The 57,242-nt window shown below is 67.9% G+C and carries 56 protein-coding genes and 1 tRNA gene (1 of these 57 running past the window's edge); 37 read left to right on the forward strand and 20 right to left on the reverse strand.

What is annotated here, in order from left to right:
• Together CFP71_RS19880 and CFP71_RS44225 are read right to left on the reverse strand one after the other, a co-directional pair.
• A partial coding sequence (locus CFP71_RS19880; RefSeq protein WP_143267125.1) for a type IV secretory system conjugative DNA transfer family protein occupies positions 1–2,096 on the reverse strand: 2,096 nt, incomplete at its 3' end.
• Complete coding sequence (locus CFP71_RS44225) at positions 2,096–2,401, reverse strand: helix-turn-helix domain-containing protein (protein ID WP_167406197.1); 306 nt, start codon at positions 2,399–2,401, stop codon at positions 2,096–2,098. The genes CFP71_RS44225 and CFP71_RS19880, both read right to left, overlap by 1 nt.
• Before the next feature lie 157 nt (positions 2,402–2,558).
• On the opposite strand from CFP71_RS44225, the gene CFP71_RS19890 reads away from it, so the two are divergent.
• Both CFP71_RS19890 and CFP71_RS19895 read left to right on the forward strand, forming a co-directional pair.
• The gene (locus tag CFP71_RS19890) at positions 2,559–3,389 is read left to right on the forward strand and encodes a hypothetical protein (RefSeq protein WP_093935372.1); all 831 of its coding nucleotides are present in this window, start codon (positions 2,559–2,561) and stop codon (positions 3,387–3,389) included.
• Positions 3,390–3,394: 5 nt separating this feature from the next.
• Positions 3,395–4,198 carry a protein phosphatase 2C domain-containing protein gene (locus CFP71_RS19895; RefSeq protein WP_093935373.1) on the forward strand — a complete coding sequence of 268 codons (804 nt, stop codon included), beginning with the start codon at positions 3,395–3,397 and terminating at the stop codon, positions 4,196–4,198.
• Between the two features lie 3 nt (positions 4,199–4,201).
• On the opposite strand, the gene CFP71_RS19900 is transcribed toward CFP71_RS19895, so the two are convergent.
• The 3 genes from CFP71_RS19900 to CFP71_RS19910 all read right to left on the reverse strand — a co-directional run bounded on the left by CFP71_RS19900 (position 4,202) and on the right by CFP71_RS19910 (position 7,403).
• A complete protein-coding gene (locus tag CFP71_RS19900; RefSeq protein ID WP_244199755.1) occupies positions 4,202–5,596 on the reverse strand; it encodes a site-specific integrase in 1,395 nt (464 codons plus the stop codon).
• A gap of 115 nt (positions 5,597–5,711) precedes the next feature.
• Positions 5,712–5,784: transfer RNA gene (locus CFP71_RS19905), tRNA-Thr, on the reverse strand.
• Positions 5,785–5,828: 44 nt separating this feature from the next.
• Positions 5,829–7,403 (reverse strand): alkaline phosphatase D family protein, encoded by a 1,575-nt coding sequence (locus CFP71_RS19910; protein ID WP_425266628.1) that lies wholly within the window; start codon positions 7,401–7,403, stop codon positions 5,829–5,831.
• Between the two features lie 149 nt (positions 7,404–7,552).
• Between CFP71_RS19910 and CFP71_RS19915 the strand changes: the two genes are divergently transcribed.
• The 3 genes from CFP71_RS19915 (at position 7,553) to otsB (ending at position 13,219) form a co-directional block, all read left to right on the forward strand.
• Entirely contained in the window at positions 7,553–9,118 is a 1,566-nt protein-coding gene (locus tag CFP71_RS19915; protein ID WP_093935374.1) for a threonine/serine exporter family protein, read from the forward strand.
• Positions 9,119–9,213: 95 nt separating this feature from the next.
• Entirely contained in the window at positions 9,214–10,653 is a 1,440-nt protein-coding gene (locus tag CFP71_RS19920; RefSeq protein WP_093935375.1) for an alpha,alpha-trehalose-phosphate synthase (UDP-forming), read from the forward strand.
• Between the two features lie 37 nt (positions 10,654–10,690).
• The gene (gene otsB / locus CFP71_RS19925) at positions 10,691–13,219 is read left to right on the forward strand and encodes a trehalose-phosphatase (protein WP_093935376.1); all 2,529 of its coding nucleotides are present in this window, start codon (positions 10,691–10,693) and stop codon (positions 13,217–13,219) included.
• 162 nt (positions 13,220–13,381) lie between these two features.
• Here the strand turns inward: otsB and CFP71_RS19930 are convergent, their stop codons facing one another.
• On the reverse strand, positions 13,382–14,338 hold the full coding sequence (locus tag CFP71_RS19930) for a glycoside hydrolase family 6 protein (protein ID WP_093935377.1): 957 nt from the start codon (positions 14,336–14,338) through the stop codon (positions 13,382–13,384).
• Between the two features lie 411 nt (positions 14,339–14,749).
• Positions 14,750–15,415 carry a C39 family peptidase gene (locus CFP71_RS19935; RefSeq protein ID WP_005165246.1) on the reverse strand — a complete coding sequence of 222 codons (666 nt, stop codon included), beginning with the start codon at positions 15,413–15,415 and terminating at the stop codon, positions 14,750–14,752.
• 158 nt (positions 15,416–15,573) lie between these two features.
• Here CFP71_RS19935 and CFP71_RS19940 point away from each other — a divergent pair, with 158 nt between their 5' ends.
• Together CFP71_RS19940 and CFP71_RS19945 are read left to right on the forward strand one after the other, a co-directional pair.
• A complete protein-coding gene (locus CFP71_RS19940) occupies positions 15,574–16,215 on the forward strand; it encodes an RNA polymerase sigma factor (RefSeq protein ID WP_093935378.1) in 642 nt (213 codons plus the stop codon).
• Entirely contained in the window at positions 16,202–17,356 is a 1,155-nt protein-coding gene (locus CFP71_RS19945) for a hypothetical protein (protein WP_167406198.1), read from the forward strand. Before CFP71_RS19940 ends, CFP71_RS19945 begins: the two co-directional genes overlap by 14 nt.
• On the opposite strand, the gene radA is transcribed toward CFP71_RS19945, so the two are convergent.
• Positions 17,353–18,711, reverse strand: a complete 1,359-nt coding sequence (gene radA / locus CFP71_RS19950; protein WP_093935379.1) for a DNA repair protein RadA — start codon at positions 18,709–18,711, stop codon at positions 17,353–17,355. The genes CFP71_RS19945 and radA overlap by 4 nt on opposite strands.
• Positions 18,712–18,860: 149 nt before the next feature.
• Positions 18,861–19,586 carry a copper chaperone PCu(A)C domain-containing protein gene (locus tag CFP71_RS19955; RefSeq protein WP_093935421.1) on the reverse strand — a complete coding sequence of 242 codons (726 nt, stop codon included), beginning with the start codon at positions 19,584–19,586 and terminating at the stop codon, positions 18,861–18,863.
• A 297-nt stretch (positions 19,587–19,883) separates the two neighbouring features.
• Between CFP71_RS19955 and CFP71_RS19960 the strand changes: the two genes are divergently transcribed.
• The 11 genes from CFP71_RS19960 (at position 19,884) to CFP71_RS20010 (ending at position 27,969) form a co-directional block, all read left to right on the forward strand.
• Positions 19,884–20,375, forward strand: coding sequence for a CarD family transcriptional regulator (locus CFP71_RS19960; protein WP_005165253.1), 492 nt, complete (start codon positions 19,884–19,886; stop codon positions 20,373–20,375).
• Between the two features lie 59 nt (positions 20,376–20,434).
• A complete protein-coding gene (locus CFP71_RS19965; RefSeq protein WP_425266627.1) occupies positions 20,435–21,082 on the forward strand; it encodes an IspD/TarI family cytidylyltransferase in 648 nt (215 codons plus the stop codon).
• A complete protein-coding gene (ispF, locus tag CFP71_RS19970) occupies positions 21,079–21,549 on the forward strand; it encodes a 2-C-methyl-D-erythritol 2,4-cyclodiphosphate synthase (RefSeq protein WP_005165257.1) in 471 nt (156 codons plus the stop codon). The genes CFP71_RS19965 and ispF overlap by 4 nt, the downstream gene beginning before the upstream one ends.
• A gap of 28 nt (positions 21,550–21,577) precedes the next feature.
• Entirely contained in the window at positions 21,578–21,973 is a 396-nt protein-coding gene (locus CFP71_RS19975; RefSeq protein WP_093935381.1) for a PPOX class F420-dependent oxidoreductase, read from the forward strand.
• A gap of 13 nt (positions 21,974–21,986) precedes the next feature.
• Positions 21,987–22,382, forward strand: coding sequence for a PPOX class F420-dependent oxidoreductase (locus tag CFP71_RS19980; RefSeq protein ID WP_020631992.1), 396 nt, complete (start codon positions 21,987–21,989; stop codon positions 22,380–22,382).
• Between the two features lie 107 nt (positions 22,383–22,489).
• Positions 22,490–23,176: an HAD family hydrolase gene (locus CFP71_RS19985; protein ID WP_093935382.1), complete on the forward strand. Its 687-nt coding sequence runs from the start codon at positions 22,490–22,492 to the stop codon at positions 23,174–23,176.
• A gap of 46 nt (positions 23,177–23,222) precedes the next feature.
• Positions 23,223–24,614 (forward strand): cysteine--tRNA ligase, encoded by a 1,392-nt coding sequence (gene cysS / locus CFP71_RS19990; protein WP_093935383.1) that lies wholly within the window; start codon positions 23,223–23,225, stop codon positions 24,612–24,614.
• 35 nt (positions 24,615–24,649) lie between these two features.
• Entirely contained in the window at positions 24,650–25,606 is a 957-nt protein-coding gene (gene rlmB, locus CFP71_RS19995) for a 23S rRNA (guanosine(2251)-2'-O)-methyltransferase RlmB (protein ID WP_093935384.1), read from the forward strand.
• Between the two features lie 85 nt (positions 25,607–25,691).
• Complete coding sequence (locus tag CFP71_RS20000; protein WP_093935385.1) at positions 25,692–27,125, forward strand: MBOAT family O-acyltransferase; 1,434 nt, start codon at positions 25,692–25,694, stop codon at positions 27,123–27,125.
• Positions 27,126–27,137: 12 nt separating this feature from the next.
• Complete coding sequence (locus CFP71_RS20005) at positions 27,138–27,485, forward strand: hypothetical protein (RefSeq protein ID WP_093935386.1); 348 nt, start codon at positions 27,138–27,140, stop codon at positions 27,483–27,485.
• Between the two features lie 64 nt (positions 27,486–27,549).
• Positions 27,550–27,969 (forward strand): HIT family protein, encoded by a 420-nt coding sequence (locus CFP71_RS20010; RefSeq protein WP_208635991.1) that lies wholly within the window; start codon positions 27,550–27,552, stop codon positions 27,967–27,969.
• On the opposite strand, the gene CFP71_RS20015 is transcribed toward CFP71_RS20010, so the two are convergent.
• Positions 27,897–28,616 carry an alpha/beta fold hydrolase gene (locus tag CFP71_RS20015; RefSeq protein WP_093935387.1) on the reverse strand — a complete coding sequence of 240 codons (720 nt, stop codon included), beginning with the start codon at positions 28,614–28,616 and terminating at the stop codon, positions 27,897–27,899. The genes CFP71_RS20010 and CFP71_RS20015 overlap by 73 nt on opposite strands.
• Positions 28,617–28,703: 87 nt before the next feature.
• On the opposite strand from CFP71_RS20015, the gene CFP71_RS20020 reads away from it, so the two are divergent.
• The 5 genes from CFP71_RS20020 to CFP71_RS20040 all read left to right on the forward strand — a co-directional run bounded on the left by CFP71_RS20020 (position 28,704) and on the right by CFP71_RS20040 (position 32,500).
• Positions 28,704–29,264 carry a TetR/AcrR family transcriptional regulator gene (locus tag CFP71_RS20020; RefSeq protein ID WP_093935388.1) on the forward strand — a complete coding sequence of 187 codons (561 nt, stop codon included), beginning with the start codon at positions 28,704–28,706 and terminating at the stop codon, positions 29,262–29,264.
• On the forward strand, positions 29,261–29,866 hold the full coding sequence (locus tag CFP71_RS20025) for a transglutaminase-like domain-containing protein (protein ID WP_093935389.1): 606 nt from the start codon (positions 29,261–29,263) through the stop codon (positions 29,864–29,866). Before CFP71_RS20020 ends, CFP71_RS20025 begins: the two co-directional genes overlap by 4 nt.
• 149 nt (positions 29,867–30,015) lie before the next feature.
• Positions 30,016–31,062 carry a hypothetical protein gene (locus tag CFP71_RS20030; RefSeq protein WP_208635992.1) on the forward strand — a complete coding sequence of 349 codons (1,047 nt, stop codon included), beginning with the start codon at positions 30,016–30,018 and terminating at the stop codon, positions 31,060–31,062.
• A 40-nt stretch (positions 31,063–31,102) separates the two neighbouring features.
• Complete coding sequence (locus tag CFP71_RS20035; RefSeq protein WP_093935423.1) at positions 31,103–31,741, forward strand: hypothetical protein; 639 nt, start codon at positions 31,103–31,105, stop codon at positions 31,739–31,741.
• Positions 31,742–31,807: 66 nt separating this feature from the next.
• On the forward strand, positions 31,808–32,500 hold the full coding sequence (locus CFP71_RS20040; RefSeq protein WP_093935390.1) for an HD domain-containing protein: 693 nt from the start codon (positions 31,808–31,810) through the stop codon (positions 32,498–32,500).
• A gap of 5 nt (positions 32,501–32,505) precedes the next feature.
• Here CFP71_RS20040 and CFP71_RS20045 read toward each other — a convergent pair whose 3' ends face one another.
• The gene (locus tag CFP71_RS20045; protein WP_093935391.1) at positions 32,506–33,156 is read right to left on the reverse strand and encodes a class II aldolase/adducin family protein; all 651 of its coding nucleotides are present in this window, start codon (positions 33,154–33,156) and stop codon (positions 32,506–32,508) included.
• Between the two features lie 6 nt (positions 33,157–33,162).
• Positions 33,163–34,113, reverse strand: a complete 951-nt coding sequence (locus CFP71_RS20050; RefSeq protein ID WP_093935392.1) for a coiled-coil domain-containing protein — start codon at positions 34,111–34,113, stop codon at positions 33,163–33,165.
• 123 nt (positions 34,114–34,236) lie between these two features.
• Between CFP71_RS20050 and CFP71_RS20055 the strand changes: the two genes are divergently transcribed.
• The 4 genes from CFP71_RS20055 (at position 34,237) to CFP71_RS20070 (ending at position 39,419) form a co-directional block, all read left to right on the forward strand.
• The gene (locus CFP71_RS20055) at positions 34,237–35,466 is read left to right on the forward strand and encodes a DUF445 domain-containing protein (RefSeq protein WP_093935393.1); all 1,230 of its coding nucleotides are present in this window, start codon (positions 34,237–34,239) and stop codon (positions 35,464–35,466) included.
• Between the two features lie 47 nt (positions 35,467–35,513).
• Positions 35,514–36,740, forward strand: coding sequence for a DUF445 domain-containing protein (locus CFP71_RS20060; RefSeq protein ID WP_093935394.1), 1,227 nt, complete (start codon positions 35,514–35,516; stop codon positions 36,738–36,740).
• A gap of 45 nt (positions 36,741–36,785) precedes the next feature.
• Complete coding sequence (locus tag CFP71_RS20065) at positions 36,786–38,009, forward strand: DUF445 domain-containing protein (protein ID WP_093935395.1); 1,224 nt, start codon at positions 36,786–36,788, stop codon at positions 38,007–38,009.
• Positions 38,010–38,105: 96 nt separating this feature from the next.
• Complete coding sequence (locus tag CFP71_RS20070) at positions 38,106–39,419, forward strand: alginate O-acetyltransferase AlgX-related protein (protein WP_093935396.1); 1,314 nt, start codon at positions 38,106–38,108, stop codon at positions 39,417–39,419.
• Here CFP71_RS20070 and CFP71_RS20075 read toward each other — a convergent pair.
• From CFP71_RS20075 to CFP71_RS20085, 3 genes are all read right to left on the reverse strand, one after another.
• Positions 39,416–40,297: a metal ABC transporter permease gene (locus CFP71_RS20075; protein ID WP_093935397.1), complete on the reverse strand. Its 882-nt coding sequence runs from the start codon at positions 40,295–40,297 to the stop codon at positions 39,416–39,418. The genes CFP71_RS20070 and CFP71_RS20075 overlap by 4 nt on opposite strands.
• A gap of 175 nt (positions 40,298–40,472) precedes the next feature.
• A complete protein-coding gene (locus CFP71_RS20080) occupies positions 40,473–41,306 on the reverse strand; it encodes a metal ABC transporter ATP-binding protein (RefSeq protein WP_093935398.1) in 834 nt (277 codons plus the stop codon).
• Positions 41,306–42,232, reverse strand: coding sequence for a metal ABC transporter solute-binding protein, Zn/Mn family (locus CFP71_RS20085; RefSeq protein ID WP_093935399.1), 927 nt, complete (start codon positions 42,230–42,232; stop codon positions 41,306–41,308). The genes CFP71_RS20080 and CFP71_RS20085 overlap by 1 nt, the downstream gene beginning before the upstream one ends.
• A 200-nt stretch (positions 42,233–42,432) precedes the next feature.
• Here CFP71_RS20085 and CFP71_RS20090 point away from each other — a divergent pair, with 200 nt between their 5' ends.
• The 4 genes from CFP71_RS20090 (at position 42,433) to CFP71_RS20105 (ending at position 46,582) form a co-directional block, all read left to right on the forward strand.
• Complete coding sequence (locus CFP71_RS20090; protein WP_005165317.1) at positions 42,433–43,533, forward strand: LacI family DNA-binding transcriptional regulator; 1,101 nt, start codon at positions 42,433–42,435, stop codon at positions 43,531–43,533.
• A 51-nt stretch (positions 43,534–43,584) separates the two neighbouring features.
• Positions 43,585–44,076 (forward strand): beta-class carbonic anhydrase, encoded by a 492-nt coding sequence (locus tag CFP71_RS20095; RefSeq protein WP_093935400.1) that lies wholly within the window; start codon positions 43,585–43,587, stop codon positions 44,074–44,076.
• Positions 44,077–44,652: 576 nt separating this feature from the next.
• The gene (locus tag CFP71_RS20100; RefSeq protein WP_093935401.1) at positions 44,653–45,528 is read left to right on the forward strand and encodes an HhH-GPD family protein; all 876 of its coding nucleotides are present in this window, start codon (positions 44,653–44,655) and stop codon (positions 45,526–45,528) included.
• An 88-nt stretch (positions 45,529–45,616) separates the two neighbouring features.
• Entirely contained in the window at positions 45,617–46,582 is a 966-nt protein-coding gene (locus CFP71_RS20105) for a peptidoglycan recognition protein family protein (protein WP_093935402.1), read from the forward strand.
• Here CFP71_RS20105 and CFP71_RS20110 read toward each other — a convergent pair.
• Positions 46,527–47,681 (reverse strand): MFS transporter, encoded by a 1,155-nt coding sequence (locus tag CFP71_RS20110; RefSeq protein ID WP_093935403.1) that lies wholly within the window; start codon positions 47,679–47,681, stop codon positions 46,527–46,529. The two genes, CFP71_RS20105 and CFP71_RS20110, sit on opposite strands and share 56 nt — an antisense overlap.
• 295 nt (positions 47,682–47,976) lie before the next feature.
• On the opposite strand from CFP71_RS20110, the gene CFP71_RS20115 reads away from it, so the two are divergent.
• Positions 47,977–48,954, forward strand: a complete 978-nt coding sequence (locus tag CFP71_RS20115) for a helix-turn-helix domain-containing protein (protein ID WP_093935424.1) — start codon at positions 47,977–47,979, stop codon at positions 48,952–48,954.
• Positions 48,955–49,032: 78 nt separating this feature from the next.
• A complete protein-coding gene (locus CFP71_RS20120; protein WP_093935404.1) occupies positions 49,033–50,475 on the forward strand; it encodes a M1 family metallopeptidase in 1,443 nt (480 codons plus the stop codon).
• A 348-nt stretch (positions 50,476–50,823) separates the two neighbouring features.
• On the opposite strand, the gene CFP71_RS20125 is transcribed toward CFP71_RS20120, so the two are convergent.
• Genes CFP71_RS20125 through CFP71_RS20135 form a run of 3 tightly spaced genes read right to left on the reverse strand, consistent with a single transcriptional unit; the run spans position 50,824 to position 53,816 of the window.
• Complete coding sequence (locus CFP71_RS20125; protein ID WP_093935405.1) at positions 50,824–51,801, reverse strand: LysR family transcriptional regulator; 978 nt, start codon at positions 51,799–51,801, stop codon at positions 50,824–50,826.
• Complete coding sequence (locus CFP71_RS20130) at positions 51,798–53,111, reverse strand: purine-cytosine permease family protein (RefSeq protein ID WP_093935406.1); 1,314 nt, start codon at positions 53,109–53,111, stop codon at positions 51,798–51,800. The genes CFP71_RS20125 and CFP71_RS20130 overlap by 4 nt, the downstream gene beginning before the upstream one ends.
• A 3-nt stretch (positions 53,112–53,114) precedes the next feature.
• Positions 53,115–53,816 (reverse strand): tRNA-dependent cyclodipeptide synthase, encoded by a 702-nt coding sequence (locus tag CFP71_RS20135; RefSeq protein WP_093935407.1) that lies wholly within the window; start codon positions 53,814–53,816, stop codon positions 53,115–53,117.
• 200 nt (positions 53,817–54,016) lie between these two features.
• On the opposite strand from CFP71_RS20135, the gene CFP71_RS20140 reads away from it, so the two are divergent.
• The 3 genes from CFP71_RS20140 (at position 54,017) to CFP71_RS20150 (ending at position 55,880) form a co-directional block, all read left to right on the forward strand.
• The gene (locus CFP71_RS20140; RefSeq protein ID WP_093935408.1) at positions 54,017–54,970 is read left to right on the forward strand and encodes a LysR family transcriptional regulator; all 954 of its coding nucleotides are present in this window, start codon (positions 54,017–54,019) and stop codon (positions 54,968–54,970) included.
• Positions 54,971–55,061: 91 nt separating this feature from the next.
• Positions 55,062–55,412 carry a rhodanese-like domain-containing protein gene (locus tag CFP71_RS20145; protein ID WP_093935409.1) on the forward strand — a complete coding sequence of 117 codons (351 nt, stop codon included), beginning with the start codon at positions 55,062–55,064 and terminating at the stop codon, positions 55,410–55,412.
• Positions 55,413–55,439: 27 nt separating this feature from the next.
• Positions 55,440–55,880: a thioredoxin family protein gene (locus tag CFP71_RS20150; protein WP_093935425.1), complete on the forward strand. Its 441-nt coding sequence runs from the start codon at positions 55,440–55,442 to the stop codon at positions 55,878–55,880.
• On the opposite strand, the gene CFP71_RS20155 is transcribed toward CFP71_RS20150, so the two are convergent.
• Positions 55,862–56,659 carry an alpha/beta fold hydrolase gene (locus tag CFP71_RS20155; RefSeq protein WP_093935410.1) on the reverse strand — a complete coding sequence of 266 codons (798 nt, stop codon included), beginning with the start codon at positions 56,657–56,659 and terminating at the stop codon, positions 55,862–55,864. The two genes, CFP71_RS20150 and CFP71_RS20155, sit on opposite strands and share 19 nt — an antisense overlap.
• Between CFP71_RS20155 and CFP71_RS20160 the strand changes: the two genes are divergently transcribed.
• A protein-coding gene (locus CFP71_RS20160) for a M1 family metallopeptidase (protein ID WP_341866896.1) crosses the window boundary here: on the forward strand, positions 56,658–57,242 show its beginning. It continues 858 nt past the right edge of the window; 585 of the gene's 1,443 nt are visible here — the first part of the coding sequence; it begins with the start codon at positions 56,658–56,660; its stop codon lies beyond the right edge, outside the window. The two genes, CFP71_RS20155 and CFP71_RS20160, sit on opposite strands and share 2 nt — an antisense overlap.

Below are 57,242 nucleotides of genomic sequence, written 5' to 3' on the forward strand. Positions count from 1 at the left end.
TTGCATCGGGTCCGCCCCTCCCCGCGCTCATCGGCGCCCGGGACCTCGCCCGTCCCGGCGATGTGCGCGTCGAGCTCGGCGTCCAGCGCGGCCAGCGGATCCGTGGCGCGGTCGCCGGCGGCGGGTTCCGGGTCGCCGTCGGGGCACACGGCCTCGACCCGAACCGTCCCGGCCTCGTGCTCGGCCTGCGGCGGCACGACCGCCTCGACACGACCGGCCCGACGCTCGGCGGCCCAGTCCTGCGCACGCGCGACCCACGGCTCGACGCGGTCGGCGAGCATGTCGACGAACGCCCCGGCCCTCGTCGCCCACAGTTCGCGGCGGTCGGCCCAGCGGATCATCAGCTCGGCGTGGCGCCAGCGGCGTTCGATCGCCTTGACCTCGCGGCGTTTCCACGCCATCTGCAGTGTCCCGATCGCGGCGGGCATCCCACGGCGCACGATCACCGCGTGCAGCTCCGGCAGCTGCGAGATCTGCCCCGGCGACAGCACCGGAACCCGCTGCGGCGTGCGCCCGGTGACGTTGCCGTCGTTGTCCTCGGTGGCGACCATCTCGTGCCGGTCGGAAGTCAGCAGCGAATACGCCTGCAGATCGTCCGGGTCCTTCTGGTTGGCCAGCACCAGCAATGTCGAGGAGTTCGTCAGGATCGCCGCGCACCCCGTGTCGCCCCACCGCTTGCGCAGCTGCGCGCGGGACTGGGCTCCGATGTGGATGGTGATGTTGCGGCCACCCATGTCCGAGGTCCAGTTGTCCAACGGAACCGGGCAGATCAGCGCCGCCTCATCCAGCACCATCGTCAGCGCCGGGTCCAACCTGCCGCCCGGGGATTCGGAGGCGATCCGGCGGGCCTCGCGGGCGATGTGTGAGGTCAGCGCGGCCACCAGCGGGGCGGTGTGGCCTTCCTCGGCGCCGAGCATGTAGACGGTGCCGCGTGTGTCGAGCAGTTCGGCGACGTCGAACGCGCCACCCGTGGCCGCGGCCCTCGCGGTCGGGTCGGTCAGCCACCCCAGGGCGGGCATGATCGTGGTCGTGATCGACGAGCGGGTCCGGTCGTTCGTGGTCAGGAACTGCCGCGCGGTGGTCTCGAACGCCGGTTCCGGCGAGCGGCGCAGCAGCCGCAGCACTTCATCCGCCGCACCCTCCGGGTCCGCCACCCACGACTGCACATCCACCATGTCCAGGCCGCCCAGGGCGGCCGCGTGCATCAGCGTCGCCAAAGCGCGGCGGGCCTGCGACACCCAATGCTCCCGCTCGTCACTGCCGCCGTCGGGCAAGAGATCGGACGCGCGGTGCGTCGCGGTCACCGGGTTCTCGCACCCGGCCAGCGGGTCGAATGTGATCGTCGAGTCCAGCTTCCCCAGCCCCGACGGGTTGAACACGAACACCGGCCCGTGCTGCTGCTCGCGCAGCTGCGCGGTCAGCTCGATCAGGTCCGTCCGCGTGCTGGTGGCGATCACTGCGCCCGGGGCGTCGAGGATCCGGCACGCCAGCTCCCCCGTCTTCCCCGACCGCGGCCCACCCAGCCGCAACGTCACGTCCTCCACCGGCGACCAGATCCGCTGAAACCCCACCCGCGCCACCGCCGTCGCATACTCGCCCACCGGCACCCGGCGACGGGTCCACCACATCGCCCGCTTCAACCCCGGCTTCAGCACCTTCGCCTTACGCCGCATCGCCGACTTCGACGCCACCCGCCAGATCTGCCACCGCGACGCCACACCACCATTCCGGCGCGACCGACGCGACCACCTCCCGATCAACCCCGCCGAACCATTCCGGCCCCGCAGGCCCACAAACGCCGCGACCGCCAGCACCGGGCCACCGAACAGCAGACCCCACGGCCATACGTCGTAGCCCGGCGTCTCCTCGGGAACCCAGCCCGCGAACCAGACCGACAAGCCCGTCAGCCCGGCCGCGACGGTCACCAGCCGTGCCGCGTTCCCCTTCACCAGCTCCGCCAGACCGAACACGCCGGCCGCCACACCCGCGACCACGAACCACGGCCACACCACAGCCGCTTTCACATGCCAGTCACTCAGCAGATTCCCCAGCGCGATCAACACGACCGCCGTCAGAAGAGCCCCGAACGTGCGCATCAGGCCGCACCCCCAGCAGTTGCCGAGTCGCGCCAGCGAGTGGCCCAATCGGCGACGTCGACGCACTGGCCCATTGCCAACACGTCATTGATCAGGCGCTCGACGACGACGCGCGGCACGACGTAGCGTCCGCCGATCTTGAGCCCAGGGAAGCTGCCGGAACGCAGGTGGCGATACATCGTCGATTGGTCGAGGCGGAACAATCCGGCCGCCTCGGCAACGTTGTAGAAGGTCGGTTCGGTTCGAATCGATGCAGGTACGCGCGGGTTTTCTGCCGACCTGCCTGCCTGGAGTGCGTAGTTCACGTGAGAGCCCTTCGCCATCACCGGCGGCCACTCCGCCCGGTGTTTATGCCCCCTAAACACTTGAAGCCGCACTATAGGCGTCCGTGCGTTTAGGGGGGATAAACGGCACAGTAGGCCGCCTCGGCACGGGGTGTCAACCCCCTCTAAACTGTCCGCCATGGCGGATGTAGACGACTTCGACGCCGTACGCGGAGACCGCGACCCCATCCGCCGTGCGCGGCGCGCGGCCGAGCTGCAAACCCAGTACCAGCAGCGGGCCACGGAGCTGTCGCGCGTGCGCAAGGCGGCCATCGAGGAGGCGCACCGCGATCTGAACTTGAGTTACACCGAGATCGCGAAAGCGCTCGGCATCACGAAGGGGCGGATCACACAAATCCGAGGCAGCGCGCCCGCTCCGGAGCGCGCGTTCTTCGGCGTGGGACCGGTGAGCGTTGGAGTTCCGCTCCGGCATGGCACCGACCACCGGATGCGGACGTACGTCGACGCTGCGGACATGACTGCTCAAGCGCAGGCTGAAGGCATCCTTACAAGCCTCTCCCTGGTCGCCGAGACCTTCAACATCGAACCGGATCTGGAAACGCCGCCGGCGGGCGACGCGATCGTCATCTGTGGCCCGCGCTCAGCCCCTGTCGGATCGCGCCTCCTCGCCCAAGACGCCCATCTTGGCTTCACACGTGAGAACGAACGCTGGCGGATCGACGATCATGACTCGGGCGAACGCTACTTCTCACCTCGGCTCCAAGAGCCTCCTCGCGACGAAGAGTTCGGCTACTTCGCGCGTCACCGCGAGGGAGATCGCGTAGTGATCCACGTTGCGGGCATCACCGCGGTTGGCTCCAGTGGTGTACTGCACTATCTGCAAACGAACGTGAGAGACCTGTTCACGAAGCAAGGTGACGTCTCGTTCAGCATGATCGTCAAGTGCGGCTTTTCAAGCGACACAACGGTTACATCGAGCGAACTTGTTGCAGGCCCCTACAGGTGGTGACGCGAATGCGGACGGTTACAGCCCAGACGCCGCGCTCCTCGGAAAGCCAGGACCGAGTCGCAGCGAACGAGAACATGGCGCTCGTTCTCGATGGAGCCAGCGCGTTCGAACCCGTTGACGTATCGACTGGTCTCTACGTCGACCACCTCGCTGCGGCCATTAAAGCCCACCTCGAGCAGGAGCAGGACGTCGATCTGAGAACGGTCGTCGCTGGTGCGATCCGAGACACCGCAAGCAGACTCGGACTTCACCCGGGCAACTCGCCGTCCAGCACGGTCAGCTTGCTCCGCGCCCGCGAAAGGCATATTGACCTGCTCTGCTTGGGCGACAGCGCGATTTACTACGGTGCGGACAGCGATGAGGTCAGCATGCTGACCGACACTCGACTCTCAAAGCTTGGGATTCCTGAGCACCAGGCGTACCGCGAAAGAGTGGCAGCGGGCTACGGCTACGACTCTCGGCACCGCGAGTTGCTCGCGGCGTTGCAACGCGAGCAGCGGAAGCGGCGGAATCGCCCGGGCGGGTACTGGATAGCTGAGGCAGACCCAGATGCCGCGTTTGAGGCAATAGTGCGGACCGTTCCCCGGAAGGAAACCTCGTGGGCAGTGCTCGCGACCGACGGAGCTTATAGTCCAATGCTCCACTTAGGACTCGCGAACTGGGCACAATTGGCACACGGAAGTGAAGCTGAGCTGGGGAACTTGCTTGACATCTGCGCCGCTTGGGAGAAACGAGACGACCCGAACGGCCGCGCACTCCCGCGAGCGAAGGTCAGCGACGACAAGGCCTTGGCCGCAGTCGTTCTGTAAGCCCTAGTTGTCGGATGTGGACCCGGACCGCCGAAGCTTCGGCATCGTGCTACCGATCGTTTCCGCTGCGGCTTTGTCGGCAGCTCCGACCCACGCCGCGTAGTGCCGAAGCGTGGTGCTGCCGTCCCCATGTCCGAGTCGACCGGCTACCGTCCGAAGGTCCACGCCGGCGGTAAGCAGCTGGGTCGCTGAGTAGTGACGGAGTTCCTTGAGCTGCGTTTTCACGCCGAGCTTCCCGACGAGACGGCCATACCGGCGAGTTAGCGAACTGGGGTCCCGGGGCTTGCTGAAGTCAGGTTGCGCCGAGAAGACCCAGGTTTCTCCACTCAGCGCGAGCCCCAGGCTGGCCAGCTGCCGAATCGTCGCCGCCCTAAGCTGTTCGAGCAAGCGCACGGTCTCAGGGTCGAGCGAGACTCGTCTCCCCTGATGAGTCTTGGTGTCCTTGAGAATCATCCCGTCCGGCCCTCGGACGTAGTTCTCATCGAGGGTCACGACCGCTGCGTCGAGGTCGACGTCTTCCCACTGAAGCGCTGCGACCTCGCCGCGGCGAGCACCGGTCACTGCGGACAGCCAGACATACGTCCCCCACTCAAGGCTGACCTCGTGCGCAGCTTCGATGATTCGGGCCATCTCCTGACTCGACGGCGGGCGAGGTTGCGATTTCCGTTTAGTGGGCAAGCGAACACTCGGCGCCGGGTTGTACGGGATCCGCTTCCAACGCACTGCGGCACTTAGCGCGCCGCTAATGACTCCGTGGATCGAGCGAATCGAGGAGGTCGAGTAGGGCTTGCACACATGTGGCTGGCACTCAACCACTTCGCAGCCTGTCGATACGCAGTCGTGGTTAGCCAGTTCATCGGCAGTCGGTCGCCCAGCTCTCCGCCGATGTTTCATCACGACTCGACATTCGTGCTTTCCGGCGACTCGATGCTCGACGAACGGCTTCCCGTCGCAACGCTGTCGGCAGCGCCGCAGGTCCGCGTAGAACTTCTCCAGGCGCTCGGGCGCGTCTCGCATGAGCAGGACCAACGGAAGATCGCCGAGCACAGGACGAATGTGATCCCGGATCATCCACTCGTAGTTCATGCGGGTCGTGGGATCGATCTCCGCCTGCGGAAGCCACTGATCAAGGAGTGCACCAAAGGTCGACCTTGTCCGAGCGACCTTCAAGGAGTCTGCTTCATGCTGGAGCCGCGTCCGGACCTTCTCAGCTTCCTTCAGTGCTGCACGCTCGGACCGCTCGTTTCCCGGCCTCTCGATCGACACCGATTCCGTGAGAACGATCCGCTCCCCCGTCGCGGGGTCTTTCCCTGCGGACACTCGCACCTGGAAGGAGTCACGATGGCGGCGAATGCTGCCGCGCTGTCGCCCGCCCTCGATCGAACCCGTGGTCACCACGCATCTCAGGCTAGCAAGCCCGGTGGACCAAATTGTGGACCAAGATCCACTTCATGACACGCAAAGAGGACTTGCCTGAACCGGAATTGGCTGGTCAGAAAGAGGTTTGATCTTGAGCCGCCAAGGGGGCTCGAACCCCTGACCTTCTGTTTACAAGACAGATGCTCTACCAGCTGAGCTATAGCGGCCTTGCCCAGGACAGCCCGGGCGAGCCCAGTATATCGGCGCCCCCTCAACCCTCCGCAGGCCGCACCCAGGGCTCCCCGGCCACCGTCCGGAAGGCGTGCGCGAACGTCACGGCGGTCGCCGGATCGCGACGGTCGGCGACGTAGTGCCAGTTCATCCGAACGGCCTCCGGTGTCACTTCCAGGACGCAGGGCCCGTGCGAGTCGAGCTCGACGAAACGCACGTGCGGGTTCAGCGCGCGGATCGCGGCTTCGACCTTGAGCGAGCCGGTCCGCGGCGGGACGCCGAGCTGTTCGTCGATGTTGTCGGAGGTGACCGACGGGCAGACGAACTCCACCGCGACGCTCGTCCCGTCCTGCGGCACGTCGTTCGCCCAGGACGAGTGGACGTCGCCGGTCAGGAACACCGTGTTGCCCCGCCCTTGCGCGGCGATGGTGTCCAGGACGCGGCGGCGGTCGGCGGTGTAGCCGTCCCACTGGTCGGTGTTCACCGTGGTCGGCTGGCCGTCGAGCAGGCCGTCCAGGGCGAGTTTCTCGCGGCTGGGCAATGCGGGGATCTTCAGCGGCGTGACCATCACCGAATTGCCGATCAGGTTCCACGACGCCGTCCCGCGCGCGAGGCCGTCCAGGAACCAGCGCCGCTGCTCGGCGCCGAGGATCGTGCCCTCCACCGAAGATGAAGCCGGACCCGGCTGCTGGGTCCGGTAGGTCCGCAGGTCCAGCATGGTGAGGTCGGCCAGCCTCCCGAACTTCAGCCGCCGGTACAGCCGGTCGCCGCGATGCCGCACCGGCATCCATTCGAAGTACGCCTGGTGCGCCGCCCGCATCCGATCGCGCCAGCTGCCCTCGGTCGCCGGATCGTGTGACGGCGAGCCGCCGGACCAGGCGTTGTCGGCCGCCTCGTGGTCGTCCCAGGTGGCGATCATCGGATGGCGGGCGTGGAGCCGCCGCAACTGTTCGTCGGTCTTGTACATCGCGTGGCGTTGCCGGTAATCCGCCAGGGTGATCAACTCGTTGGGCGGTACCGAGGGCCGAAGATCACCAGCAGGGTTGGGATCTCCCTCGTAGAGGTAGTCACCCAGGTGAATGAAGGCGTCCAGATCGTCGCGGCCGGACAGATAGCCGTAGGGGGCGAAGTGACCGACAGCCCAGTTCGCACAAGAGACCACGCCGAACCGCAGCCTCGCGACGTCGTCGTCGTGCGAAGGCGCGGTGCGCGTCCGCCCGGTCGGCGAGACCCTCCCCTGAGACGTGAACCGGTACCAGTACCCGGTCGACGCGCGGAGCCCGCCGGCCGTCACCTTCACCGTGTGGTCGCACTCCGGCCCGGTCCGGACGTGACCGCGAGCGACGACGTCCGCGAATCCGGCGTCCTTCGCCACCTCCCACCGGACGTCCACCGCCACGCCTTTTCCGGATCCCGGAATCGCCTCGGGCGAGGGGGTGACCCGAGTCCAGAGAAGCACCGAATCGGGCATCGGGTCACCCGAGGCCACCCCGTGCGCGAAAACCGGGGGCTCCGCCCCGCTAGATGCACCCGAAAGGGTGAATGCCACCGCTGTCCCGGTCGTCGTGACACCGGCCGCGCGAAGGATGGATCGCCTGCTCAAAGAGGACGCCATGCCCGTCAGTGTGCCGCAGACCGGCGACGTCACGATGATCTTCCTCGGACGTGGCGGACGCCACTTCAAGTTTCCTGCAACAGTCAGGGCGCCGGCCCCGATGGTCCTCGGGAAAGTCCCTATGAGACGAGTGAGGAGGTGGATCGATCATGAAGATCAACGAGCACACCAAGAGGGCCCAGCGCGGCGAACGCGGTGTCGAAAAGAACCAGGACGAAACACCCGAACGCGGCGAATGGCTGCTGGAAGCGCCGCGCCAACGTGACGGAGAGCGATCGATCCACCAGGCTCGCTCGCACCGGCCGAACCTGCTGCGCCGCCGCGCCTGGCAAATCCTCGAAGCCCCGACGGCCGAGCAGCCCGCCGTCGACGGCGAAGAGGCGATGGGCCCGAAGCCGCCCGACGACACGACGGTCAACTTCGTCCTGGATCTCGTCCTGCGCATCGGCGAGGTCCAGATGTCCAGCGGCGCCGGCGCCTCCGACGTCACGGCGACGATCATCGCGCTGACCTCCGCGCTCGGCCTCCCGCACTGCGAGGTCGACGTGATCTTCACGTCGATCACGGTGACCTGCCACCGCGGCACCGACATGGCACCGGTGACGGCGCTGCGCGTGGTCCGCTCGCGCAGCCTCGACTACACGCGGCTCACCCAGACGGAGACCCTGGTCCGCCGGATCGTCCGCGGGAACATCGGCGCCGAAGAGGCCCAGCAGGAACTCCAGCGGATCACCACCGCGCCGCACCCGTACCCGCGTTGGGTGGCCACGGCCGCCTGGGGCGGGCTGGCCGCGTTCATCACCCTGATCCTCGGCGGCAGCATCGACGTCGCGCTGGTCGCGATGGTGATCAGCGCCGTCATCGACCGGCTCGGCCGCTTCCTGAACCGCTACGCGCTGCCCTTCTTCTTCCAGCAGGTGATCGGCGGCCTGGTCGCGACCTTGTCCGCGATGGCGATAGTCAGCAGCGGACTGCTCACCACGGACAAACCCACGCTGGTCGTCGCGGCGGCCGTCACCGTGCTGCTGTCCGGCCTTTCCACCGTCTCGGCCGTGCAGGACGCCATCACCGGCTACTACGTCACGGCGGCCGGGCGCACGATGGAAACGGCGCTGATGAGTGCCGGGCTGATCGCGGGCGTCGTACTCGCCCTGAAGATCGCGAAGCTGATCCAGATGCCACTCACCCCCCTGCCCGAGGTCGTCTCCTCGACGCCCCAGGACCTGCCGATCATCATCATCGGCAGCATCGGCGCTTCGGCCTGCTTCGCGTTCGCCTCGTATTCGACCCTGCGCGCGATGATCGTCGCGGGAGCGGCGGGCGCGGTCGGCGGCGCGGTCTACGGCGCCTTGATGGTGACCGGCTTCGAAGGCGTGAGCTCGTCGGCGATCGCCGCCACGCTGGTCGGATTCTGCGGCGGCGTGCTCGCCAGGCGGCTCAAGGTGACGCCCCTCGTGGTGGCTGTGTCCGGCATCACGCCCCTTCTCCCCGGTCTCTCCACCTATCGTGGTCTATACCAATTGGGCGTCGAGCCCGGCGGCAACATCTCGACGCTCATGACGGCCGTCGCCGTGGGCCTCGCCCTGGCAGCGGGCGTCGTGCTCGGCGAATACCTCGCGCAGCCGGTGCGCACGGGGCTCGGCAGGCTCGAACGCAAATTCGCCGGGCCGCGGATGGCGGGGCCGATGGAACCCGCCGAACGACGCTTGGAGTGATCGCTCGGCCACCGGCCCGCGACCTCCTCGCGCGATAGGGTTTCCCCTTAGGGCAGCGACCCGCGAGTTTGAGGGAGCGGCTGGTGGACGAAGCAATGGCCGAGACGAGCAGGACGGCCTCCGCGGATTTCGTGGTGGTGGCGAACCGGCTCCCGGTGGACCTCGAACGGACCGCCGACGGGAGCAGGCGGTGGACGGCGAGCCCCGGCGGACTGGTGTCCGCGCTCGAACCGTTCCTCCGGTCCCGCAAGGGTGCCTGGGTCGGCTGGCCGGGTGTGCCCGACGTCGAGGTCGACGAGTTCGACGACGACGGCCTGGTTCTGCACCCGGTCTCCCTGACCTCGGACGACGTCCGCGACTACTACGAGGGTTTCTCCAACGCGACGCTCTGGCCGCTGTACCACGACGTGGTGGCGCGGCCGGTGTTCGACCGGAGCTGGTGGGAGTCCTACGTCCGGGTGAACAAGCGCTTCGCCGAGGCGAGCGCGAAGGTCGCCGCCGAGGGCGCGACCGTGTGGATCCAGGACTACCAGCTCCAGCTGGTCCCGGCGATGCTCCGCGAACTGCGCCCGGATCTCCGGATCGGGTTCTTCCTGCACATCCCGTTTCCCCCGGTCGAGTTGTTCATGCAGATGCCGTGGCGGACCGAGATCGTCCGCGGCCTGGTCGGCGCCGACCTCGTCGGTTTCCACCGGCCGGGTGGCGCGCAGAACTTCCTCTGGCTGGCGCGGCAGCTGGCCGGTCTCGAATCCAGCCGCGGCGCGGTCGGCATCCGCACCCGCCCCGGCCTGATGCAGGTCGGCGACCGCACGGTCCGGGTCGGCGCGTTCCCGATCTCCATCGACGCCATCGGCCTCGACAAACTCGCGAAGACCAAGGGCGTCGCCGAACGCGCCGCCCAGCTGCGGCACGACCTGGGCAACCCGAAGAAGGTCCTGCTCGGCGTCGACAGGCTCGACTACACCAAGGGCATCGACCTGCGGTTGCAGGCACTGCACGAGCTGCTGCACGAAGGCCGCGTCCGTCCGGAGGACGTCACGTTCGTCCAGCTGGCCACCCCGAGCCGCGAACGCGTCGAGCACTACCAGCGGATGCGCGGCGACATCGAGCAGATGGTCGGACGGATCAACGGCGAATTCGCCCGCGTGGGTCACCCGGTCGTGCATTATCTGCACCAGTCCGTGAACCGGACGGAGCTGGCCGCGTTCTTTTCGGCGGCCGATGTCATGGTGGTGACCCCCCTGCGTGACGGGATGAACCTCGTCTGCAAGGAGTACGTCGCCTGCCGCCACGACCTGGGCGGCTCGCTCGTGCTTTCGGAGTTCGCCGGCGCCGCGGCGGAGCTGACCAGTGCGCTACTGGTCAACCCGCATGACCTGGACGGGGTGAAGAACGCCTTGGAGACAGCCATTACGCTCGACCCCGCAGAGGGCCGCCGCCGTATGCGCGCCATGCGTCGCCAAGTCCTCACGCACGACGTCGACCGCTGGGCGCGCTCTTTCCTCCAGGCGCTCGGTGCCGAACCGGCCGACTGAGACTTCCCCCATACCCCGCATAGCTCGAGGAGAATCGTTGACCGCCGAGGCACTGCCCGCCGAGCTGCGGCGAGCGATCGTTCAGGTCGCCCGCACGCCGCGGCTGCTGGTCGCCTGCGACTACGACGGCACGCTGGCTCCGATCACGGCCAACCCGGACGAAGCCCGGCCGCTGCCCGAATCGGTAGGCGCACTCAGGTCGCTCGCAGGCCTGCACGAGACGACCACCGCGGTCATCTCCGGCCGCGCGTTGCGCGATCTCGCCACCCTGTCCCGTCTCCCCGCCGAAGTGAACTTGGTCGGCAGCCACGGATCCGAGTTCGACATCGGCTTCATCCACGCGCTCGACGACAAGGCCCGCGAGCTCCACAGACGACTCGAAGCCGAGCTGGAAGACCTGGTGCTCGACGTGCCGGGCGTCTCGCTCGAGGTCAAGCCCGCGAGCATCGCGGTGCACGTCCGCCGGGCCGAGCACGAGGCGGGCCGCCGCGTCCTGCGCGATGTCCACAATGGACCTTCGAAGTGGGAGGGCGTGTCCACGACCGACGGCAAGGAGGTCGTCGAGCTCGCGGTCGTCCAGACGGACAAGGGCCGCGCGCTGGACACCCTGCGCCACCAGGTCGGCGCGACCGCGGCGGTCTTCCTGGGCGACGACGTCACCGACGAGAAGGCGTTCGCCCGGATCTCCGGACCGGACCTCGGCGTGAAGGTCGGCGAGGGCGAAAGCCTCGCGCAGTACCGCGTCCCGGACACCGTCGACGTCGCGATGGCGCTCGCCTTCCTGCTCGAAGAGCGGCGCAACTGGCTCTACGGCGAGCAGGCGCCGCCGATCGAGCGGCTTTCCTTGCTGGCCAACGAACGATCGGTCGCGCTCGTCACGCCGGACGCCCGGCTGACCTGGCTGTGCCACCCCGGCCCCGACGCGCCCGCGGTGTTCGCGGACCTGCTGGGCGGCGCCGGCGCGGGACACTTCTCGATCAAGCCGCATCGCAACGGCCTGCCGCTCGGGCAGCGCTACCTGCCGAACACGATGACGGTCGAGACCCGCTGGTCCCGGCTGCTCGTCACCGACTACCTCGAACCGGAGAGCCCCGCGCACCGCACGGATCTCGTCCGGGTGATCTCGGGCGAGACGGCGGCGGAGGTCGTGTTCGCGCCGCGGCCCGAATTCGGTGGCGTGCCGGTGAAACTGGTCGCCGAGGGCGACGGGATCCTGGTCCAGGGCACCTCGGAGCCGTTCGCGCTGCGCTCGCCGGGCGTGAAGTGGGAAATCACCTCCGACGGCATGAACGACACCGCGTCGGCGCTCGTCACCCCCACTCCCGAGAACCCGGTGGTGCTCGAACTCCGTTGCGGCACCTCGGATCTCGGCGCGCACGAACTGTCCGAAGTGGAGCGACGGTCCCGGGCGGGCGACTACTGGAGCACCTGGGCGCAGACGCTCAAACTGCCCAGCGTCCAGACCGACCTCGTCGGCCGCTCGGCGCTGACGCTGCGCGGGCTCGTCAACACCGACACCGGCGGCGTGCTCGCGGCGGCGACGTCGTCGCTGCCGGAGGAGATCGGCGGCGTCCGCAACTGGGACTACCGGTACTGCTGGATCCGCGACGCGGCCATGACCGTGCGCGAGCTGGTCCACCTCGGCTCGACCGAAGAGGCGGAAGGCTACCTCCGCTGGCTGCACGGCGTGCTGGCCACGTTGGCCGGTCCGGAACGGCTGCACCCGCTGTACACCCTGTCCGGCAGCGTGATCGGTGCCGAAGCGGTCATCGAATCGCTGCCCGGGTACGCCGGTTCGCGGCCGGTCCGCGTCGGCAACCTGGCGAACCACCAGGTGCAGCTGGACGTCTTCGGCCCGGTCGTCGAACTCGTGCAGACGCTGGCGGAAGCGCGCGGCGGGCTGCGCGACGAGGACTGGCAGCTGGTGCGCGCGATGGCCGAGGCCGTCACGCGGCGCTGGAACGAGCCGGACCACGGCATCTGGGAGGAGCGGCACGTGCCGCGCCACCGGGTGTACTCGCGGGTGATGTGCTGGGTGACCATCGACAGGGCGATCAAGCTGGGCGAAGTCTACGGCCGTCAGGTGCCGGGCGCGTGGCCTTCGCTGCGTGACGAGATCTCCGCCGACGTGCTGTCGAAGGGCTGGAACGAAGAGGTCCAGGCCTTCACCACCGCCTACGACGGAACGGATCTCGACGCCGCGTCACTGTTCGTCGGGCTGACCGGGCTGATCGATCCGGCCGACCCGCGGTTCCAGTCGACGGTGACCGCGATCGAGGCGGAACTGCGCAGTGGGTCCACTGTGTACCGATACCGCCGCGACGACGGCCTCCCCGGCGGCGAGGGCGGCTTCCACATCTGCGCGGCCTGGCTCATCGAGGCGTACCTGCTCACCGGGCGGCGCACCGAGGCCGAGGAGCTGTTCACGCAGATCGTCGACGCCGCGGGCCCGACCGGCCTGCTGCCCGAGCAGTACGACCCGATCGCGGAACGCTCGCTGGGCAACCACCCGCAGGCGTACTCGCACATCGGGCTGATCCGCTGCGCGAACCTGCTGTCCAAGTAGAGAAGTACATGAAGGCCCCCTTGCTTGCGCCTGGCGCAAGCAAGGGGGCCTTCATGTACTTGGAGGCGTCGCGCCGGCTGCTGTCCAAGGGGGCGTGGCCTTCGCCTTCTCGGGAGAACGAAAGTCACAGACGAACAACCGGCGCGACGGGCTTGGGGAAGGTCAGGTACCGCTGATCAGGCGCAGGGCCAGATCGGAGCTGAACTGACCGGCTTCGACGTTCGGCGCGATCCCGCACTTGCCGTCGGAGTCACCGGGCACCTTGACCCAGAGCAGCATCTCGGCGCCGCCACCGGTCTGCGAGGGCGTCCCGAGCTTGCGACCGACCGGGTTGCACCACTCGGAACCCTTGGGGCCGTTGCCGTTGCGGCTCGTGTCGATGACGAACGGCTTGGTGTAGCCGTACTTGCTCGACAGCGCGGCGCTGACAGCCTTGCCGTAGTTCGCCGAGTCGGTGGTGGTCTTGTAGTTCGACACGTTGATCGCGAGACCGCGGATCGACTTCACCCCGACGGCGTTGAGCCGGTCGGCCATGGTCGCGGCGGGGATCCAGGTCGAGTTGCCGCCGTCCATGTACGCCCAGGTGTTCGGGGCCTTGGCGGCGAACTGCTCCGCGGCGTACTTGAGCAGGTCGAGGCGGGTCTGGCGCTCACCGGTGGGCAGGCAGTCGACCTGCGCCAGCGCGTCCGGCTCGATGACGACGACCGCGGGCTTGCCGCCGATGCCGTCGGCGAAGTTCGAGATCCAGGTCCGGTACGCCTCCGGGCTGCCCGCGCCGCCACCGGAGTGACCGCCGCAGTCACGGCCGGGGATGTTGTAGGCGACCAGGATCGGCAGCTTGTCGGCGACGTCGGCGGCGTAGGTGTAGCCGTCGACGGCCTTCTTGACGTCTCCGCTCCAGTTGCCGAACCAGCGCGCGCCCGCCTTGGTGGAGATGGCGGCCTTGATCTTGTCGGCGGTGCTGCCCGGGTGGTCCTTCACCCAGACCGCGGGGTTGGAGTTCGGGTCGACATAGAAGCCGTTGGTCTTCTCAAGGGGGTTGCCGTCGGCGGCCTGAGCCGGGGCGGCGATGAGGGCCAGCAACGAGGCGGCCAGCAGACCGAGCGTCTTGATGCGCATGCCAGGACCCTCTCGCCCGCCCATACAAGATCCGTACAAAACCACGCGTTTCGCCCGCTGAACGCGGTCGTTCGCTTGCCCGGCTACCGCGATCAGTCGCCTGCTCGCGCGATCAGTCGACTGCTTGCGGCCCTCCCTCGCCGGCCGGCGACGTTGCGTCGGAGGTCCGTGAAGGCCCCCTTGCCTACCCTGAAGGTAGTGAAGGAGGCCTTCACGGAATGCCCGGTCGTCACAGGCACCCCAGGGACCTCGGCGGTCACCGTCGAAGCACGTGAAGGCCCCCTTCACATGGCTGCGCGAAGGAAACTCGACCTTCCTCTCCTCGCACCCCGAGACCATCGCATTCAGTCCTCTGAATGCGATAGTTGGCAACGCGAACTACCGCGTTCAGAGGACGAAACGCGACATGGATCAGGCCGAGTAACCCTTCGGCGGGATCAGGGTGGCGAGCTGGTTGAAGGTGAGCCAGTAGATCTGGTTGCCGCCGAAGTTGGCCGGGTCGGCGATCTTCACCGTCATGTTGTCGCTGTTGTAGCCGATGATCGTGAAGTAGTGGTAGATCGTGTAGTTCGGGTAACCCGGCGGGTGGTTGTTCGCCGGGGCGACGATGTTCGCGACGAGCGCGTAGCCCTTGTCGACGTCCAGCACGATGTCGCGCCATAGGAGATCGCGCTGCGCCTGGGTCGGCGGGTCGTTCGGCATCTCCTTGGTCTCGTACCAGCCGCCGCCGATGTGCGCGTTGAGGACGCGGGTGACCTGGCCGATCCAGTCGGTGCCGTTGGTGGTGGTCGGGAGCTCGTTCGCGAGCTGTTGCTGGCTCGGCGGGTTGCCGTTCTTGGCCGAGATGGCGATCCGGGTGGCGGCCGGGCCGCACCAGTACCCGGTCTCCTGGATCTGGTACTGGATGTTGAGCTCGGCGGCCGCCCTGACCCCTTCGACCTTGGCGGGCGGCGCCATCGACTTCACGAAGTCGGGCGCGGGTACGACGTTTTCGGATTGAGCGACGGCCACCGCCGGAGCGGTGATCAGTGCGGACACCGCCAGCGCGGCGACGACCGCGGTCCTGAGTCGACGCATGGTAATCCTTCCCCAGTTTCACTTTTCAATGGTGAATAGTGAACAGAATCGCCCGCCCGGCCGCTTTTGTCTTGATCTCGACCTGCGTCTTCCCCGATCGGCTCACGACGAAAGTAGGATCGGATGAACGCTTCGGGGGCCTTCGGGCAATAGCGATCGTGCAGGCGATGAAGAACGATCACGAGCAAGCCGGCTCGCACGGGCAGGACAGACCGGATCTCGGCGGTCCGGACCCCGCACCCGTCTTCGGCATGCTCTTCGACGCCCACGCGGCCCCGCTGCAGCGCTATCTCGCGCGCCGCGTCGGCGCCGAGACCGCGCACGATCTCGTCGCCGAAACGTTCCTCGTGGCGCTCCGGCGGCGGGAGACGTACCGCCCTGAGGCCGGGACGGCGCGCGCGTGGCTCTACGGCATCGCGACCAACCTGCTCCGGCACCACGTCCGCACCGAGACCCGCGCGCTCAACGCGACGGCGCGCCTCGCCGCCGCCGACCAGATGGTCGCGGCCGGGCACGACGGCCGCGTCGCCGAGCGGGTCGACGCGCAGTCCCGCGCGGCCCAGCTGGCTGGCGCGCTGGCCGAACTGAGCGTCGCGGACCGCGACACCCTGCTGCTGGTCTCCTGGGCGGGCCTGGACCCCGGCGAGGTGGCCGAGGCGCTGGGAATTCCCGCCGGCACCGTCAGATCGCGGCTGCACCGGATCAGAAGATGGTTGCGCGCCAACGCGCCGGAGATAACCACCGAGTCCACAAAGGACAATTCGAGGCGAACGGAGGAGGGCGAAAGTGCACGGCGATAGCATCAGGAAGGTGTGGTCCGACGCCGAACTCGACGAGGCGCTGGCCGACCTCCATTCCGAAACGGAAACCCGGCCGGACGAGCTTTCCCGCGCCAAGGCCGCGCTCCTTCGCGCGGCGGGCGAGGCCGAGGGCGAACTCCGCCCCATGGCGGCGCCTCCGGTAAAAAAACGTCCCGGCGCGTGGCGATGGATCGCGGCCGCGGCCGCCGCCGCGCTGGTCTCCGGTGGGGGAATCGTGGCCACGAACGTCTTCACCGGCGTCGACGGCCCGGACCCCGCGGCCCCCGTGACCGTCGCCCCGGACGATGACGTGCTCAAGGACCTCCGCGGCGCCGACCTCCCGCTGGCGGGCAAGCAGTACTGGCTCTCCACCGAATCGGTCTGGACGACGCGGATCGGCAAGAACAGCGGGGTGATCTACCAGACGCACGAGATCCACGAGCGGTGGCTGCCCTCGGACTGGTCCCTCCGGCACATGACACGGTTCACCGGGACCGGCGAGGTCCGCTGGATCAAGGGCGACTACGAGACGGCCAAGTCCAAGGGCGATCTGATCCCCGGCGCGCAGGTCGTCACCGGTTGGGAAGGCGCCCACCAGCCGCCGTCGGGCGGGCCGGCCTCGACCTCGGAAGCCCCGCCCCGGCCGGGTTCGACCACGACGAGTTCGCCGCCGGAAGCACCTGTCTCGACCCAGCGGGACAAGCCCACGCAGACCAGCTGGATGATCCTGGACAAGGAATTCCTCGAGGCGCTTCCCACCGACCCGGCGAAGCTGCTCGAACGGCTGCGCGGCGACAACCGGGACCGCGAGGCGAACACGCCGCCCAAGATGTTCGACATGGCCCTCAGCGTCCTGCGTTCGTCGCACGGCTACGGCGATCTTCGCGTGGCACTGTGCAAGGCGCTCGCGAAGGCCCCGGGGATCACGCTCGAAACGAACGTGATCACCCCCGACCGCCGACCGGCCATCTCGTTCTCGGTCCGGGAGAGCGACCGGGTCAAGACGTTCGTCGTGGACCTGACCACGGCGCACGTCACGAGCTACGGCGCCGCCCGGAACCGGTCCGACCCCGACTTCCCGGGGCTGACGCTGTTCGACACGACAGTGACGACGCAGGTGACCGACCGGGAGGGTCCCTAACGAGCGTGCTTGGCTGCGTTGAGCGCGCTTCCGACGTCACCGACCTCCAGGACGCGGATGCCCGGCGGGATCTTGCCGGAGTCCGGCGGCACCAGCGCGTAGGTGAAGCCGAGCCGGGCGGCCTCCGCGAGCCGCCGCCCGACGCTCGGCACCCGCCGGACCTCACCGGAGAGCCCGACCTCGCCCATCGCGACCAGCTTGGGCGAGAGCGGGGTGTCCCTCGCCGAGGAGATCAGTGCCAGCACCACCGCGAGGTCGATGCCGGGTTCGGTGATCTTCATGCCGCCGACCGTCGCGACGTAGACGTCCTTGTCGCCGACCTTGATGTTCGCCCGCTTCTCGACCACGGCCAGCACCATCGCGACGCGCGCCGAATCGAGACCGCTCACCGCGCGCCGGGGCTGCGGCGACTGGGTCGACGAAACGAGCGCCTGCACCTCGCCCAGCAGCGGCCGCTTGCCCTCCATGGTGACCGTGACGGCGGTGCCCGCGACCGGTTCGGCGGTGTGGCTGAGGAACAGCCCCGACGGGTCGGGCACGCCGACGATGCCCTCCTCGACCAGTTCGAAGCAGCCGATCTCGTCGGCGGCGCCGAAGCGGTTCTTGATGCCGCGCAGCATGCGCAGCGTCGAATGCTTGTCGCCTTCGAACTGGAGGACGACGTCGACCAGGTGCTCCAGCACGCGCGGCCCGGCGACCGAACCGTCCTTCGTGACGTGACCGACCAGCACGATCGGCAGCCCGCGTTCCTTGGCCAGCGCGACCAGCCCGGAAGTGACCGCGCGGACCTGGGTGACCCCGCCCGGCGCGCCCTCCACCTGCGGCGAGGCCATGGTCTGGACCGAGTCGACGATCAGCACACCCGGCTTGACCGCGTCGACGTGGCCGAGGATCGCGGAGAGGTCGCTCTCGGCCGCGAGGAACATCTCGTCGTGGACGTTGCCGGTGCGTTCGGCGCGCAGGCGCACCTGTCCCGCCGACTCCTCGCCCGTGACGTACAGCGCGCGGCCCGCGGTGGCCGCCCATTGGTAGGCGACCTCCAGCAGAAGGGTCGACTTGCCGACACCGGGCTCGCCGGCGAGCAGGATGACCGCGCCCGGCACGAATCCGCCGCCGAGCACCCTGTCCAGTTCGGAGACTCCGGTGGGCTTGGCCCGCGCCGTCTCGACGTCGACCTCGCCGATCGGGCGCGCGGGAGCGCTGGGCGCGCCGGCGGCGACCCTGGCTATCGCGGGGCGGGCGTCGCCGCGTTCCTCCAGGGTTCCCCACGCCTGACATTCGGGGCAGCGCCCGACCCACTTCGGCGCTTCGTACCCGCACTCACCGCAGCGGTAGGTGCTGCCTTTCTTGACCACTCCGCGAGGCTAGCGGCCACCACCGACAAACCCGGGGAACCCCGCCCGCCCGGCGGGCTGAAGGGGCCCTTCATCTCATCTGACGCAGCGAAGGGGCCCTTCACCGCATCGCATGCGGTGAAGGGCCCCTTCAGCCCGGCTTCTGAGACTTAGTGCCCGCCGCCCTTGGCTTCCTTCTCCGGCGCCGGGGCCCGGCTGCCCGGGTGCGACGGCGCCGCGACCGGCAGCTCCAGCGTGACCGAACCGGAGTTCTTGAAGACGAAGGTGACCTTGATCGTCTGGCCCGCCCACACCGGCTGCTTCAGCCCCTGGAGCACGATCGTGGCCTTGCCCACCTCGTCCGGCGCGGCGGACGACTCCGGGCCCGCGGACGGCGTGACCGTCCCGGCCACGCTCGACGACGGGGCGCCGGACGCGCTGCTCGAAGGAGCGCCCGAGGACGACGGCGCACCTGAAGACGGCGGCGCGGAGGAGGGGGCGCTGGTCGGCGCGGCCTCCTTGGTCGACTCGACCGAGTCGGCCGGGCCGATCACGAGCGCGTGGCTCGCGACGACGGTCTTGGCGCCGGTGATCTTGGCGTCACCGGTGGCGGCTTCGGAGGAGACCGAGACGAGCTCGTCGTCCTGCTTGCCCTGGTTCACGATGGTCAGCGTCAGCGGCACGGCGGCACCGGCCGGGTACGCCTGGCCTTCGGTGGGGAACTGGAGCGCGGCGTTCCGCAGCACCAGGTCCTTCGCCTGCGCGTACGTCCCGTTGACCGCGGGCTGCTGCGAGTCGGTCTGGGTGATCTGACCAGCACCGCAGCCGGCGAGCACGAGCGCGGCGCCGAGCGCCAGCACACCTGCGCCGAACACGCGACGATTCTGCAGCCTCACGTCGGAGTCCTTCCATCTCACGGCCTCTTCACCGCGAAGACTAGCCGGGCGGCTTCGCGGGCGGAGAACCCGGTGCGTGTTGACACGCCACCAATGCGGTGACGTGCCCAAGATCAACCGTCCACAAAGGATTTGGAAATCGTTCGCTTCTCACCTGCATGAGCACGGGCGAATTGGGTTTGTCAACCCCCGGGCGGACCACCGTCAGGCCGCTGACCTGCGACGACGATCGCGGGCCGCTAGGTGGGCCTCGTCGGCACGTGCTAAGATGAATTCAGCGAAAGGGGCAGAGGACACATGGTTTTCAAGGTCGGAGAGACCGTCGTCTACCCGCACCACGGTGCCGCACTCATCGAAGCCATCGAGACCCGCGTGATCAAGGGCGAGGAGAAGAAGTACCTCGTCCTCAAAGTCGCGCAAGGGGATCTTACGGTTCGCGTGCCCGCTGACAACGCCGAGATCGTCGGTGTTCGTGATGTCGTCGGGCAAGAAGGACTGGACAAGGTTTTCGACGTTCTGCGTGCTCCGCACACCGAAGAGCCCACGAACTGGTCTCGTCGGTACAAGGCCAACCTCGAGAAACTCGCCTCCGGCGATGTGAACAAGGTGGCCGAAGTGGTGCGCGACCTCTGGCGGCGAGAGAAGGACCGCGGACTTTCAGCCGGCGAGAAGCGCATGCTGGCGAAGGCGCGGCAAATTCTGGTCAGCGAGCTCGCGCTCGCGGAGGGCACCGACGAGGACAAGGCTGAAGTCCTCCTCGACGAAGTTCTGGAAACCGCGGCAGTCTGAACCGGCGGATGTCCCACGCCAGGTGAGGCTGCGGGGGATACCACTACGATCGCGCACATATGAGCACCGTCCATATGAGCACAATCGTGTTCGTCACTGTCGTTCGACACCATGCCTCCGACGCGGAGCTCGCTCTCGCGCCGGTCAATGGTGAAGCTCTACTCACGCACACTGTGCGGGGGCTGCTCGCCCTGCCGGATCTCGATCTGGTGGTCGTAGCGGCCCCCGAGCGGTGTGCTGATTTGTTTTCGGCCGCTCTCAGCGGTTTCGATCAGCGATGCCGGATAGTACCCGGACAGTCACTCAAGCACGCATTCGACACCGTCGAATCGGAAATCGCCGGGAATCCGGTTCTCCTCGTGCACGACGCGTTGCGCGCTTTCACTCCCCCGGACACGGTCCGTGCCGTCGCGGACGCGGTCCGTGCGGGCTCCCCTTTCGTCGTCCCGGTACTGCCGATGGCGGACACCGTGAAGGTGACCGACGCGGCGAAGGTGATTACGGCAACCGAAGACCGCGCATCCCTGCGGACGGCCCAAACCCCGCTCGGCTTCACTCGTGAGACTTTTCTCTCGTATGCCGATAAACCGTCTCTCGACGGCGCGCACACCGTCGCCGGGCATCCGGATGCGATGCGCGTCACCACTTCGTTCGAACTGAAACTGGCCGAAGCCATCGCGGTGGCCGGAAAAGAGGAGATCCTTTGAGGATCGGCAACGGTGTCGACGTCCATCCGATCGAAGCGGGCCGCGAATGCTGGATCGCCGGCCTCCTCTGGCCCGGCGTCGACGGCTGCGCGGGCCACTCCGACGGCGACGTCGCGGCGCACGCGCTGTGCGACGCGTTGCTGTCCGCGGCCGGGCTCGGTGATCTCGGCGCGGTGTTCGGCACCGGCGATCCGCGGTGGGCGGGCAAGCACGGCGTCGAGTTCCTCGCCGAAGCGCGGCGCCTCGTCGAGGCGGGCGGCTGGACCGTCGGGAACGCGACCGTCCAGATCGTGGGCAACGCGCCGCGCGTCGGGAAACGCCGCGAAGAGGCGCAGAAGGTGCTCAGCGAAGCCGTCGGCGGGCCGGTGAGCGTGTCCGGGACGACGACCGACGGGCTCGGCCTGACCGGACGCGGCGAGGGCATCGCGGCGTTCGCGACGGCGTTACTGCTGCCCTCACAGGAATAGCCCGCGCCGGGAGCCGGTTCGAGCTGTCATGGCAGTCACACTTCCCGAACCGGTCCGCGCACTGGTGGACGGCAAGAACTTCGCGACCGTGGCCACCCTGGACGCCGACGGCGGCCCGCAGACCTCGGTCATCTGGGTGGGCCTCGACGACGGCGATCTGGTCTTCAGCGCCACCGAAGACAGGCTGAAGGTGCGGAACCTGCGTCGCGATCCTCGCGCGAGCGTGTCGATCACCGACGCCGACGACCCGTACCGGCACACGCAGCTGCGCGGCACGGTCACGATCACCCCGGACCCGGACAAGACGTTGCCGAAGACGCTCAGCCACAAGTACCTCGGCAAGGACTACCCGCCCGAAGGCCCGGAAGTCGAACGGGTGATCATCCGCCTGCGGGTCGATCGGATCGCCGGGAACGTCCGGTGATTAGGCTCTCGTCATGGGTGTGACTTTCAACGACGCGACCAAGAAACTCCTCGACGGCAACAACTTCCCGGTGCTGGCGACGCTCAACGCCGACGGCTCCGCGCAGACGTCCGTGCTGTGGGCGAAGCGGGACGGCGACACGATCGTCTTCGCGACCGTCCGGGGCCGTCTCAAGGAGCGGAACATGGCCAGGGACCCGCGGGTGTCCGTCTCGGTCTTCGAGCAGGAGAACCCGTACAACTACGTCGAGATCCGCGGGACCGTGGAGATGACCGACGAGGGCGGGCGCGAGCTGATCAACGAGCTCTCGCACAAGTACCTCGGCAAGGACTACCCGGACGAGCCGGCGGAGGTCGTCCGGGTGCTGGTCCGGATCACGCCCACCAAGATCACCGGCAACGCGGCCTGACCCCCGCCATGAAAGGTCCTTTCCTTGCAAAATTTGCAAGGAAAGGACCTTTCATCTCACACGCGAGGAGGGGCGAGGACCCCACGATCGTGGCTAATGTGGACCCCGTGACCTTTCGCGCTGTGTTGTTCGACTTCTCCGGCACGGTCTTCCGGCTCGAGCAGGACGAGACCTGGCTCGCCGACCTCACCGACCACGAGGGCGAGCGGCTCGACATCGAGGCCCAGACCGAACTGATGCGCCGGATGACCGCGCCGGTCGGCCAGGTCGTCGATCTCGACGAGGAGCACCTGCACGCCTGGCACAACCGCGACCGCGACCCGGTGCTCCACCGCAAGGTGTACCTGGAGGTCCTCAAGCAGTCCGGGGTGCCGCACGCCGACCAGGCCGTCGCGCTCTACACCCGGCTGATCGATCCCACCCAGTGGACGCCGTACCCGGACACCGAAGCCGTCCTCAAGAGCCTCTCCGGCAAGGACGTCCAGGTCGGGGTGCTGAGCAACATCGCCTTCGACATCCGGCCCGCATTCAGCCGCCGCGGCTGGGACGCCTTCGTCGACGAGTTCATCCTGTCGTTCGAGGTCGGCGCGGTGAAGCCGGAGCCGGAGATCTTCCGCACGGCGATCGAGCGGCTCGGCGTCGACCCGGCGGAGACGCTCATGGTCGGCGACAGCGAAGAGGCCGACGGCGCCGCACGCGAGATCGGCTGCGCGTTCGCGCTGGTAGAGCCGCTGCCGACGACCGAGCGGCCGGACGCTCTGCTCAGTGCCCTGCGCACCCATAACGTGCTGTAATACGGTCACTGCGACATCGCTCACGCCCACCCCGTACCCTTTTAGGGTGGCACTACACCTCTATGACACCGCGACCCGGAGCGTGCGGGAATTCCACCCCGCCCGTAGCGGAACGGCGTCCATGTACGTGTGTGGTGCCACCGTGCAGGGCATCCCGCATATCGGCCACGTCCGCGGCGCGCTGAACTACGACGTCCTCCGCCGCTGGCTCGTCCACAGTGGACTCGACGTGCTGATGGTCCGCAACGTCACCGACATCGACGACAAGATCCTCACCAAGGCCGCCGCGGCGGATCGTCCCTGGTGGGAGTGGGCCGCCACGCACGAGCGCGCCTTCGAGTCGGCGTATGAGTCGCTGGGCTGCCTGCCGCCTTCGATCGCCCCCCGGGCGACAGGGCACGTGACGCAGATGGTCGAGCTGATGCAGCGGCTGATCGACGGCGGGCACGCGTACGCCTCCGGCGGCGACGTGTACTTCTCGGTCAAGTCGTTCGACGGCTACGGCGACCTCTCCGGGCAGAAGCTCGACGAGGTCCAGCAGGGCGAGAGCCTCGGCGAAGGCAAGCGCGACGCGCGCGACTTCACGCTGTGGAAGGCCGCGAAGCCGGGCGAGCCGTCCTGGCCGACGCCGTGGGGCTCCGGTCGTCCCGGCTGGCACCTCGAATGCTCGGCGATGGCGACGGCGTACCTCGGCGCGGAGTTCGACATCCACGGCGGCGGCGTCGACCTGGTGTTCCCGCACCACGAGAACGAACGGGCCCAGTCCAACGCGGCGGGCGACGGGTTCGCGCGGTTCTGGCTGCACAACGCGTGGGTGACCATGTCCGGCGAGAAGATGTCGAAGTCGCTGGGCAACACCGTGTCGATCCCGGAGATGATCAAGAACTACCGGGCACCCGAACTGCGGTATTACCTGGTCCAGCCGCACTACCGGTCGACGATCGAGTACTCCGACGGGGCGCTCGCCGAGGCCGCGCAGGGCTACCGGCGGATCGAGCAGTTCCTCCGGCGCACCGCGGGCATCGCCGGCGCCGTGCACATCGGCGAGGTCCCGGCCGGGTTCGCCGCCGCGCTCGACGACGACCTGGCCACCCCGCAGGCGTTCGCAGTGCTGCACAACACGGTCCGGGACGGTAACGCGGCCCTGGACGCGGCCGACAATTCCAAGGCACTCGAAATCGCCGCCTCCGTGCGGGCGATGACCGACGTGCTCGGCCTCGACCCGCTCTCCGCGCGCTGGTCCGAGGCGGGCGGGAATGAGACGCCCACCCGGCAGGCGCTGTCCGATCTCGTGGAAGGGCTGCTGACCGAACGGCAGCAGGCCCGCGCGGACAAGGACTTCGCCCGTGCGGACGCCGCGCGTGACCGCCTCCAGCAGGCGGGCATCGTGGTGGAAGACACCCCGAACGGTCCACAGTGGACCGTCAAGGACGTCTGACACTTACTCGGTTTCTAGCTCAAGGATTCTCACTCATGGCAGGCAACTCCCGGCGCCAGGGCGCTATTCGCAAGCCCGGCACGAAGAAGGGTCAGGTCGTCGGCTCCGGCGGCCAGCGCCGGAAGGGCCTCGAAGGCAAGGGCCCGACCCCCAAGGCCGAGGACCGGCCGGGGCACAAGGCGTACCGCATCTCGAACGCGCGTGACCGCAAGGAACAGGCCCGGCAGAAGAAGGCCGACAAGCCGGAGCTGATCGCCGGGCGCAACCCGGTGGTCGAGGCGCTGCGCGCCGACGTTCCCGCCACCGCGCTGTACGTCGCGATCAACATCGAGATCGACGATCGCGTCAACGAGGCCGTCCGGCTCGCCGGTGACAAGGGCATCTCGATCCTGGAGATCCCGCGCGAGGAGCTCGACCGCAAGACCAACCGGGCCATGCACCAGGGCCTTGGTTTGCAGGTCCCGCCGTTCGAGTACGCCGACCCGCGCGACCTGATGGCGGTGGCGAAGGACTCGGGCCAGACCCCGCTGTTCGTCGCGCTCGACGGCGTCACCGACCCGCGCAACCTCGGCGCGGTGATCCGTTCGGCCGCCGCGTTCGGCGCGCAGGGCGTCCTCCTGCCGGAGCGGCGCAGCGCGGGTATGACCGCGGTCGCGTGGCGGACGTCGGCAGGCACCGCCGCCAAGCTGCCGATCGCCGTCGCGACCAACCTGACCCGTCAGCTGAAGGCGTGGAAGGACGAGGGCCTGATGGTCGTCGGCCTCGACGCGGACGGCTCGGTCGACATCGACGAACTCGACCTCGCGGCGGATCCGCTGGTCATCGTGCTCGGCTCGGAAGGCCGCGGCCTTTCCCGGCTCGTGCGCGAGACCTGCGACGCGACCGTGTCGATCCCGATGTCCGCCGGTGTCGAGTCGCTCAACGCGTCGGTCGCGGCCGGGGTGCTGCTGGCCGAGGTGGCTCGCCGCCGCCGTATCGCGGGACGTGTCTGACCCCGCACTTCGTCACACGGTGCGGGGTCCTCAGGCTAAGGTCACCAGCGGATAACGCGTAACCGCCCTGGGGGACCCCGCACCGATGTCGTTCATTTCGCCGCTGTTCCTGTGGTACTTCATGCCGGCGGTGCTGCTCGCCGTGCTGCTGTGCCCGCGCAGCTGGCGGAACGGCATCGTCGCGGTCGGCAGCCTGATCTTCTACGCCACCGGCGCCGGGCCGTACACGCTCGTGCTGCTCGGCTGCATGGTGGTCAACTTCCTGGCCGGGCCCGCGCTGGAGCCGAACGCGTGGGACCTGCAGAACAAGCGGCGCAAGCGGCTGCTGCTCGGGGTCATCGGCCTCAACGTCGGCATGCTGCTGATCTGGAAGTACGCGGGGTTCGCGACGCAGCAGATCGCGGCCGTGACGCACTGGTTCGGCGGCGGTTTCCCGGTGGCCGACCTGGTCATCCCGATCGGCATCTCGTTCTACACGTTCCACCACATCTCGTACGTGGTCGACATCTACCGAGGTGAACGCCGCGCGCTGCGCAACCCGGTGTCGTTCGCCGCGTACATCGCGATGTTCCCGCAGCTGGTGGCCGGGCCGATCGTGCGGTACCGCGAGATCGCCGACCAGCTGCCGCAGCAGCGGTCGCACCGCCTCGACGACATCGCCGCCGGTTTCCCGCGCTTCGCGCTCGGGCTGTGCAAGAAGACGATCATCGCGGACTCGCTCAGCCCGATGGTGGACGCCTGTTTCAACACGCCGCCGGATCAGATGACCTTCGCGATCGCCTGGCTAGGCGCGATCGGGTACACGCTTCAGCTGTTCTTCGACTTCTCCGGGTACTCCGACATGGCGATCGGGCTCGGGAGGATGCTCGGCTTCCGGCTCCCGGAGAACTTCGTGCGGCCGTATTCGTCGGTGACCATCACCGAGTTCTGGCGGCGCTGGCACATGTCGCTTTCGCGCTGGTTCCGCGACTACGTCTACATCCCGCTGGGCGGCAACCGCACCGGCGCCGGGCACACGTACCGGAACCTGTGCGTCGTGTTCGTGCTGACCGGGTTCTGGCACGGCGCGCAGTGGACGTTCCTGATCTGGGGCGTCTACCACGGCGCGCTGCTGATCGTGGAACGCGCTTTCGGCTACGACGTCACCCCGAAGACCCAAGCGGCCCGCATCGGCCGCCGCGCGCTGACGCTCGTGCTCGTGGTCTTCGGCTGGGTGTTCTTCCGCGCCAAGGACCTGCCGCACGCGCTCGGCATGATCGGGCACATGGTGCTGCCGGACTTCACCGGCCTCACCGACGTCGTCGAAAGCGCGGTGACCAACCAGCGGCTGCTCATCCTGCTTTGCGCGCTGGCGATCGTGTTCCTGCCCGCGCATCCGGTGACCGGGCCGCTGCTGGAGTCTTCGCGCAGCCGCCCCGCGACGGCGCTGCGGATCGGCGTGATGACCGTCGGGCTGGTGTACGCGGCCATCCTGATCGCGACCGGCACCTTCAGCCCGTTCCTGTACTACCAGTTCTGAGGGAGCCCGAGAATGACCGACCTGGCCCGCCAGCCCGGGGTGATCCCCTACGTCGACAACCACGACGGCCCGCGCCGCCTGCTGACCATCGACGTTCCTCCCATCAGCATGAACGCGGTGCGCCACTACGTGCCCTTCACCAGCATCGACGGCAGGCAGTACGTGGTTTCGTGGGGTTCGGTCACCTTCGAGATCCCCGCCGACCGGAACGTGCACGTCAGCGTGCATCTGCAGACCAACTACGCGTCCGGGCTGACCTCGACCCCGTACGCGTCGATCGTCCTGGCCCCGCACCCTTCGCCGATCAGGCTGGCCACTCGGTTCAGCAACGCGGAGGGCTCGCTCCTGCCGGTCGGCTAGCTTGGGCGCATGACCGACGGCTGGAAGCGGGATCGCCTCGGCTCTGCGCGGAGAGAACCCGACAGTGCTGCGGCGGCTGGAAGCGGGCTTCGCGGTGATCGGCGATACGCAGTTCCTCCCGGGCTACTGCGTCCTGCTCACCGATTCCCCCTCCGCCGGAAGGCTGACCGATCTGCCGCGGCCGCGACGGCTGGAGTTCCTGTCGGACTTGGAGCTGCTCGGCGAAGCGGTCGAAAACGTCTGCGCGCGAAGGGATCCCGGCTTCCGCCGGGTGAACCTGGAGATCCTCGGAAACACGGATCCGTTCCTTCACGCACACATCTGGCCGCGCTACGACTGGGAACCGGCGGACGTCGTCGGGCGGCCGGTCTGGCTCTATCCGGTCGAAAACTGGACTGCCGCGCTGGGCCCTCAGCAAGACTCACTGCGTTCGGAGCTGACGGAGGAGATCGACAGAGTGCGAGCCGCGTCGAGCACCAGCTGAGCGAACTCCTTGCCGCGCACCATCGGGAGGTAGTGCCCGGCCTTCGGGACGTTGATCAGCCTTCCGTCGGCGCAGGCGTCGAGAAAGCGGCGTTCGTGGCGGCGGAAGTGGTCGCGTGAGCCGTTGATCAGCCAGGTCGGCCCCGGATAGGTGCCGAGTTCCGCGAGCACGTCGAAGCCGGCGAGGGCCTTGGCGACGTCCGGGATCACCTCGGTCGCGATGCCGCCGCCGATCACGGCTTCGGCGAGCTTCGGCGGCAGCGCGGCCCGGAATTGACCGCGGCTGAGCCCTTCTCCCCGGTCCGGGAGCCGCATAAGGAGACGGTGCGCGAGGCGGAAGGGTGTCTCCAGCGTCTTGCCGGGCAGGTAGGTCGAGCCCGCGACGACGAGTCCGGCCACGCTTTCCGGATGTCTCGCGGCCGCGGCGATCGCGATGTACCCACCGAGGGAGTGCCCGACGACCAGGGCGGGCTCTTCGATCGCTCCGGCGACTGCGTCCACCGCGCCGTCCAGGGTGAAGCGTTCGCCCCGGCGGCTGCCGTGGCCTGGAAGATCGACCGCTTTCGCGGGACGGCCCAGCAGTTCGAGTTGTTCCGACCAGGCGGCACCGCTGAGCCGGATGCCGTGGACGAAGACGACGGGGACCATAAGCTACCTCCTGAATGCAACGCACCGTTGCGTTGCAAAGTACGCTCGCCTTGGACGCAACGCAACGGTGCGTTGTAATCTCGGGCCGTGAGCACGCAGAACGGTCCGCGCAAGGCCGAGGCGATCTTCGCCGCCACCCTCGAACTACTGGCCGAGCACGGCTACGACAAGCTCGCCATCGAGGCCGTCGCCACCCGGTCCGGCGTCAACAAGACGACGCTGTACCGATGGTGGCCATCCAAGGACGCGCTCCTGGCCGCGGCGCTGCGCGATTCGGGACTGTTCGCGCTCGACGCACCGGACACCGGCAGCCTGCGCGGCGATCTCCTCGCCGTGGCGACGCACATCCTCCGGCTGCTGACCTCCGAGCGCACCTCGCCCGCCGTCGTCGCGACCCTGACCGCCGGGCCACGCCGTCCGGAACTCGGTGAGGTCGCGCGGAGTTTCTTCGCCGATCGCATGGCGCGCGAGGAGCCGATCTTCGAACGCGCGGTCGCGAGGGGCGAACTGCGCGACGACGTCGATCCGGTGCTCGTGATGGATATGCTCGCGGGGGCGATCTGGTTCCGGCTGCTGCTGCGCGGCGGCGAAGCAGGCCCGAAATTTCTCGAAGAAGCCGTCGACACCGTGTTGAACGGAGCCGCGTGAAAATACCGCTGAAGATCGAATCCGAGCGGCTCGAAGATTATCTCGTCGCCGACACGGTGATCGATCACGATCATCCGCTGATCCGCGAAACGGCTGACGGACTGTCACCGACCGGCGGCACCGAAGTCGACGTGATTCGTTCGATGTTTCACTTCGTACGCGACGAGATCGCCCATACGGTGGACGCCGCCGATCCCCGGATCACCCTTATGGCCTCAGAGGTGCTAAGCGAGCGAGTCGGCCTCTGCTACGCGAAGGCCCATCTGCTGGCGGCTTTGCTGCGCAGTCAAGGCATCCCGGCCGGGTTCTGTTACCAGCGGATCGGCGTTCTGCACGGGCTCAACGGCGTGTACCTGGCTGGTCTGGACCGGTGGATCCGGCTCGACCCGAGGGGCAACAAAAACGGCGCGGACGCTCATTTTCCTTTCTTACAACAGAATTCCCCGGAGGACGAGCGGCTCGCGTGGACCCTGGACCCCGCCAAGGGCGAGATCGACTTTCCCACGGTCTACAGCACACCATCTTCGGCCGTCATCGAAACACTGTCGATGGCGACGCCCGGACCCGCTTGGTACGAGGGGATCCTTCCGCACTCTCCGTGAGCGGTTTTTCCGTGTTCCGGCGAAACCTCGGCAGCGAATAGGGTATAGCCGTGCGTTACGTTCGCTGTTGGTACCTTTCCCCCGAATTTCTTATTTCGACATTGTCACGATGCGCGTAGAGTAACTCCCCGCACTCGAACAGATACGCAATGCGTTCGTCCGTTCGAGTGCGGATCAAGGAGGTGAACCCCGTGCCCGCGGAAGCCGACCGGCTCCGCCGTACCCCACTGCAAGAGATCTTCTGGACCAGGACAAGCCTGTTGCTCACCGTTCTGGTCGTCGTCGCGGGCCTCAGCCTGTGGATCTCCAGCATGATGGATCCCGGCGCAGGAAAGACGCTGCTCACTTCACTGGGCACCGGCACCCTGATCTCCGCGGTGGTCGGCTTCGGTCAGACCCTGATCACCGCCACCGCGTCACAACGTGCGATGGTGACCCCGGTGATCGAGGAAAGCCGCCGTGCGCTGGAAGCGCTCAGTGCCGAATACCGTTCGCTCAACAAGGAATTCTTCCCCACCCACGTCTTCGAAGCGACCACCGAGCCGGATCCGATGTTCAACCGGATCCTCACCGAAGACCTCGACGTGACCCGGCACTACTTCTTCCGCGGGTTCTCCGGCAGGCATGCCGCGGCCCGTTTGCTGTTGTCCCGCACCGAAAGAGAGCTTCGCGTGGTCATCGCCGACCCGCGCGACGAAGGCGCTATCAGTGGCAGGGCGCGCTATCTCCTTCGCAGCGAAGAAGCGGGAATGGACTACGAGACGATCCAGGCCAGGCTCGACGACGAGATCAGCATCGGACTGGTCGGGCTGTTCCTGGCCCGCGGCCGCTGCTCGCTGGTGGACATCACCGTCGTCGCCGATCCGCCGCTGGACCGGCTCGAAGTGTTCGACGAGAGCGTCTGGGTGACCTTGTACAGCGACATCCGCGGCGCGACCACGCTGTATCCGCGAACACTGCGGTTCAGCGAAGGTTCCTTTCTGTACAACAAGGAACGCTCCGAGTTCCTGCGCGTGTCCCAGTCCCGTTCCGGACGGCACTTCCGGATCTCCACCACCACGACGAGGACGGATTTCCTCGCCCTGTACGAAAAGATCACCGGCTCTCCCCTTTCCGAAGAGAACTTCCTGGAACTGGAAGGGAAATTCCATGCCTTCCGGAAGGAGTTCACCGAACTAGCCGAGTTGAACCCCTGACCTCTCGGCGTCGCAGAGCACTAGATTTGAGGAGCTGATGTTGCTCACTCGCTTGTCCCCCCTCACCCGGCTCTCCGCGCTGCTCCGGACCACGGACCTGCCACTGGCGCAGCACTGGCAGATCGTCGACGAGATCTTCCGGGACTGGACCTCAAGACCCGACCTGCGCGACGACCTCCGCCGGCACCTGGATTCGCTGAGCCCGGACGAGGCGAGCGCGGTCCTCGAACGGTCCCGGGAGACCACCACCCATTTCGCCTGGTGCCTGCTCGACTGCCCGACAGATCCCTTTTCTGTCTGGTTGCACGAATACAAGGCACCGCAGGACTGGCGCGAGGGCTACGCCGATTCCGTGCACAACCACAGATATCACTTCTGCACCACGCTTCTCCGTGGCGACTACGTCCACGAGCGGTATTCGACCCTGCGCGACCAGATTTCCGGATTGATCACATCGGTTCGGTTACGACGTAGCACGCTGTGTCAGACGGGGTCGGTAGGCGTCATGTACGCGGACGAGTTCCATCGGATTCCCGAAGCCACCGAAGGGACTATGACGTTTTTGGTGAAATCACGCCCCGTAAGCGACTTCAGTCTCTCCTATGACCCGAAGACCGGAATAGGCCATCGTCACGTTCCGGTGGAGGTCCGATTGGGGGACCTGGCCGGACGCATCTAACTACACACCGCCGTCGAAGGCGCATACCATTACTCCACCCGTCTGTAAACGGGATCGGAGAGGTGTATGCGCGCGCGAAAGAGCACGATTCCTTCCCAGACCATCGACGCCGTCGAGCAGCGCGTCCGGCAACTTTGCTGGCGCTATGCGGACAAACTGCAGTTCCACGGCTGGCACCATGTGAGTTTCGTCCGGGCAAAGGCCGCGGGGTTCGCCGAGCACAACGGTGCGGATCGCACCGTCGTCGAGGTGGCGGCACTGGTGCACGACGTGAACTACATCGTGCTCCGGAACTCCCCCGCGGCCGCCGGACGAGACCTCCGCATGGGCATCCTGCGGGAATGCGGGGTCGAGGAAAGCGTCGCCCGGTGGATCGACGAACTCGTCGACGAAGCCGAAATGGCCACCAGAGGCCGGCACATCTCGCTCGAGGCCCAAGCCTTGAGCGACGCCGACACGCTGTTCAAGGCGCTGCCGGTGACGCCCGTCGTACTCGCCCACCGTTATCTGCGGGAGAACGGGTTGAGCCTCCGCGAGCTGGCGCACAAGATCGTCGGCGAACAACGCGACGTCCACGACAGCGGCTATTACTTCTACAACCCCAAGGCCGCGGAGAACTACTCCCGGTGGGCGCTGGCGAATCTTCAGTTGTGGCAATGCATCAAGGAGGCCGTCGACGATCCGACGGTGGTCGAACTCCTCGACGCGGTGCACGCCGTGGACGCCATGGACTTCGAAGCCGAGCCCGCGGCCTCGTAAGTGTCTCAGCGCTGTCCGTAGCCGCGGAGTTTCTCCACGACGTGCTCGATTTCGGCGGGCGGGAGCAGGTTCGGTGTTCCCGCCGCCCGTGCCGTAAGCCAGACCTGGCAGACCCATTCGAGCTGCCGCGCCCGGCTGTACGCGGAGTCGAGACTGTCGCCGAAGGTGGTGGTGCCGTGGTTGGCCAGCAGACAGCCCCGGCGGCCGTCCAAAGCCTCCAGCATGGCTTTGGCGAGTTCTTCGGTGCCGTACGTGGCGTAGGACGCGACACGGGCTGTCGGGCCGATCGCGGCGAGCATGTAGTGGATCGGCGGCACCTCGGTGACGAGGGTGGAGACGGCCGTGGCGTGCACGGAATGCGTGTGCACCACGGCCGAGATCGCCTCGCCGTCCGGATCCGCCGCCTGCCGGTATACCGCGAGGTGCATCGGGAGTTCGCTGGTGGGCTTGAGGGAACCGTCGACGACCTCGCCGTCGAGGCGGACCACCGGCACGTCCTCCGGCCGCAGGCCCGCGTAGCCGACCCCGGTCGGGGTCACCGCGATCAGCTCACCCTGCCTCGCGGAAAGGTTCCCGGACGTGCCGACCACGAGTCCGTCGGCGGTCATCCGGCGAGCGAATTCGCAGACCGCCAGGCGTTCTTTGGCCAGGATCACGATGGCTCAAGAAGGACGCGGGCCGGTTGGCTTGGCAGGAGCCGGTTTCGCTTCCGGCTTGGACGCCGCGGCCTCGGGTGCGGGTGCCAGCAGCTTGATGGCCTCCTGGACGGCGACGTCGGTGGCGGAAAGCCGATCGGCGACCTTCGACCGGAGTTCCAGCGCGAGCTTCCGGGCCTGCTGAGCCTCGGCTTGCTGGGTCTTCGCGTCGGTGAGGGCCTCCGCGACCTGCTCCTGCTTCGCGGCGATGTCCTCCGCCGAAGCCTTCTCCGACTTGGCGATCTTCTCGGCCGAGATCCGCTCGGCTTCCGCACGTTTGTCCGCCGAAACCCGGTCGGCCTCCGCGATCTTGTCCGAGGACGCCTTCTCCGCTTCCGCGCGACGGGCGGCCGAAGCCTCCTCGGCCTTCTTGTCCGCGGCGGCGCGGGTCCGGACGCTCTCCAGGTCCAGTTCCTTGCGCTTCTGCGCCGCCTCGGAGTTCAGCCGCTCGATCTCGGCCTTGGCGTCCGCGAGCAGTTTCTCCCGCTCGGCCTGCGCGTCCTTGGCAGCCTTGTCGCTCGTCCGCTGGGTCTCGTGGGCGTACTTGTCCGCTTCGGCCCGGGTCGACTTGGCGTCGGCGTCCGCGGCGGCCTTGAGGTCGGCGATCTCCTCCTCGGCGAGCTGCATCATCATCCGGACGCGTTCGGCCATCGCGCCGGCGCCGGACGGGCTCGAACTCATCCGTACGAGGGCGGCCTTGGTCTCGTCCAGTTCCTTCTGGGCGTGGCCGAGCGCCTTGGTGAGTTCACCGGCGGTCGCCACGGCCTCGTCGCGGTTGCGTGAGGCCTGCTTGAGTTCGGTCGACAGCTCGGCGAGCCGCTCGTCGACCTGACGCTTGTCGTAACCGCGGACAGCGCCCGCGAACTGGGACGATTTCGCTGAGGGCGCCTGAGGCGCCGTCTTCTCAGGAGCGACCATGGCGGACACCTTAATGAGCTTGGGCCCGTCAGGCAGTACCGCCAAACGGCTGCACTCGGCGTGCGGTGGGCCGGTCACATGGCATCCTGCATTGTTGACAGGTCGTAAGCAGGGGAGGCCCGGTTGGACATCTCGGCGATCCTCGATGACATCCGCGAGCACTGGCACGTCTACGCCACGATGCCCTTCATCGCCGCGCTCATCGGCTACATCACGAAACGCGTCGCCATCGAGATGATGTTCCGGCCGCTGGAGTTCGTCGGGATCAAGCCATTCCTCGGTTGGCAGGGGGTCATCCCGGCCAACTCGCGCCGGATGGCGACCACCGCCGTCGACCTGCTGACCAAGAACCTCGTCGATCCGCAGGAGATCTTCTCCCGGCTCGATCCCGACGAGGTCGTCAAGGAGCTGGAGGAGCCGCTCCTCAAGGCCGTCGAGGACGTCACCCGCGAGGTGATGGAGCAGTACCAGCCCCGGCTCTGGGAGCTGCTGCCGACGCGGGCGCAGCGGATGCTGGTCGACCAGGTCCGCGCGCAGGCGCCGAAGGTCGTCGCGCGGCTGATGCGCGAGGTGTCGACGAACATCGACGAGGTCCTCGACGTCAACGAGATGCTGATCAACGCGATGGTCCGGGACAAATCGCTGACCTGCCGCCTGATCAAGGAGGTCGCGACCCCGGAACTCCGCTTCATCGCCCGGTCCGGCATCTACTTCGGTTTCGTCATCGGCCTGGTCCAGTTCGTCGCGTGGGCGCTGACGAAGCAGCCGTTGATCATGCCGATCTTCGGTTTCGTCACGGGGTTCGTCACCGACTGGCTGGCCCTGAAGATGATCTTCTACCCACGTGAGCCTCGCCGGTTCCTGTTCTTCGGCTGGCAGGGCATGTTCCAGAAACGCCGCCAGGCCGTCGCCAAGGACTACGGCGCGCTGATCGCGGACGAGGTCCTCACCGTGCGGAACGTGATGGAGGCCGTGCTCACCGGGCCGAAATCGGACAAGCTGTTCGCGATGATCACCCGCGAGGTGCAACGGACCATCGACGCCCAGGCGAGCATCGCGAAACCGTTGGTGGCGCTGACCGTCGGCGGCGTGCAGTACCAGGAGATGAAGAAGGCCGCGGCGGAGAAGGCGATCGCGTACCTCCCCGAAACGGTGAAACACGTGGAGAGTTACGCCACTGACGCGCTCGACGTCCGCAACACCATCGTCACGAAGATGCAGCAGCTGACCCCGCTGGAGTTCGAGGGGATCCTGCGTCCCGCCTTCCAGCAGGACGAATGGAAGCTGATCGCGGTCGGCGCGGTGATCGGCGGGCTCGTGGGTGAACTTCAGGTCCTGCTACTCCTCCATTGAGGACAGGCGGATAGGTTCCCCTCAAGCGAGACGCGGGAGGGGCTCAAGTGGACGCCGTCATCGCCGACCTCGGCGAGCACTGGCCGGTGTACGTCAGCATGCCGTTCATCGCCGCCCTGATCGGCTACGTCACCAAACGCGTCGCCATCGAGATGATGTTCAAACCGGTGGAATTCGTCGGCGTCAAACCGTTCCTCGGCTGGCAGGGAGTGCTGCCGGCGAACGCCGAGCGGATGGCGGCCACCGCCACCGAGATGCTGACGAACAACCTCGTCGATCCGAAGGAGATCTTCGCCAGGCTCGATCCGGCGCAGGTCGCGAAGGAGATCGAACAACCGCTGCTGCGGATCGTCGAGGACGTCACCCGCGAGGTGATGGAGCAGTACCAGCCCAGACTATGGGAAGTACTGCCGAACACCGCCCAGCAGCTGCTGCTCAAACGAGTACAGGCCGAAGCGCCGCGCGCGATCACGAAGATCATGGGCGAGATCGCGGAGAACATCGAGGACGTCCTCGACCTCAAGCACATGGTCGTGACGAACCTCGTCCGCGACAAAGCCTTGCTGAACCGGCTGATCCGCGACATCTCGCGACCGGAGATGCGGTTCATCGCGCGGTCGGGGATCGTGTTCGGGTTCTCCCTCGGCTGCGTGCAACTGCTCGTCTGGGCGCTGACGAAGTCGCCGATCGTGCTGCCGCTGTTCGGCATCGGCATCGGCTGGTTCACCGACTGGATCGCCCTGAAGATGATCTTCCTGCCGCGCGAACCGAAACGGTTCTTCGGCTTCTACACCTGGCAAGGCGTGTTCCAGAGACGCAAAGACCAGGTCGCCGCCGACTACGGCGACATGATCGCGCGCGAGATCATCACCATCCCGAACCTCCTAGAGGCCGTGTTGAGCGGGCCGAAATCGGACAAGCTGTTCACGATGATCACCCGCGAGGTGCAACGGACCATCGACGCGCAGGCGAGCGTCGTCAAACCGTTCGTCGCGCTGGCCGTCGGGAGCAGGAAGTTCCAGGAGATGAAGCAGACGGCGGCGGCGAAAGCGGCGGCGCGGATCCCCGAGACGATCCGGCACGCGGAGAGCTACGCGGTCAACGCGCTCGACGTCCGGAACACCATTGTGGACAGAATGCGGCGGCTGAACCCGCTCGAATTCGAGCAGTTGCTGCGCCCCGCGTTCCGGCAGGACGAGTGGAAGCTGATCGCCGTCGGCGCGGTGATCGGCGGCCTTGTCGGTGAACTTCAGGTGCTTCTGCTGCTTCACTGACGGCCAGCCGATACGGTTCCCATCCCACCCGAGCGAGGAGGTCCCATGGACGCCGTCCTCGACGACCTCGCGCGGCACTGGTGGCTCTACGCCGCGATCCCGTTCATCGCCGCGCTGATCGGCTACGTCACCAAACGCGTCGCCATCGAGATGATGTTCAAACCGCTGGAGTTCGTCGGCGTCAAACCGTTCCTCGGCTGGCAGGGCGTGGTGCCCAAACACGGCGGACGGATGGCCGCCGTCGCGACCGAGCTGCTGACGTCGAACCTGTTGGACGTCAAAGAGGTCTTCCGCCGGATCGACCCGGCGATCATCACACGCGAGATCGAGCAGCCACTGTTGCGGGCCGTGGACGAAGTCGCCCGCGAAGTGCTCGAAAAGCACCATCCCAGGCTCTGGGAGGTCATGCCGACGATGGCGCAGGAACTGCTGATCAAGCAGGTCCAGGCGTCGACGCCGCGGCTGGTGCGCGAGTTCATGGAAGAGATGACCGAGAACCTCGACGAGGTGCTCGACTTCCAGCACATGACCGTGCAGCGGCTCACCAGGGACAAGAAGCTGCTCGTCCGGCTGATCCGCGAGACGTCGCGGCCGGAGATGGCGTTCATCGCGCGCACCGGGATCTACTTCGGCTTCGGGCTCGGTGTCGTGCAGGCGATCGTCTGGGCGGTGACGAAGGAGTCGTGGGTGCTGCCGATCTTCGGCGGCTGCATCGGGCTGTTCACCGACTGGCTGGCGATCAAGCTGATCTTCGTGCCGCGTGAGCCGGTGCGGGTCGGCCGGGTGATCCTGCAGGGCAAGTTCCAGCGGCGGCGGGCCGAGGTCGCGCACCAGTACGGCGAGATGATCGCGAACGAGATCCTCACCGTGCCGAACCTGCTCGACGCCGTCCTGCGCGGGCCGCGGTCGGATCGGCTGTACGCGCTGGTCGAGCGGCTTGTGGCCCACGCCGTCGACGAGCAGGCGAGCGTCGCGAAACCGATGGTCGCGATGGCCGTCGGCGGGCAGCGGCTCCAGGAGATCAAGCAGGCGGCCGCGCGGAAGGCGCTGGAGCGGCTGCCGCCGACGATCCGCCACGCCGAGGGCTACCTGACCGAGGCGATGGACGTCGCGAAGATCGTCGAGCGGCGGATGCTCGGGCTGACGCCGCTGGAGTTCGAGGGACTGCTGCGTCCGGCGTTCCGGCAGGACGAGTGGAAGCTCATCGCGGTCGGCGGCCTTATCGGCTTCCTGGTCGGGGAGCTCCAGGTCCTCCTCATGCTCCACTGACGCCCGGATCGCGTTTAGCGGGCTAAACGCGATCTGGGCGGGGCGGAAGTGAGGAGTTCTCACGTGAGGGAGACACGGGGTGATTACGGTGGAGGGGTGGCGTCCGAACCCCAGCAGCTGCCAGCCGTCCACGAGGCGTGGCTTCCGCGTGAGCACGCGTTGCACCGTCCCCGCCACGGTGGCAGGCAGCTGACCGCGCTGATCAGCGCGTTGCTGTTCTTCACCACCCCGGCCCTGCTGTGGGTGTTCGGCGTGCGCCCGGGCGAGATCGAGAACCACAAGCTCGCGAGCTTCCCCGGCCTGGACAAGGGCTGGGGCTTCTTCACCGACATGCCCGCCTGGGCCATCGACCAGCTGTCGTTCCGGCCGGGCGCGATCGCCGCCGCCGACGCGATCAGCCGCGGCGTCTTCGGCGAGGGCGCCCCGCTCGACCAGCCGCCACCGCAGCAGCAGGCGGGCCCGATCCCCGCGCCGCCGGCGCCCACGCCGTCCAAGACAGCGCCCACCCAGGGCCCGGTGCCGAACGCCGCGTCCGGCTATCGCCGCGTCGTGCAGGGTCGCGACGGCTGGCTGTACTACGGCTACGACGCCGACGCGAAATGCGATCCGTCCCGTCCGCTGCCCGAGACGATCGACAAGATCAACGAGCTGCGGCGCGCGGTCGAGCAGTCCGGGCGGCGGTTCGAACTCGTCGTCGCGCCGGACAAGTCGACGATGGTCCCGCAGTTCCTGCCCGACACCTACCCAGGCAAGGACTGCTCGCGGTCGGCCGAGGCGACCACCTGGCACCGGATGCTCAAGGACGCCCGCGCGATCGACCTGCGGCCCGAGCTGAAAGCGTCCGAGGGCCGGGTGCAGCGGCCGATCTACCCGTCGAACGACACGCACTGGGCCGACGAGGGCGCGCTGGTGATGACGCGCGCCATCGCGAACGCGATCAAACCGGGGGTCACGCGCACCTGGGTGAGCGTGCCGGTCGGCCAGTACGACACCGTCGCGGACCTGCCCCCGCTGATCAGCAAGCAGGGCACGAAGACGAACACGCTCTACAGCCTCCGCCCGGACGGCGTGGTCGAGCGCGCGGGCGAGCCGAACGGCGACATCGACAAGCCGGTGTACCGCACGGCGAGCCCGCTGATCGGGACAGTGGACGAGAAGATCCTGATCTACGGCGACTCGTTCACGAAGGCGTCTTCGCGGTATCTCTCGGGCGCGTTCACGAACTTGACGATGCTGGCGCACTTCACGCAGAAGACGTCGCAGGCCGAGGCCGTCGACGCTTTCGTGAACGCGAACGTCGTGGTCCTCGAAGCCGTGGAACGCAGTGTGGCCGGCGGCCAGCTCGCGTTCATCGATCCCGGTTTCCTCGAAGCGGTCAAGAAGGCGCTCGCCGAGCACCCGATCCGCTAGCGCAGGGCGGGTTGCGCGGTCGCCGTCGGCTCGACGCGGACCCGCGAACTCCGGCCGCGCAGCCACGCGATGAGGCGGCAGACCAGGTAGATCACGAACGAGATCGTCGTGACGAACGCGCTCACCGGCTTCCCTGGCGCGAGCGACAGGATGATCCCGCCGAGCGCCGCGATCTCCGCGAACACGATCGACAGCACGGTCGCCTTCCACGGGCTCGCCGTGACCCGCGCGGCCGCCGCGGCCGGGGTCACCATCAGCGACACCACGAGCAGCGCGCCGACGATCTGCACGCCGAGCGCGCTCGAAATCCCGACCAGCACCGCGAAGATGAGCGAAAGCAGCCGCACCGGGACACCACGCGCCGTCGCGACAGCGGGGTCGACCGTGGCGAACAGCAGCGGCCGGTAGATCACCGCGAGCACCACCAGGACGACGACCGAGGCGCCGACGAGCAGGTTCAGGTTGGTCGAGTCGATGGTGATGATCTGCCCGACGAGGATGCCGAACTTGTTGGCGCTGCGGCCTTCGTAGAACGACAGCAGCAGGACGCCCATGCCGAGGCCGAAGGCGAGGATCACGCCGATCACGGAGTCGCGTTCGGACTCGCGGCCGCCGAGGATCCCGATCAGCAGGGCGGCGATGACCGCGCCCGCGAGGCCGCCGAGTTCGACGCCGACACCGAGCAGCAGCGCGCCCGCCGCGCCGGTGAAGGCCAGTTCGGCGGTGCCGTGCACGGCGAACGACATCCGCCGCATGACCACCAGCGGGCCGAGCACGCCCGCGACCAGGCCGAGGACGGCGGCCGCGAGCAGCGCGGTCTGTACGAAGTCGAGGCCGAGAAGTTCGCCGGTCAGGGCGAAATCGAACATCTTGTCCACGGCGTTTATCCGAGAACCCGCGACCGCGATCGCGTCACCAGGGCGCGAGTTCGCGTCATCAAGCGCGTTGATTCACCAAGGCGCCCTGCCGCCCCGATCGCGGGGCCTCCGGCCGGGGCGGGTTCTGCGTGTGGTCCAAGCCGCACGGATGACCTCACTTCGTCTACCACTTGCGCTAAGAAACCTGTTCGTCGATGTGGTGGGGTTCGTCCTCGCACAGCGCGCTCTGCGCCCCGGCGACGTGGATCTGCCCGCCGACCTTGAGCACCTCGATCCGCGTGCCGTACAACTCGGACAGCGTCTCCGAGTTCATCACCTCGTCCGGCTTGCCGACCCGGAACTGGCCGTTCACCAGATACAGCACCCTGTCCACATAGGACAGGATCGGGTTGATCTCGTGGGTGACGAACAGGACGGCGGTGTCGGCCGAACGCCGCCGCTCGTCGATCAGCTCGCTGACCGCGCGCTGGTGGGCGAGGTCGAGGGAGAGCAGTGGCTCGTCGCAAAGCAGGACCTCGGGGTCCCCGACGAGCGACTGCGCGACGCGGAGCCGCTGCTGCTCGCCGCCGGAAAGCCGCCCCACCGGCTGTTTCGCGTACGCCTGGGCGCCGACGGCCTCGATCGCCCGCGCCACCAGCTGACGTCGCTTCGAAATCCCGAAGAGCCCGGTGCCCCACCGGTGCCCGTCCAGGCCGAGGCCGACCAGGTCCACCCCGCGCATCGTCAGGCCCTCGTCGAGGGCGCGCTGCTGCGGGATGTAGCCGATCCGCCGGTTCTGCCCGCCGGGGCGCCGCCCCGCGATCTCGACCGTGCCCTCGGGCAGTCCCTGCTGACCGAGCAGCACCTTGAGCAGGCTGCTCTTCCCGGAGCCGTTCGGCCCGAGGATCGCGAGGAACTCACCGGGCTCGACGTCGAGGTCGAGCCCGGACCAGAGGGTCCTGACCCCGAACGCGAGGCTCGCCCCGCGGACACGGACCGCGGGACGCGCCTCGGCAGGTACGGAGCTCACTACTTCAACGCTCCCGCCAGCGCGTCGACTGCCTTGGTCATCCATGCAATGTAGTCGGTCACACCCTGGGGAAGTGTTTCGGTGACGTCGACGACGGCGATCCCGGCGTTCTTGGCGTCGCCGACGACCTGCTGGGTGACCGGGGTGGTGGTCTGCGCGTTGTTGACCAGGGCCTTGACCTGCTTGCCGGAGATCAGCTGCTTGACCTCGTTGAGCGCGGCGGCGGGCACGTCCTGCTCGGCTTCCACGGCCGCGGCGAAGGCGGGCGGGGTCGCGTCGGTGACCTTGGCGCTTTCGAGCAGGTAGTGCGCGACGGGTTCGGTCGCGACGACCTTGCCCGAGGTGCCCAGCCCGGAGACCTTCTTCAGCAGTTCTTCGGTCTTGCCCTTGAACGCTGTCGCGTTGGCGGTGAAGGCGTCCTTCGACGCGGGCTGGATCTCGCCGAGCTTCGCGGCGACCTGGTCGGCGATCTTCTCGACGCCCGGCAGGCTGTACCAGACGTGCTCGTTCTCGTTGCCTGTCGCGGCGATGTCGACGGCGACCAGTTTCTGCGCGCCGGTGGCCTGGTCGGCGAGCTTGGAGAAGAACTCGTCATAGCCGCCGCCGTTGGACAGCGTCAGCTTCGCGTTCTTCGCGGCGATGGCGTCGCTCGCGGTGGTCTCGTAGGAGTGCGGGTCGGCCGAGGGGTCGTGGATGATCGAGGTGACCTCGACCTTGTCGCCGCCGACGGCGGTCACGACGCTGCCCCAGACGTCGGTCGAGGCGACGACCTTGATCTTCTCGCCGCCCGGGTCCGCGGCGGACGCGTTCTGCGAGCCGGAGCCCGTCGACGCCTTGTCACTCGACGCGCAAGCCGTCGCGCCCAGCGCGAGGACGGCCAGGGCCGACACGGCCGCGAAAACACTCTTGGTACGGCGGGAATTCATTTACTGCACTCCTGCGGATGCCCAGGCCAGGTGTCCCAGATGCCGGGTAATGGAAACCGTTGTCAGATTCAACTGTACCCCATACGGCTGACAGAACCCGCTGTCCAGGTGTGAGCTGTACCCAGGGTCACTCTGAATCGAGACCTGCCACACGTCGGGTGATGCTTCTGCAAAACGTTCTGAACCGTTACGGTTTGCGGATGGGCCGTCCTATCCGCACCAGGAGGCAGGCGACACTGGCGTCGTTGGCCGCAGAGCTCGGTGTGTCGAGGACCACCGTCTCCAACGCCTACAACCGACCCGACCAGCTGTCCCCTGAGCTGCGCCGCCGTGTTCTCGAGACCGCGCGGCGCCTCGGTTACCCGGGTCCGGACCCGGTGGCCCGGTCACTGCGGACGCGCAAGGCCGGCGCTGTCGGTCTTTTGCTCACCGAAAACCTCTCCTACGCTTTCCGCGACCCGGCCGCCGTCGGCGTGCTCGAAGGGCTCGCGCTGGCGTGCGAAGACGCGGGCGTCGGCCTGCACCTGGTCCCGGCGAGCCCGGGCAGGGAGGACGTCGCGGCCGTGCACCGCGCCGGTGTCGACGGTTTCGTCGTCTATTCGGTGCCCGACGACGACCCGCATCTGGGCGCCGTGCTGGAGCGCCCGGTGCCGACGGTGATAGTCGATCAGCCGCGCGTGGACGGCGTCGACCGGGTCGGCCCGGACGACGCGGCCGCGGTCACCGCCATGGCCGAACACCTCATCTCCCTGGGTCACCGCCAGATCGGCGTGCTGTGCATGCGGCTGGCCCGCGAGCGCAACGACGACTTCGTCTCCATCCAGCGGCAGAGCGCCGCGCACTTCCACGTCCAGCGGATCCGGCTGGAGGCGCTGGCCGCCGCGTTCTCGGCGGCCGGGGTCGACTGGGCGACGGTGCCGGTGGTCGAGCGCTTCGACCACACCGTGGACGACGGCGCGTCCGCCGCGCGCCAGCTTCTTGACGCGTATCCGCAGGTCACGGCCGTGATCTGCACTTCGGACATCCTCGCGCTCGGCGCGCTGGCCGAAGCGGAACGCCGCGGGCTGCGGGTGCCGCAGGATCTGACGGTCACCGGGTTCGACGGCATCACCGAGGCCGAACGCTCCGGGCTCACCACGGTCCACCAGCCGGTGCTCGAGAAGGGCAAGGCGGCGGGCAAGCTGCTGCTCAGCTCGGCCGACCGGGTCGGGCCGAAGGTCATCACCCTGCAGACGGAACTGCGGGTCGGCCGCACGTCGGCACCACCCCGAACGGCTGAGGAACGCTGGTTCGGGCCGTGATGTAACCCGTAAAGCGTTGCTCTGACCGGGTGTGTCCGTTCAAATGGTCACGTGACCTCCATTGACGTACTTCTCAAGCGAAACCAGGAGCTCGGCGACGTCACTCCTGGCGACCGTTCGTCCCCGAGGCCATCACTCCAGGTGGCGGTTTTGACCTGCATGGACGCCCGTATCCGGGTGTTCGAGATCTTCGGGTTGCTGCAGGGTGAGTCTCATGTCCTGCGCAACGCCGGCGGTGTCGTCACCGACGACATGATCCGCTCGCTCGCGCTGAGCCAGCGGAAGCTGGGCACGCGCGAGGTGCTGATCGTCCAGCACACCGAGTGCGGCCTCTCGATGGTGACCGAGGACGACTTCAAGGACGAGCTCGAAGAGGCCTCCGGACTGCGTCCGACGTGGGCCGTCGAGGCGTTCCGCGAGGTCGAGGACAGCGTGCGCCGGTCGGTGCAGCGAGTCCGGCGCAGCGACTTCCTCCCGCACACCGACAACGTGCGCGGCTTCGTCTACGACGTCAAGACGGGCCATCTGAGCGAAGTCGCCTGACGCTCGAAGTACGTGAAGGCCCCCTTCATTGCGCCTAGGTACGGGTCTCGGCGAAGTCGCCTCTCCGCTGGTCAAGGAGGTTGTGAAAGCCACTTTCGCAACGTTGAAGGTTGCGAAAGTGGCTTTCACAACACACCCTCCGACACCACCTACGCGCAGGTCGGTCCAGGTGGTCGTGAGTGGCGTTTCGGGTTAGAGCGGACCGGTATTTACCTACCCACTCCTGAACTGGGCGAGAGTGGTGGTTCCGCGGCTGACAGGCCGCGACGATGAAGGAATTGGGACGTTGAACGTCCCAATTCCTTCATCGTCGCCAAGGACGCCCGGTCTTGGACCTGTGGCAGATGAGGTGACGGGGGAAGATCCCGGACGTTCAACGTCCGGAACCTCCCCCCGTCGACCACACCGGCCCCAACACCGGCTTCACTCGACCGCCGATCATTCCAGTGGGTAGGCAAATACGGGTCCGCCAGAACCCGAAACGCCACTCACGACACCCGGTTACGCGACTTTGCCGGGACCCCTTGCGCCTAGGTACATGAAGGGGGCCTTCACGTACTTCCCTAAGCTGGCCGGGTGGGCGTCGACGCGGATGTACTGACCGGATGGTTCGACGAGGTGGGGCGCGACCTGCCCTGGCGTGAGCCGGAATGCACCGCCTGGGGCGTGCTGGTCAGCGAGATCATGTTGCAGCAGACACCGGTCGCGCGCGTCCAGCCGATCTGGCTCGAATGGATGGCGCGCTGGCCGGTTCCCTCGGCGCTGGCGGCGTCCTCACAGGGCGAGGTCGTCCGCGCCTGGGGCAAGCTCGGCTACCCGCGACGCGCGTTGCGGCTGCACGCGGCGGCCGCCGTCATCGCCGCCGAACACGGCGACGTCGTACCGTCCGATGTGGACACTCTGCTCGCGTTGCCGGGTATCGGCGCGTACACCGCGCGAGCGGTCGTGGCCTTCGCGTACGGCAAGCGGGCGCCGGTGGTCGACACGAACGTCCGGCGCGTGGTCGCCAGGGCGGTGCACGGCGCGGGCGACGCCGGGCCGCCGTCGAACACCCGCGACATGGCCGACGTCGAAGCGCTGCTGCCGCCGGAGGACGCGCCCGCCGCGAAACTCTCGGCGGCGCTGATGGAACTCGGCGCGCTCGTCTGCACCGCCCGTTCACCGCGGTGCGCGGACTGCCCGATCTACGACGACTGCGCCTGGCAGCACGCGGGCAAACCCGCCTACGCCGGCCCGGCGAAACAGGTCCAGAAGTTCGCCGGGACCGATCGCCAGGTGCGCGGGCTGCTGCTCGACGTCCTGCGCGGCAGCGAGGGCCCGGTCGAGAAGGCGCGGCTCGATCTCGTCTGGCAGGAGTCCGGGCAGCGTGACCGGTGCCTCGACTCGTTGCTGGTCGACGGCCTGCTCGAACAGACCGGCGACGGCCTCTTCGCTCTCCCTGGCGAACACTAACGCATTACGACAAAAGTTGGTCAATGGTTGTCATCGGCGCGATGGCGGGTTAGTTTTCCGGCCAACGCGCATGATGGGAGTTACGCCCGTGGCCGACTTCGACCGACGTACCGCGCTCAAGGGCGGCCTGACGGTAAGCGCCGTCGGGCTACTGGGGACGACGACAATTTCCGCCGCAGTCGCGGCGACCGGGGCAGTACAGGAACCGACGATCCACGACACGGCGGCCTGGGGTGCCCGGCCGCCGAACGGGGCGATCGAGGTGCAGAACCACAAACCGACGTACATCGTCGTGCACCACACGGTCGATCCGGGGAACGTCACCGACTACACGCTCGAACACGCCTACTGGGCGTCGCGTTCGATCCAGAATTTCCACATGGACACCCGCGGCTGGGTGGACAGCGGACAGCAGTTCACGAACAGCCGCGGCGGGCACATCACCGAAGGGCGGCATCGCAGCCTGGAGATCCTGCGCGGCGGGACCCAGCACGTGCTGGGCGCCAACGTGGGCAACAACAACAGCACCTGCATCGGGATCGAGAACGAGGGCCTGTACAGCAAGGAAGACGTCACGCCCGCGCTCTGGGACTCGCTGGTGAAGATGGTCGCGTACATCGCTTCGCAGTACGGGATCTCGCCGGAGTTCATCAAGGGACACCGGGACTTCAACTCGACCGAATGCCCGGGAACCGTGCTGTACGACCGGCTTCCGGAACTGCGCACCGCGGTCGGGAAGCTGCTGGGCTCCGCGTCGCCGAAGGCCGACCTGCCGGAATGGCCACTGCTCAAACCCGGCGACGCCGGGCCGCGAGTTCGGGTGGCGCAGGAACTCCTGCGGACACGCGGATTCGCCGTCCCCGTCGACGGCGTATTCGGTCAGTCCACAAAGGACGCTGTCGCCGCAGTGGCGGCCAGGAACGGACTGGAGCGCGACGCCTGCGGCGCGACCATGGCGACCGACGAGACCGGGTTCCTCGGCTCCGACGTCTGGCCGCTCATCGTCGGGCCGGGCACTGATCTGCGGGCGCTGAAAGCACGACTCGCCGGCTGAACAGCAACGGCGAGAGGACCAAAAGGGCGGCGCACCACGGGAGCAGGGACGTTCCCAGTGGCAGCACGAGTCCGCCGATGAGGGCTCCACCGGCGACGGCGCCGTTCCAGGCCGCGATCGTGAGCGACTGGGCGGCGTCGGCGGTGGGACCCGCGATCAGGGCGGTGACGGCCTGGAACGCCGTGGGCGCGCCACCGAACGCCAGGCCCCACAACGCGGCGGCGGCCAGCACCAGACCGTGCACCCCGCCGCTCAGTCCGGTCAGGACGATGGCGGTGGCCGTCATGGCGGTACAGGACACCAGGACGGCGCGCGGATGACGGTCGAGCGCGGAACCGACCGCGACCAGCCCGCCGACCGCGGCACAGCCGAACACCAGCAGCGCCGCGCCCAGCATCGTCGCCGCGTCCAGCCCGGCGAGCACCGGGCCGATGTAGGTGTAGGCCACGTTGTGCCCCAACGAGAACAGTGCCACCGTGGCCAGCACGGGACGCATTCCCGGCAGCCGTGACGCGGCCAGCGGACGGGTGTGCCCCGCCGGGTCCGCGGGCACGGCGGGCACCGCGACGAGCACCCACACCAGCAGCGGCACGGTGATCAGCGCCATCACGGCGAACGCCCAGCGCCAGCCGGCCAGTTCGCCGAGCGCGGTCCCGGCGGGGACGCCGAGCGCGAAGCCGATCGGGGTGCCGGACATGGCCACGGCCAGCGCGCGCCCGGTGAGTCCCGGCGGGGCGAGGCGCATCGCGTAGCCGGCGACGAGAGACCACATCACCCCGGTCAGCGCGCCGGAAACCATCCGCGTGGCCAGGATCAGCGGATACGACGGGGACACCGCGATCACCAGGTTGGTGACCAGGAAACCGGCGATCAGCGCCAGGAGCAAGCGTTTGCGCGGCACCCGCAGGGTCGCGCTGGTGAGCGGGATGGCGGTGAGCGCGGTGGTGATCGCGTAGACCGTCACGAGCTGCCCGGTGACGGAAGGGGAAACGCCCAGATCCGCGGACATGCCCAGCAGTAGCCCGGCGGGCAGCACTTCGGTGAGGCAGCCGAGGAAGACCGTCGTCGTCAGCGCGAACAGCGCCGGGAAGGGCAGCATGCTTCGACGATCTCCTCCCCGGCGCGGCGCGGATAGTCCCCGGCGGATATGCCGTCGGGTTATCGGCCGAAGGCGTCCTTCGCCGCATCGGACACGGCAAAGGACGCCTCCACCCCCAGTCCCGGCGGCCCTTCCGGTGACTTCTCAAGAATGGCGAACACCTGATCGGTGGTCCTTCGCACTCCGTCGTCGTCGATTGGCGAGGAGTCGCTAATCCTTTCAGCCGATGCCTTCGGCGGCCGAAGGCTGGATAGTCGGTGAGAGCGGGGCCATCACGAGCGCGGGGGGACGGCAGATGCTCATCACGACGGACTTCCGGACCGACGATCTGCCCGTCGAGGACCGGGAGGACGCCTCTTTCGGCCTTCTCGGCGAATCGTCGATCGTCGAACTCCGCGGCGATCCCCGGCCCGATTTCCGATTCGCCCAGCGCGTGCTGAGCACCGGTGCGATATCCGTCGCGACAGCGACCGGCGCGATGCCCTCGATGCTCCTGAGACGGACGCCACGGCTCGTCAGGCGTTTCGATCCGGGAGTACTGCACCTCTCCTTTTCAGCGGATTCCCGGAGCATCGGGATCCGGAAGGACGAGGTCGTGCTCCGCCCGCACGACTGGTCGATCCTGGACTCCAGGGTGCCCTACGACAGACCGGTGGACGGCGGGATGCGCGGCGAGACGTGGATCGGGTTCCCCTATGCCGCGCTGCCCCTGCGGCAGGGCCGGGTCGAGCGGCTCGTCGGTCGCTCCCTCGGCGGGAGGTCCGGGTACGGCGCGCTGCTGGCCCGAGTGGTGACCCAGATCGTGAGCGACGCCGGGGTCTACCGTCCCGAGGACGCGCCACAGCTGGAGACCACGGTCCTGGACCTGGTGACAGCGTTCTTCTGCCGGGCGCTGGACGACGGCCGCTCCGTGCCCGCCGAGAGCAGGCGCCGCAACCTCGTCCTGCGGATCCGGGCGTTCGTGCGGCAGAACCTGCACGACCCCGGCTTGTCACCCGGCTCGATCGCCGACGCCCACCACATCTCCCGTAGTCACCTGCACATGCTGTTCAAGGACCAGGAGGAGACGGTGGCGGCGTGGATCCGGCGGCAGCGGCTGGAACGGGCCGGCCGCGACCTGGCCGACCCCGCCATGTCCGACACTCCCGTGCACGCGATCGCGGCCCGCTGGGGCTTTCCCCGCGCGGCCGACTTCACCCGGGCGTTCCGGACCGCCTGCGGCGTCACGCCTCGCGAATACCGGCGACAGGCCCGGGATAACCCCGAGGCATGACCGGCTGACACTGCCGCGCGCGGCGCGGGCGTACGCACGATGACCGGGCATCCTCCCCCGTAGAGAGAAGGCCCGTTCATGACCGTGCGGATTCGGTGGCAAGAGCCACTGTGCACCGCGTTGCTCGCCACCACGATGATCGGCACGTGCCAGGCTTCGGCGGCGGCTCAGCCGGCACCCGGCAGCGACGGGTACGTGCACGTCTCGCCCGATGGCACCGTCCTCGGCCCCGATTCTTATTACCCGAAGGACGGCAACGGCGGCTACGACGTCGACAAGTACTCGCTCGCGCTGGACTACGCGCCGTACTCGATGCTGTTGAGCGGCAAGGCGACGATCACCGCGACGGCCACTCAGGACCTGAGCCGGTTCGACCTCGACCTGCGCGGTCTCACCGTGCGCTCGGTCTCCGTCGACGGAGTGGCCGCGACGTTCCGGCGGGTCGGCGAGCACGAGCTCGTGATCACCCCGAAGACCCCGTTGGCCGCGGGCAAGCGGTTCACCGTGGTGGTCGGTTACGACGGGCGGCCGGAGCCGCTCACCACGGCGCGGGGCCGGGTCGGCTGGCTGGCCACCTCCGGCGATTCCGCCGTGGCCACCGGCCAGCCGCGGTCGGCGATGACCTGGTTCCCGGTCAACGGCACCGAAGTCGACAAGGCGACCTTGCGTGTCTCCGTCACCGTCCTGGACGAATTCGCCGTGCTGGGCAACGGTTTCCAGGTCTCCGACGTGCCGGCGGGCCTCGGACGGCACACCGTCACCTGGGCGGAGGACACCGCCCTCGCGCCGAGCACGGCGATGCTCGGCATCGGACGCTGGGAGGTCGAGCGGATCACGCTTCCCGGTGGCCGGACGGCGATCAACGCCTACCACCCGTGCGCCGTCGACAAGCGCAAGATCGGCGGGCGGCTGCCCGAGGTGCTGGAATTCCTCACCGGGAAGTTCGGCGACTACCCGCAATCGGCGGCGGGCGGCCTGTTCCTCGACCGTTCCCTCGGCTACACGCACGGCGCGCAGACCCGGCCGGTGTACAGCCGCGCGGCGACGATGGCCGATCTGGTGTACGCCACCGCGTATCAATGGTGGGGCGCCGGGGTGACCGGCAAGATGTGGCGCGACACGCTGATGCCCGAGTCCATCGCGCAGTACGCGGTGTGGCTGTGGGACGAGGCCAAGAACGGCGTCGATCTGGACCGGCGATACCGCGAAACGGTGACCAAGGTGAGCGAGGACCCGGCTTTCTGGGCGCCGAAGCTCACCGATCCGGGCAAGGGCGCCGAGTTCGCGCCCACCACCAAGGCGGTGCTGATGGTGCACGCGCTGCGGCGGCTGATCGGCGACGAGGCGTTCTTCCAGATCGTGTCCGGCTTCCCGGCGATCAACCCGCAGGGAAACCAGAACTGGCACGACTTCGAGCTCTACGTCTCCGCGATGACGCAGCGGGATCTCGGCGAGTTCAACGCCGCGTGGCTGGACGGCACGGTGCGGCCGCCGGACGCGCTCCTGTATCCCGGACGGTGAGCGCTTGCCCGGTGGCGGGTCGGTGACCTGAGCCTCCATTCGTCTCGGCGCCGGAGATCTTCGTGGGCGGCGAGGTCCGTGAAGGCCTCCTTCCCTACTTTCAGGGTAGGGAAGGAGGCCTTCACGGCTTGGTGCAGGTCCCGGGCACGCGGTCCGGGCACGAGAGCGTTGTGAAAGCCACTTTCGCAACACTGGGCGCCGGACAGCACCGGGCCGAAGGGGTCGTGCTCGGTAAGGACGGCCAGTGGCGGCAGAACAATGTCGTCCCTGACGGGTGCCAAGTCCGGCGGAAGAGCGTCGCGGGCGGGCACGCCACCTTCGCCTTATCCCCGAATAGGGAGACCGTCCTTAACGCTCACGCTTGTCCAGGTAGGCGGCATAGACCGGCGCCTTCCTCGCCTCGGCCCAGTACGTTTCGACCACGGCGGAGATCAGCTCGTCCCGCCGCCCGGCGACGAAGGTCTCCCGATTCCAGGCGAGAATGTGCCTGCGCGGCAACACATCCCCGCGCAGCGGCCGGGTCACGATGCCGTCGTCGCACGGATCGCAGATCGGCTGCGACAGGCCGATCGCGCCGGCCTTGACCACCAGAAGCGCCACCTGCTGCGAAGTCACCTGATGACTGACCGTCGGGCTGAAGCCGTGCCCCGCGCAGGTGTCGGCGAAGTACTTCGTGAACGTGGCCGCCGAGGAATCGGACACCATCACCCACGATTCGTCCCGCAACTCTCGCAGGTCGATGCTTTCCCTGCTCGCCAGTGGATGGTCTCTCGGCAGCAGGACGAAGGTCGGCTCGGTCGCTACCACCGCGGTGTCCACGCTCGCCGGTATTTCGAGCTCGTAGCCCGGGTAATCCTTGACCAGCCCCAATTCCGCGCGCCGCTGGGCGAGCAGCGGCAGCAGCCGCTCGGGGTGGTCGTCGTGCACGACCTGCACTTCGGAGACTTCCGGCCAGAGCCGGCTCACCAGTGACGGCAGATACGCGACCAGCGCACTGGCCACCGCCACCACCCGGACGACGTCGGGTGGGCCGCTGGGACAGACGCGCTGCTCGATGTCTTCGAGCAGTTTGTCCAGCTGTGGCAGCAAAGCGGCGGTGCGGCGCAACAACAGTTCGCCCATCGGTGTCGGTTTGGCACTGCCCTCGCTCCGGTCGAACAACTGGTAGCCCAGCATGTTCTCCAGCCGTTTGAGTTGCGCGGACACCGCGGGCTGGGTGACACCGAGAGCGATCGCGGCACGGGAAAGACTGCCCGTGTCCGCGATCGCCCGGATCACCCGCAGGTGGTGGACATCCAGCTGTACGACGTCGAACTCCTTTGTCACGAACGGGTTTTCGACCCGCCGGAAGAAGTCATCGCCGCGGGAACCGCCGCGGCCGTGGTCCGTCTGCCGAGAAGAATATACAGGAGAAAAGCACCGAGAACGGAGTTCACCGTGGCAATTCCCCACGGCAGCCAGATCCCGACCGCGGCCCCGGCCACCCAGCAGACCAGCGCGCCGGGCACCCAGGTCGGGCACTTCGACGGCAGTTCCCCGGACGCGCGCGTGGCCTCCAGATCCGGTTTCCAGCGCCGCACCACGTAGTACTCGGCGATCACCACCCCCGCCACCGGCGGCGTGAGCACACCGACCCAGGTCAGGAAAGTGGTGAAGTGATCGAGGATGCCGATCGCGGAGAGCACCGTGCCGAGGCCGCCGAGCAGCAGCGTCGCCGTCGTGCGGTCCAGCCGCCGGGACAGCAGCACCTGCACGGTGTTCACCAGCCCGAGCGAGGACGAGTAAAGGTTCCAGTCGTTGATCTTCAGGATCGCGGTGACCAGGATCAACGTGCCCAGCACACCGGACGACGACGTGATGATCCCGACCACGTCGGCGCTCTTCGCCGCGTGCGCGAGCAGGACGCCGATCAGGCCGATCAGGTACTGGCCGAGAGTGACGCTGACCAGCGTCTGCTTCACCACGTCGGACGCTGTCCGGTTGAACCGCGTCATGTCCGGGGTCATGATCGCGCCCATGATGAACGCGCCGGCCACCAGCGTGGTGCCCTGCGCCAGTGACATCGACGGCCCCGGCGGCGGCTCGGTCGTCAGCGTGGACAGCGAATGGCCGCTGAGCGCGGAGACGATCGAGTACCCCGCCAGCGCGAGGAAGGCGGGCACCGTGAGGTACGCCGTCCAGGCCATCGCGTGGAAACCGAACACGACGATCGCGGTGACCAGCGCGCCGCCCGCGAGCGCCCACACCCACACCGGCGGGCCGCCCATCAGGGCGTGGAGGCCGTGGGCGAACACGTCGTTCTGCACCCCGAACCAGCCGGCCAGGCTCAGCGTCATGAGGAGCCCGACCAGCGAGGACCCGCCGGTGCCGAACCCCGTCCAGCGCGCGAGCACCGACGTCGACAGCCCTTCCCGCGTGCCGGCGACACCCATCAGGATGGTGATGATCTCCAGCAGCACCGAACCGATCGTGATGGCCAGCACCGCGTCCCAGAACGTCATCCCGAACCCGAGGACCGCGCCGAGCAGGAACTGGTGGAACGAGGACACCTGCCCGAACCGTTGCAGCGCGACGGAAACCCAGGAATAGCGGCGCTCGGCGGGTACCCGGCGCAGGGAGAAGTCGTCGTTTTCCACGCCTCACTCCACCCGTTCCGCGACAGCCTGCTCCGGAACGGCCTGTTCGAGGACGACGAAGCCCTGCCCCGGCAGCGGCCGCCACGAGAGTTCGCCGCGGTAGAGCCGTTCGAGGAACGAGACCCGCTGGTGATAGGCGAACACGGAACTGCCGACGCCCGCCACCGCGACGGTGCCGACGAACATCGGCAACTCGGCCAGGAAGTACCGGACCGCGCTGCGCAACTGGTCACGGGTGGGGTGTTCGCCTTCGGGCAGCCGCCGGTCCAGCACCCAGTTCGTGGCGCCGAGACACTGCTCGGCGAACTCCGGGTCCAGGGCGAAGCGTTGGTGCGCCTCGGAAAGCAGGCCGAGATACGCGGGATCGGCTTCGAGCGCCGCGGCGTCCAGGATCAGGGTGTTCGGATCGGAAGGGCAGACCTGCAGCAGCGCCCGGACGATCTTGTTGCGCGTGTAGTTGCCTTGCCGCTGCGCCTTCTGCGCGGCACGAGCCGGGTCGTAACCGAGCGCTTCGAGGGTGAACGCGGACGGGCCGTCCGGGACGAAGAAATGGAAACCATGGAAAACCGACATGGCCCAGCGGGCGAGATCGGCGATCCGTTCCACCGTGAAATAGCTGTTGAACGGGCTGATGCCGATGCAGACGTGCTCGGCTCGCGCGAGTGGATCAGCGCAATGCTCCGTGAGCGGCAGTGGTCGCAGCAAGACGGCTCCTGATTAGCGGATATGCGGGGAGAATGAGGCGTCGACCGAAGGTAGCCACGGCGAGTGACCCCCGGTATTGCCGACCGTGGTTGTCATCGCGTTATAGGAATTCGAGAGATCTTTCGCGCGTACGCGACAACGGTGAAATCGGCGCGACCTTCGGGGGTGCCGGACACGCGCGGAGCGCGGTATACGAAGTCATGGAGATTCAGGTTCGGCATCTTCGAGTGATCTGCGAGATCGCTGCCTCCGGAAGCCTCAACCGTGCCGCCGCCGGACTCGGGCTCGGGCAGCCCGCGCTCAGCCACCAGTTGCGCCGGATCGAGCGGATGGTCGGCGGTTCCCTGTTCCACCGCGACCAGCACGGGGTGCGGCCCACCGAACTCGGCGCGCTGATCCTGCGGCGGGCCAAGGCGATCGTCCTCACCTTCGACGAACTGGAGCACGACTTCCACCGGCAGGAACCCGAGGTCGGCGAATCGATCAGGATCGGCTGGAACGACAGCGCCATCACGGGTTCGCTGCTCGCCGGGCTGCGCGATCTGAGACCCGGGGAACCGTTTCGCACCCGCGCGGACACCTCGCGCACCCGGCTGCTCGCCCAGGTCGCGAACCGGGGCATCGACCTCGCGCTGATCATGATCTGCGGCAGGCGCGGCCTTCCGGTGCCACCGGAGGTGCGGACCCTGACCCTGGTCGAAGAACCGTCGTTCGTCGCGGTGCCCGCGGAACACCCGCTCGCCGGCGAAGAGGAGATCGAACTCACCGAACTGGCCGGTGAGGACTGGATCGTGTCGAGCGGCGGCGACGGCTGCCGGGTGGTGTTCCGCGAAATGTGTCTCGCGCACGGTTTCGACCCCCGGATCACCCACGACGTCGACATCGACACCGCGCGGGAAGACCTGGTCAGCGGCGGGCACGGCGTCGGGCTGGTCCAGCCGACCAGGCCGCCGTCGGACGGCCTGTCCATCCGGCCGCTGGCGGGCACGCCGATGTGCGTGCGGCACGTGCTCGCCTGGCGGGAGGACGGCCCCTGCGCGCCCGGTGTCGCGGAGCTCGCCGGCGAGGCGACGGCCGGCTACTGGCGGCTCGCCGAGCGGACGGCGCCCTACCGCGGCTGGCTGCACCGTCACGGCAGGCTGGCCGCCGGATAACCCTTCGGCATGTCGAGGCGGCACTAGAGCGTGACCCGAGAGACGGCCGACGATGGAAATCGTCAATCGAGGTCGTCTGAGAAGGGGCACCATGCTGCCGTTGATCACTCGTACGGAATTGCTCTCCCGAATGGAGGCCGGAACGGTGGTCGTGGTCGACACGATGCCGGTTGCCTATTTCGAAAAGGAACATCTTCCGGAAGCGCGCAACATTCCGGGATTTCCCTACGAACAGGCCGCCGAATTCACCGACCAGCTGGCACCGACGGTACTTCCGGACAAGACGGCCGCGATCGTCGTCTATTGCGCGAACACGCCGTGCCGCAACAGTGAATTCGTGGGGCGGCGGCTGATCGAGCTCGGGTACAAGAACGTCCGTAAGTACCGCGAAGGCATCGAAGACTGGGTCGCCGGCGGACTGCCGACCGGGTCGTCGTCCTGAGTGGACTTTCCCGCGAAGGAGATTGTCTTGTCCAAGACCAAACGGTTCGTCTGCGTGCTGGCCGGTGTGCTGGCGCTCATCACCGGTTTCGGCAACGGCGCGGCCTCCGCCGCACCGTCGCCGGCGGCCGAGAACGTGATGACGGTGACCTCGGGCAACTACGCCGAAGTCATGGACATCTCGAAACAGAAGCTGGTCATCATGGACTTCGGCGCCACCTGGTGCCCGCCGTGCCGCCAGATGAAGCCGGTGATCGAACGGCTCGCCGGTGAGTACGGCGGCAAGTTCCTGCTCGGCGAGGTCGACGTCGACCAGAGCCGGGACCTGTCCACCAAGTACAACATCCGCTACCTGCCGACGCTGGTCGGTGTCCGCAACGCCGCCGAACTGCCGTCCGCGCGGAACATCGGCTACCCGGGCGAGACGAAGCTGCGCGCCTGGATCGACGCTCAGCTCGCCAAGCGCTGACCCAGGACGTCGGAGAGAAACGCTTCGACGGCACCGAGGTAGGTCTCCGGTGCTTCGTCGTGCACCACGTGCCCGGCGCCTTGGACGACGATGTGCCGTCCAAGGCCGCCGGGCACGCGCGCGGCCAGTTCGGCCTGCTGGCCGTGCGGCATCGCCGTGCGCTCGCCTTCGATCGCGAGCAGCGGGCATTCGACGCGCTCGACGAATTCCCAGAAATCCCGGCGACCCCATTCCGCCGCGATCTCGTAAAGATCGGGTAGCGACGCGATCAGGTGATATCCGTCTTCCCGTTCCTCGACGCATTCGATGAAATAGTCGCCGGTGTCGCCGAAGAATTCGCGCACGTGGGCCAGTGACCGGAACGGGACCGGCCAGGATTCGAAGTAGCCGCGCCAGGTGTCCACGGTCCGGCCGCGCTGATCCGGCGCGAAGTCCTCGCAGACCACGGCGCGGACGAGTCCGGGATGCGTGGCCGCGGTGACCCACGCGTGCAGGCCGCCCATGGAATGTCCGATCAGGACCGCGGGTTCGTCGAAGGTCCGCAGCACCTCGGCGACGTCTTCGGCGAACCGCTCGGTGCGCCAGGGCCCGCCACGCGGTCCGCGACCGTGACCGCGCGCGTCGAGGCCGTGGACACGCCCGTACGGTTCGAGCCTTCGCGCGACCCGCCACCAAGTCGTCGCCCTGCCCATCAACCCGTGCAGGAGGACGATCGGCGGGCCTTCGCCGCCGAAAGTGATCAACCCGTCGCGCTCGATCACCACTAAGCTCCCCTCCATGCGCAGCCGTGTCCCCGCCGCCGGTCTGGTCCTGGGGGTCGTCTGCGCCCTGATTATCGGTTGCAGTGCCGATCCTCCCCCGGCCGCGCCCCCTCCGCCGCCGCCGATGCATCCGGCGCCGGGCGCGTCGGGCGCGGGCGATCCGTACTACCCGATGGACGGAAACGGCGGCTACGACGCCGTCGAATACCAGGTCGGGATCACTTACGACCCCACGAAAGGGCGTCTCGACGGCGACACCACGGTGATCGCGAAGGCGACCCAAGACCTCGATCGGTACAACTTGGACTTACGCGGCTTGACCGTGCAATCCGTCGAAGTGGAGGGGAAACCGGCGAAGTTCGCCCGCGAGGGCGAGTTCGAGCTGGTGGTGACGCCCGCCGAGCCGATCCGGACCGGGACCACCTTCCACACGAAGGTCCTCTACGGCGGCGACCCGTCGGCGACGCCCAAGGCGGGCGGCAGCGAGAACGGCTGGCAGAAGTCCAAGGACGGCGGCGCGTTCATCGTCGGCGAGCCGCATTCGGCGTCGTTCTGGTATCCGGTCAACGAAACCCCGCGCGACAAGGCGATGTTCACCCTC

It is taken from the genome of Amycolatopsis thailandensis (genome assembly GCF_002234405.1).
GTDB lineage: Bacteria > Actinomycetota > Actinomycetes > Mycobacteriales > Pseudonocardiaceae > Amycolatopsis > Amycolatopsis thailandensis.

Bases quoted from the DNA above. Each gene is read 5' to 3' on its own strand.
- CFP71_RS19890 (WP_093935372.1), top strand. From the start codon at position 2,559: ATGGCGGATGTAGACGACTTCGACGCCGTACGCGGAGACCGCGACCCC.
- CFP71_RS19895 (WP_093935373.1), top strand. From the start codon at position 3,395: ATGCGGACGGTTACAGCCCAGACGCCGCGCTCCTCGGAAAGCCAGGAC.
- CFP71_RS19910 (WP_425266628.1), bottom strand. From the start codon at position 7,403: ATGGCGTCCTCTTTGAGCAGGCGATCCATCCTTCGCGCGGCCGGTGTC.
- CFP71_RS19915 (WP_093935374.1), top strand. From the start codon at position 7,553: ATGAAGATCAACGAGCACACCAAGAGGGCCCAGCGCGGCGAACGCGGT.
- CFP71_RS19920 (WP_093935375.1), top strand. From the start codon at position 9,214: ATGGCCGAGACGAGCAGGACGGCCTCCGCGGATTTCGTGGTGGTGGCG.
- CFP71_RS19930 (WP_093935377.1), bottom strand. From the start codon at position 14,338: ATGCGCATCAAGACGCTCGGTCTGCTGGCCGCCTCGTTGCTGGCCCTC.
- CFP71_RS19935 (WP_005165246.1), bottom strand. From the start codon at position 15,415: ATGCGTCGACTCAGGACCGCGGTCGTCGCCGCGCTGGCGGTGTCCGCA.
- CFP71_RS19960 (WP_005165253.1), top strand. From the start codon at position 19,884: ATGGTTTTCAAGGTCGGAGAGACCGTCGTCTACCCGCACCACGGTGCC.
- CFP71_RS19965 (WP_425266627.1), top strand. From the start codon at position 20,435: ATGAGCACCGTCCATATGAGCACAATCGTGTTCGTCACTGTCGTTCGA.
- CFP71_RS19975 (WP_093935381.1), top strand. From the start codon at position 21,578: ATGGCAGTCACACTTCCCGAACCGGTCCGCGCACTGGTGGACGGCAAG.
- CFP71_RS19980 (WP_020631992.1), top strand. From the start codon at position 21,987: ATGGGTGTGACTTTCAACGACGCGACCAAGAAACTCCTCGACGGCAAC.
- rlmB (WP_093935384.1), top strand. From the start codon at position 24,650: ATGGCAGGCAACTCCCGGCGCCAGGGCGCTATTCGCAAGCCCGGCACG.
- CFP71_RS20000 (WP_093935385.1), top strand. From the start codon at position 25,692: ATGTCGTTCATTTCGCCGCTGTTCCTGTGGTACTTCATGCCGGCGGTG.
- CFP71_RS20005 (WP_093935386.1), top strand. From the start codon at position 27,138: ATGACCGACCTGGCCCGCCAGCCCGGGGTGATCCCCTACGTCGACAAC.
- CFP71_RS20015 (WP_093935387.1), bottom strand. From the start codon at position 28,616: ATGGTCCCCGTCGTCTTCGTCCACGGCATCCGGCTCAGCGGTGCCGCC.
- CFP71_RS20030 (WP_208635992.1), top strand. From the start codon at position 30,016: ATGCGTTCGTCCGTTCGAGTGCGGATCAAGGAGGTGAACCCCGTGCCC.
- CFP71_RS20040 (WP_093935390.1), top strand. From the start codon at position 31,808: ATGCGCGCGCGAAAGAGCACGATTCCTTCCCAGACCATCGACGCCGTC.
- CFP71_RS20050 (WP_093935392.1), bottom strand. From the start codon at position 34,113: ATGGTCGCTCCTGAGAAGACGGCGCCTCAGGCGCCCTCAGCGAAATCG.
- CFP71_RS20065 (WP_093935395.1), top strand. From the start codon at position 36,786: ATGGACGCCGTCCTCGACGACCTCGCGCGGCACTGGTGGCTCTACGCC.
- CFP71_RS20085 (WP_093935399.1), bottom strand. From the start codon at position 42,232: ATGAATTCCCGCCGTACCAAGAGTGTTTTCGCGGCCGTGTCGGCCCTG.
- CFP71_RS20090 (WP_005165317.1), top strand. From the start codon at position 42,433: ATGGGCCGTCCTATCCGCACCAGGAGGCAGGCGACACTGGCGTCGTTG.
- CFP71_RS20110 (WP_093935403.1), bottom strand. From the start codon at position 47,681: ATGCTGCCCTTCCCGGCGCTGTTCGCGCTGACGACGACGGTCTTCCTC.
- CFP71_RS20115 (WP_093935424.1), top strand. From the start codon at position 47,977: ATGCTCATCACGACGGACTTCCGGACCGACGATCTGCCCGTCGAGGAC.
- CFP71_RS20120 (WP_093935404.1), top strand. From the start codon at position 49,033: ATGACCGTGCGGATTCGGTGGCAAGAGCCACTGTGCACCGCGTTGCTC.
- CFP71_RS20140 (WP_093935408.1), top strand. From the start codon at position 54,017: ATGGAGATTCAGGTTCGGCATCTTCGAGTGATCTGCGAGATCGCTGCC.
- CFP71_RS20145 (WP_093935409.1), top strand. From the start codon at position 55,062: ATGCTGCCGTTGATCACTCGTACGGAATTGCTCTCCCGAATGGAGGCC.
- CFP71_RS20155 (WP_093935410.1), bottom strand. From the start codon at position 56,659: ATGGAGGGGAGCTTAGTGGTGATCGAGCGCGACGGGTTGATCACTTTC.